Origin of the sequence: Psychrobacter immobilis, assembly GCF_904846225.1 — a bacterium.
Taxonomy (GTDB): domain Bacteria; phylum Pseudomonadota; class Gammaproteobacteria; order Pseudomonadales; family Moraxellaceae; genus Psychrobacter; species Psychrobacter immobilis_F.
Window position 1 is genome coordinate 1 of the sequence record NZ_CAJGZJ010000015.1, and the last position, 57,671, is coordinate 57,671.

At 42.5% G+C, this 57,671-nt stretch carries 52 protein-coding genes (1 of these 52 running past the window's edge); 14 read left to right on the plus strand and 38 right to left on the minus strand.

Annotated elements, in window-relative coordinates:
* Window positions 1-38: 38 nt before the first annotated feature.
* The 3 genes from JMX48_RS10215 to JMX48_RS10225 all read right to left on the minus strand — a co-directional run bounded on the left by JMX48_RS10215 (window position 39) and on the right by JMX48_RS10225 (window position 1,647).
* On the minus strand, window positions 39-299 hold the full coding sequence (locus JMX48_RS10215) for a hypothetical protein (protein ID WP_227687979.1): 261 nt from the start codon (window positions 297-299) through the stop codon (window positions 39-41).
* Between the two features lie 258 nt (window positions 300-557).
* Window positions 558-1,055 (minus strand): GNAT family N-acetyltransferase, encoded by a 498-nt coding sequence (locus tag JMX48_RS10220; RefSeq protein ID WP_201537411.1) that lies wholly within the window; start codon window positions 1,053-1,055, stop codon window positions 558-560.
* A gap of 88 nt (window positions 1,056-1,143) precedes the next feature.
* Window positions 1,144-1,647: a GNAT family N-acetyltransferase gene (locus JMX48_RS10225; RefSeq protein WP_201537413.1), complete on the minus strand. Its 504-nt coding sequence runs from the start codon at window positions 1,645-1,647 to the stop codon at window positions 1,144-1,146.
* Window positions 1,648-1,984: 337 nt separating this feature from the next.
* Between JMX48_RS10225 and JMX48_RS10230 the strand changes: the two genes are divergently transcribed.
* Both JMX48_RS10230 and JMX48_RS10235 read left to right on the plus strand, forming a co-directional pair.
* Window positions 1,985-2,365 (plus strand): hypothetical protein, encoded by a 381-nt coding sequence (locus JMX48_RS10230; protein WP_201537415.1) that lies wholly within the window; start codon window positions 1,985-1,987, stop codon window positions 2,363-2,365.
* A 68-nt stretch (window positions 2,366-2,433) separates the two neighbouring features.
* Window positions 2,434-2,970 (plus strand): GNAT family N-acetyltransferase, encoded by a 537-nt coding sequence (locus tag JMX48_RS10235; protein WP_201537417.1) that lies wholly within the window; start codon window positions 2,434-2,436, stop codon window positions 2,968-2,970.
* A gap of 275 nt (window positions 2,971-3,245) precedes the next feature.
* On the opposite strand, the gene JMX48_RS10240 is transcribed toward JMX48_RS10235, so the two are convergent.
* From JMX48_RS10240 to otsB, 14 genes are all read right to left on the minus strand, one after another.
* Window positions 3,246-4,367 carry a Fic family protein gene (locus tag JMX48_RS10240; protein WP_201537419.1) on the minus strand — a complete coding sequence of 374 codons (1,122 nt, stop codon included), beginning with the start codon at window positions 4,365-4,367 and terminating at the stop codon, window positions 3,246-3,248.
* Window positions 4,368-4,594: 227 nt separating this feature from the next.
* Entirely contained in the window at window positions 4,595-5,392 is a 798-nt protein-coding gene (locus JMX48_RS10245) for an IucA/IucC family C-terminal-domain containing protein (RefSeq protein WP_201537421.1), read from the minus strand.
* Complete coding sequence (locus JMX48_RS10250; RefSeq protein ID WP_201537423.1) at window positions 5,389-6,231, minus strand: ABC transporter ATP-binding protein; 843 nt, start codon at window positions 6,229-6,231, stop codon at window positions 5,389-5,391. The genes JMX48_RS10245 and JMX48_RS10250 overlap by 4 nt, the downstream gene beginning before the upstream one ends.
* Before the next feature lie 19 nt (window positions 6,232-6,250).
* A complete protein-coding gene (locus tag JMX48_RS10255) occupies window positions 6,251-7,288 on the minus strand; it encodes a FecCD family ABC transporter permease (protein WP_201537425.1) in 1,038 nt (345 codons plus the stop codon).
* Window positions 7,281-8,300, minus strand: a complete 1,020-nt coding sequence (locus JMX48_RS10260; protein ID WP_201537427.1) for a FecCD family ABC transporter permease — start codon at window positions 8,298-8,300, stop codon at window positions 7,281-7,283. The genes JMX48_RS10255 and JMX48_RS10260 overlap by 8 nt, the downstream gene beginning before the upstream one ends.
* Window positions 8,297-9,310, minus strand: a complete 1,014-nt coding sequence (locus JMX48_RS10265) for an ABC transporter substrate-binding protein (RefSeq protein WP_227687980.1) — start codon at window positions 9,308-9,310, stop codon at window positions 8,297-8,299. The genes JMX48_RS10260 and JMX48_RS10265 overlap by 4 nt, the downstream gene beginning before the upstream one ends.
* Window positions 9,311-9,423: 113 nt before the next feature.
* Entirely contained in the window at window positions 9,424-11,604 is a 2,181-nt protein-coding gene (locus JMX48_RS10270) for a TonB-dependent receptor (protein ID WP_201537429.1), read from the minus strand.
* An 891-nt stretch (window positions 11,605-12,495) separates the two neighbouring features.
* Entirely contained in the window at window positions 12,496-13,752 is a 1,257-nt protein-coding gene (locus JMX48_RS10275; RefSeq protein WP_201537431.1) for a YeeE/YedE family protein, read from the minus strand.
* A gap of 471 nt (window positions 13,753-14,223) precedes the next feature.
* Window positions 14,224-14,898 carry a glycosyltransferase gene (locus tag JMX48_RS10280; RefSeq protein ID WP_201537433.1) on the minus strand — a complete coding sequence of 225 codons (675 nt, stop codon included), beginning with the start codon at window positions 14,896-14,898 and terminating at the stop codon, window positions 14,224-14,226.
* 40 nt (window positions 14,899-14,938) lie between these two features.
* Window positions 14,939-15,736, minus strand: coding sequence for a class I SAM-dependent DNA methyltransferase (locus JMX48_RS10285; protein ID WP_201537435.1), 798 nt, complete (start codon window positions 15,734-15,736; stop codon window positions 14,939-14,941).
* Entirely contained in the window at window positions 15,720-16,589 is an 870-nt protein-coding gene (locus JMX48_RS10290) for a PIG-L deacetylase family protein (RefSeq protein WP_201537437.1), read from the minus strand. The genes JMX48_RS10285 and JMX48_RS10290 overlap by 17 nt, the downstream gene beginning before the upstream one ends.
* Window positions 16,577-17,659, minus strand: a complete 1,083-nt coding sequence (locus tag JMX48_RS10295; RefSeq protein ID WP_227687981.1) for an acyl-CoA dehydrogenase — start codon at window positions 17,657-17,659, stop codon at window positions 16,577-16,579. The genes JMX48_RS10290 and JMX48_RS10295 overlap by 13 nt, the downstream gene beginning before the upstream one ends.
* A gap of 13 nt (window positions 17,660-17,672) precedes the next feature.
* On the minus strand, window positions 17,673-19,295 hold the full coding sequence (locus tag JMX48_RS10300; RefSeq protein ID WP_201537439.1) for an alpha,alpha-trehalose-phosphate synthase (UDP-forming): 1,623 nt from the start codon (window positions 19,293-19,295) through the stop codon (window positions 17,673-17,675).
* A complete protein-coding gene (gene otsB / locus JMX48_RS10305) occupies window positions 19,292-20,170 on the minus strand; it encodes a trehalose-phosphatase (protein ID WP_201537441.1) in 879 nt (292 codons plus the stop codon). The genes JMX48_RS10300 and otsB overlap by 4 nt, the downstream gene beginning before the upstream one ends.
* A 431-nt stretch (window positions 20,171-20,601) precedes the next feature.
* On the opposite strand from otsB, the gene JMX48_RS10310 reads away from it, so the two are divergent.
* Window positions 20,602-21,363 (plus strand): class I SAM-dependent methyltransferase, encoded by a 762-nt coding sequence (locus JMX48_RS10310; protein ID WP_201537442.1) that lies wholly within the window; start codon window positions 20,602-20,604, stop codon window positions 21,361-21,363.
* Between the two features lie 155 nt (window positions 21,364-21,518).
* On the opposite strand, the gene JMX48_RS14100 is transcribed toward JMX48_RS10310, so the two are convergent.
* Together JMX48_RS14100 and JMX48_RS14105 are read right to left on the minus strand one after the other, a co-directional pair.
* On the minus strand, window positions 21,519-21,725 hold the full coding sequence (locus tag JMX48_RS14100; RefSeq protein WP_227687982.1) for a hypothetical protein: 207 nt from the start codon (window positions 21,723-21,725) through the stop codon (window positions 21,519-21,521).
* Between the two features lie 48 nt (window positions 21,726-21,773).
* A complete protein-coding gene (locus JMX48_RS14105; protein WP_227687983.1) occupies window positions 21,774-21,911 on the minus strand; it encodes a hypothetical protein in 138 nt (45 codons plus the stop codon).
* A gap of 383 nt (window positions 21,912-22,294) precedes the next feature.
* Between JMX48_RS14105 and JMX48_RS10320 the strand changes: the two genes are divergently transcribed.
* Window positions 22,295-22,723, plus strand: a complete 429-nt coding sequence (locus tag JMX48_RS10320) for a DUF2231 domain-containing protein (RefSeq protein ID WP_201537444.1) — start codon at window positions 22,295-22,297, stop codon at window positions 22,721-22,723.
* A complete protein-coding gene (locus JMX48_RS10325) occupies window positions 22,720-24,015 on the plus strand; it encodes a PQQ-dependent sugar dehydrogenase (protein WP_201537446.1) in 1,296 nt (431 codons plus the stop codon). The genes JMX48_RS10320 and JMX48_RS10325 overlap by 4 nt, the downstream gene beginning before the upstream one ends.
* Before the next feature lie 144 nt (window positions 24,016-24,159).
* Here the strand turns inward: JMX48_RS10325 and JMX48_RS10330 are convergent, their stop codons facing one another.
* Window positions 24,160-25,074, minus strand: coding sequence for an XAC2610-related protein (locus tag JMX48_RS10330; RefSeq protein ID WP_201537448.1), 915 nt, complete (start codon window positions 25,072-25,074; stop codon window positions 24,160-24,162).
* 813 nt (window positions 25,075-25,887) lie between these two features.
* On the opposite strand from JMX48_RS10330, the gene ybeY reads away from it, so the two are divergent.
* Window positions 25,888-26,496: an rRNA maturation RNase YbeY gene (gene ybeY, locus JMX48_RS10335; RefSeq protein WP_201537450.1), complete on the plus strand. Its 609-nt coding sequence runs from the start codon at window positions 25,888-25,890 to the stop codon at window positions 26,494-26,496.
* 463 nt (window positions 26,497-26,959) lie between these two features.
* Here ybeY and JMX48_RS10340 read toward each other — a convergent pair whose 3' ends face one another.
* Entirely contained in the window at window positions 26,960-27,835 is an 876-nt protein-coding gene (locus JMX48_RS10340) for a mechanosensitive ion channel family protein (RefSeq protein ID WP_201537452.1), read from the minus strand.
* Window positions 27,836-27,939: 104 nt separating this feature from the next.
* Entirely contained in the window at window positions 27,940-28,260 is a 321-nt protein-coding gene (locus JMX48_RS10345; RefSeq protein ID WP_227687984.1) for a hypothetical protein, read from the minus strand.
* A 505-nt stretch (window positions 28,261-28,765) separates the two neighbouring features.
* Between JMX48_RS10345 and JMX48_RS10350 the strand changes: the two genes are divergently transcribed.
* On the plus strand, window positions 28,766-29,539 hold the full coding sequence (locus JMX48_RS10350) for a hypothetical protein (protein WP_201537536.1): 774 nt from the start codon (window positions 28,766-28,768) through the stop codon (window positions 29,537-29,539).
* Window positions 29,540-29,668: 129 nt separating this feature from the next.
* Here JMX48_RS10350 and JMX48_RS10355 read toward each other — a convergent pair whose 3' ends face one another.
* From JMX48_RS10355 to ndhC, 14 genes are all read right to left on the minus strand, one after another.
* Complete coding sequence (locus JMX48_RS10355; protein ID WP_201537454.1) at window positions 29,669-30,499, minus strand: ferredoxin--NADP reductase; 831 nt, start codon at window positions 30,497-30,499, stop codon at window positions 29,669-29,671.
* Between the two features lie 205 nt (window positions 30,500-30,704).
* Window positions 30,705-32,183 (minus strand): NADH-quinone oxidoreductase subunit N, encoded by a 1,479-nt coding sequence (locus JMX48_RS10360; RefSeq protein WP_201537456.1) that lies wholly within the window; start codon window positions 32,181-32,183, stop codon window positions 30,705-30,707.
* Window positions 32,184-32,186: 3 nt separating this feature from the next.
* Window positions 32,187-33,812 carry an NADH-quinone oxidoreductase subunit M gene (gene nuoM / locus JMX48_RS10365; protein WP_201537458.1) on the minus strand — a complete coding sequence of 542 codons (1,626 nt, stop codon included), beginning with the start codon at window positions 33,810-33,812 and terminating at the stop codon, window positions 32,187-32,189.
* A 1-nt stretch (window position 33,813) separates the two neighbouring features.
* Window positions 33,814-35,688, minus strand: a complete 1,875-nt coding sequence (gene nuoL, locus JMX48_RS10370) for an NADH-quinone oxidoreductase subunit L (RefSeq protein ID WP_201537461.1) — start codon at window positions 35,686-35,688, stop codon at window positions 33,814-33,816.
* A gap of 4 nt (window positions 35,689-35,692) precedes the next feature.
* The gene (gene nuoK / locus JMX48_RS10375; RefSeq protein ID WP_201537538.1) at window positions 35,693-36,001 is read right to left on the minus strand and encodes an NADH-quinone oxidoreductase subunit NuoK; all 309 of its coding nucleotides are present in this window, start codon (window positions 35,999-36,001) and stop codon (window positions 35,693-35,695) included.
* Window positions 36,002-36,099: 98 nt separating this feature from the next.
* Window positions 36,100-36,831, minus strand: a complete 732-nt coding sequence (gene nuoJ, locus JMX48_RS10380) for an NADH-quinone oxidoreductase subunit J (protein WP_201537463.1) — start codon at window positions 36,829-36,831, stop codon at window positions 36,100-36,102.
* Window positions 36,828-37,376, minus strand: a complete 549-nt coding sequence (gene nuoI, locus JMX48_RS10385; protein WP_201537465.1) for an NADH-quinone oxidoreductase subunit NuoI — start codon at window positions 37,374-37,376, stop codon at window positions 36,828-36,830. The genes nuoJ and nuoI overlap by 4 nt, the downstream gene beginning before the upstream one ends.
* A 45-nt stretch (window positions 37,377-37,421) precedes the next feature.
* A complete protein-coding gene (gene nuoH / locus JMX48_RS10390; RefSeq protein ID WP_201537467.1) occupies window positions 37,422-38,465 on the minus strand; it encodes an NADH-quinone oxidoreductase subunit NuoH in 1,044 nt (347 codons plus the stop codon).
* Between the two features lies 1 nt (window position 38,466).
* Complete coding sequence (gene nuoG, locus JMX48_RS10395) at window positions 38,467-41,601, minus strand: NADH-quinone oxidoreductase subunit NuoG (RefSeq protein WP_201537469.1); 3,135 nt, start codon at window positions 41,599-41,601, stop codon at window positions 38,467-38,469.
* 10 nt (window positions 41,602-41,611) lie between these two features.
* Complete coding sequence (nuoF, locus tag JMX48_RS10400; protein WP_201537471.1) at window positions 41,612-43,036, minus strand: NADH-quinone oxidoreductase subunit NuoF; 1,425 nt, start codon at window positions 43,034-43,036, stop codon at window positions 41,612-41,614.
* Window positions 43,033-43,542, minus strand: a complete 510-nt coding sequence (gene nuoE / locus JMX48_RS10405) for an NADH-quinone oxidoreductase subunit NuoE (RefSeq protein WP_201537473.1) — start codon at window positions 43,540-43,542, stop codon at window positions 43,033-43,035. The genes nuoF and nuoE overlap by 4 nt, the downstream gene beginning before the upstream one ends.
* Before the next feature lie 167 nt (window positions 43,543-43,709).
* Complete coding sequence (nuoC, locus tag JMX48_RS10410) at window positions 43,710-45,485, minus strand: NADH-quinone oxidoreductase subunit C/D (protein WP_201537474.1); 1,776 nt, start codon at window positions 45,483-45,485, stop codon at window positions 43,710-43,712.
* Between the two features lie 125 nt (window positions 45,486-45,610).
* Window positions 45,611-46,279: a NuoB/complex I 20 kDa subunit family protein gene (locus JMX48_RS10415; RefSeq protein WP_201537476.1), complete on the minus strand. Its 669-nt coding sequence runs from the start codon at window positions 46,277-46,279 to the stop codon at window positions 45,611-45,613.
* Window positions 46,280-46,461: 182 nt separating this feature from the next.
* Window positions 46,462-47,085, minus strand: a complete 624-nt coding sequence (gene ndhC, locus JMX48_RS10420) for an NADH-quinone oxidoreductase subunit A (RefSeq protein ID WP_201537478.1) — start codon at window positions 47,083-47,085, stop codon at window positions 46,462-46,464.
* Between the two features lie 847 nt (window positions 47,086-47,932).
* Between ndhC and JMX48_RS10425 the strand changes: the two genes are divergently transcribed.
* From JMX48_RS10425 to JMX48_RS10450, 6 genes are all read left to right on the plus strand, one after another.
* Window positions 47,933-49,966 (plus strand): UvrD-helicase domain-containing protein, encoded by a 2,034-nt coding sequence (locus JMX48_RS10425; protein WP_201537481.1) that lies wholly within the window; start codon window positions 47,933-47,935, stop codon window positions 49,964-49,966.
* A gap of 108 nt (window positions 49,967-50,074) precedes the next feature.
* Window positions 50,075-51,478, plus strand: coding sequence for a magnesium transporter (locus JMX48_RS10430; protein WP_201537483.1), 1,404 nt, complete (start codon window positions 50,075-50,077; stop codon window positions 51,476-51,478).
* A gap of 181 nt (window positions 51,479-51,659) precedes the next feature.
* Entirely contained in the window at window positions 51,660-52,124 is a 465-nt protein-coding gene (dut, locus tag JMX48_RS10435) for a dUTP diphosphatase (RefSeq protein ID WP_201537485.1), read from the plus strand.
* A gap of 225 nt (window positions 52,125-52,349) precedes the next feature.
* Window positions 52,350-54,116: a phosphomannomutase gene (locus tag JMX48_RS10440; protein WP_201537487.1), complete on the plus strand. Its 1,767-nt coding sequence runs from the start codon at window positions 52,350-52,352 to the stop codon at window positions 54,114-54,116.
* 121 nt (window positions 54,117-54,237) lie between these two features.
* Window positions 54,238-55,146 (plus strand): acetylglutamate kinase, encoded by a 909-nt coding sequence (gene argB, locus JMX48_RS10445; RefSeq protein ID WP_201537488.1) that lies wholly within the window; start codon window positions 54,238-54,240, stop codon window positions 55,144-55,146.
* A 24-nt stretch (window positions 55,147-55,170) separates the two neighbouring features.
* A complete protein-coding gene (locus JMX48_RS10450) occupies window positions 55,171-55,404 on the plus strand; it encodes a hypothetical protein (RefSeq protein WP_201537490.1) in 234 nt (77 codons plus the stop codon).
* Between the two features lie 32 nt (window positions 55,405-55,436).
* On the opposite strand, the gene JMX48_RS10455 is transcribed toward JMX48_RS10450, so the two are convergent.
* Complete coding sequence (locus JMX48_RS10455) at window positions 55,437-55,796, minus strand: hypothetical protein (RefSeq protein ID WP_201537493.1); 360 nt, start codon at window positions 55,794-55,796, stop codon at window positions 55,437-55,439.
* A 107-nt stretch (window positions 55,797-55,903) separates the two neighbouring features.
* A complete protein-coding gene (locus JMX48_RS10460; RefSeq protein WP_201537495.1) occupies window positions 55,904-56,281 on the minus strand; it encodes a Spx/MgsR family RNA polymerase-binding regulatory protein in 378 nt (125 codons plus the stop codon).
* Between the two features lie 197 nt (window positions 56,282-56,478).
* Here JMX48_RS10460 and leuS point away from each other — a divergent pair, with 197 nt between their 5' ends.
* A protein-coding gene (gene leuS / locus JMX48_RS10465) for a leucine--tRNA ligase (protein WP_201537497.1) crosses the window boundary here: on the plus strand, window positions 56,479-57,671 show its beginning. Its footprint extends 1,498 nt past the window's final position; only the first 1,193 of its 2,691 coding nucleotides appear in the window; it begins with the start codon at window positions 56,479-56,481; the stop codon falls past the right edge of the window.

A 57,671-nucleotide genomic window follows, 5' to 3' on the forward strand; every position in this document is an offset into this window, starting at 1 on the left:
TCAGGAGTGTAGGTTTGTTTTTTCATTGTCGTATTCTCTCAGAATGTTGAGTCTCCGACAATCCCGGGGCGGTTCAAGGGGTCAGTATCGTTGTATAGTTTATGAGCATCGTACTTAGCACGCTCCGTATTGGTGACACAGAAATACGCAGGCACATAAACCACCACTAAAGAGAAGGCAAATAGCACCATATACAAAACTGAAATACTATCCTCGGTCAAACTTTGTGCAAGGCGAGCAATAAAATATGTTGATGACGCTACAATGACTTGCTGAATCAGCAAAAATAGTAGTGCCATACGCAGATGCTTGTTTGAGATAATTTTATAGATTAAGATTTTTGATATTCCTTAAAATAGAAACTCATGAATCTAGCAAATAATGGCTTCTTGCTGACGTATGATCTGCTGATTAACTTTCAGGGTTTTTTGAGTTATAGTCAATCCTATATAAATCAGATACGGTCTCAACCTCGCTAACCATACTAATGTATAGCTTGCACTTGGTTTCCTTGTATCCAAATTATATTGAATCGACACTACTCAAAATAATAGATATCAGAGTGCTTTTACCATTCTGATATCTACTATTTTGGTGTCCTCGTATAACTCTTCATCACATTGGCCGTCAGACTTAAAACCAAATTTTTCATAGAAACTAATCGCAGATAGATTGGTTTGTAAAACCCATAAAGATAGACTAGAGCAGCTATTACATTGAGAAGCACCAATTAGGGCTGCGTTCATTAACTTAGTACCTATCCCTAAATTTTGATATTGCGGTAGAAGATACAGAGTGGTTATTTCACACTCGTGATCTTTCTTAAAGTAAGAAATAAATCCTACAGTAGTATTCTTAGCATCATATGCTATCCATGTATTCACACCAGAGCTGGGTAATACCTTTTCCCACATTTCCATTTTTTGAGATAAGTTATTTTCTTTGTCTCTATACGTTTCGGGTAAAAGGTTCGAATAGGTAGCATTCCAACTTTCAAAGTGTATATGAGCAATATCTGATACATCGTTCAGGTTTGCCTTACGTGTAAAAAACATGTGGCACTCCATGGTTAAATATTGGTGACTTTTCGCATATTAGGCATAATACTTAAGCAAGCCACCTTTGAGATAAGCTTTATTAGCATCATCCATTTTTAGTTTTTCGAATTCTTGCCATCTGATAGGCGTTGACATACTCGCCGTTGCGATAAGCATAATCCACCATTTCACCTTCTATCACAAAGCCCAAGCTTTTATATAAACCAATGCCTCCGTTGTTATCGGTGTAAGCAGTAATCTCAATACGTCTTATGTCCAGCCAATTATCAGCCAAATCCAGCGCTGCGGTTATAAGCGCTCGGCCTACACCCTTGCCTTGTAACGCAGATTTTACGCTGACTCCAAAGCTTGCTACATGGCGTCGACGCTTTGATACCATGATCTCAAGCCCCAGATTCCCCACCACTTTACCCTCAACTTCAGCCACTAATACATGAATATTGTCAGGTATATCCGCCAGTCGCTTGCGCCATAGGGTCTTTGATGGCATAGGTAACTGCAAAGTATTTGCATATAGAGCCTCATCGGTATAAATGGCTTGCAACGCTTCTGCATCTTCTGGCTCGGCATGACGTATGTCAATTTTCATTCTACTTATCCTTACAGACGAATTAGTATGTTGATTGGTGTCAACGTTGGTAGTGAGGCGAGCATTATTTTTGCTATCGACGTCCTAAATATTAAACCCTTAATTTAGCCTAATTAGCAGCAACTTATCATAAAGATTCAAGTTCCTACTAAGATAATAAACGCTTAGTATCTTAGTAGGACTTTTCAATTAAAGAACATCAACTTCATTGTAGAACTGCTCAATTTAGTCGATAATAATCCATTAAAAAAATAATTGTGTTTATATTTATAACCAGCTTTTTGACCTTGCTTTATATGAAGTCTAATTTATTGATATCTTTTAGAGGAAAAGTTAAATGTCTAACCTCAGATTGGCAGTCGCAGGATTTGCGACACTTATATTTATGAGTATAGGTTGCAGCAATAAAGAGTCTAACAGCGTTAATGAGGTGAAAGAAAACCCATCAGAAGCCATAGCAAAGCAAATTCCAGAAGCAGTAGAAGTGCGTGGAATCTTTAAGAGAAGCTTTGAGGTACATGAGCTGGATGCGAATGGCAAGGTCTACTATGTGGCAGATCCCAAACAACTTTTGATGGAAGGCTCAAATAAAATTGGTCAAGACAACTATTATAAGTTGTTTGAAACTTGCGTGGTCGGAGTGATCGGCTCTGAAGGTGGTTACGGACCTACTGGTAGGTACGAAAACGAAATTACAGTTAGCAAAATCTGTGTATAAAGAAGTGTCTACCCTTACTTCAGTGTTTTGCGAATATGATGAAGTGTGAATTAAAATAAGGATTGGTAATGATATATTTAGAACCATTTATAGCTGATGACTATAATTTTTTGAATAGCTGGATTAGTAATGAACATGAATTGATTCAATTTAGCGGTGGTATTTTTCAACACCCTATTGATAAAGAGCAAATAAAAGAATATTTAAACGATAGTCGAAGGTATTCATTTAAGGTTATTTTCACAGAAAGTTATGATAATGGATTGCTAAACACACAAATTATAGGGATGGCAGAGATTTACCGTGAGGATAATAAGACGGCCAAGTTATGTAGAGTGCTAATTGGTCATCCTGATATGCGTGGTAAAGGTTTAGGTAAAGAAATCATACGACTATTATTGAAAAAATCTTTCGATGATATGGCGTGTGAATACGTGCACTTGAATGTATACGATTGGAATATGGGGGCTATCAAATGCTATGGGCAAGTTGGATTTGTCGAAAACCTACTAATAAATCAACATGTAATGGTTGATGGTAAGCAGTGGACGACTATTAATATGTCTATTGATAAATCTAGGTGGCAGGCTGTTACCTCTGAATAAGTACTATTAGCTTTAAGTGACCAACCCTAGAATTATCAGAGATTCGATGTTCTGAGAAACATATGCTAGTTCAATGCCTATATAGCGCATCTAACATAATCTCTTAACAAACGTCATGACAAATGACTTTAGATAGAAAAGGATCGTTTAAGGCATTCTTATTTAGGTATACCCCAAGGGAACCAATTATTTCACCCTTCAAACCTATTAGTAGACCGATATAATATAACCAATTAAAATATACCGCCGAACTAGCTCGTTTATTGCATTACGCATCACAAGGCCAACTCATAACTTGTACTACGTCCTGAAGCCTCAGATTTTTGCATCATCCCCTTCTCTATCAGATCATTAATATCTCTTAGTGCCGTGTCTATAGAACACTTAGTCATAACTGCCCATTTTTTAGTAGTCAGCTTGCCATAAAAATTAGTCAGTAAAGTATTCAACATCTTTACCTGCCTAGTGTTCAAAGCATGCTGTCGATGGGTCTGCCAAAAACTTGCTTTATTGATGATTTTATCCGTGGTCGTTTGAGCTGCAATAAGTGCTTGTTCTAGCGTTTGTAAAAACCAAACTAACCAATCCGTGATATCCCTATCACCTTTTTGCGTGCGCTCCAGTATTTTGTAATAGTCATTACGCTGTTTAAGAATCTGTGCTGACATACTATAAAAACGTTGAGCGCTATCATCGCTTTTCGCCAACACCCTCTCAGTAATGGCACGAGTCAATCGTCCATTGCCATCATCAAACGGATGCAAAGTCACAAACCATAAATGGGCAATACCTGCTTTTATGACCAAATCTATATTATCTTGCTCATTTGGTGAAATGTTAAACCACGATAGAAATTTTTCTAACTCATCTGATAGCCTATTGGCACTAGGTGCAACAAAATGAACCTGCTCACGACCATAACCACCAGAGACCACTTGCATAGGCCCTTTACTATCATCACGAATACTGCCTGCTTGAATTCGATAAAGTCCACTATACCCATCTGGAAATAATGCTCGATGCCATCCAAGTAAATCGTCCAACAATAGGGGCTGCTGATAATAATAGGTGGCACTTAGCATCATTTCTACCACTGCGTCGATCTCACGAGTAGTCGTTGGCATACTTGCATTATCTAACCCTAAATGCCGCGCAACTGAGGAGCGCACTTGTTCATTATTTAGTGACTCACCTTCAATCTCTGAAGTTTTAACAATCTCTAAAGTCACCGCATCTAATTGTGCCTCAACATTTAGATCAAAACCTAGCGTTAGCAGTTTACCAAGCAAACGGCCTTGTAATATCCGCACGCGACTAACCAATGGTAATAGTTTTTTGTCCGACCATTGCCACTCAGTCCAGTCTGGATGTTCATGAATATAGGTAATATGCCTCATATTTTCCTCAGATATATGCAGAGATTAAATTATTAATCTCCTTATATTATGCAGGGAATAAGTAATAAAGACAATGTGTAAGGATTTTAAAAGTAGGAAGCTAACTTGAACAATAATCTGAAATAAGTGTTTTACGATGAATGCATTGTTTCAATCGTTTAACGATAAGTTATTTCCTTTTATTATTATTTTTAAATTGAGAAAACGCCCTAGATTATTTTATCTATCTAAAACCGCCTTTTTATTTTTTTATTTTTGACTACCAGTAATGGACAGTTGCTACAATACTCCATAGGCTGAGTGGCTTTATAATAAAAGCAGCAACTTTTTCTTAAACGGATTAAGCCACTATCCTCAGTCAGTTTTATTTTTTTATAATCGTAGCGTCTTAATGGATTGTGATCTATTCCAAATACCTCAGGCATGGCTTCTTTTATTAAATACGCATAGTCTTCTTCGATTTTTTCTTTCATTATCGGGCATGTGGTAGTGATTTTTTTCTCATATAACGAATACACACGAACCGCTGTGTTCTCCCATAAGATACGCGGATGAACTGTTGTTACATCCACCAATACTTGCCATAACAAGGCAAGATTATTGGCAAAAATATTACTGACGACCTTTTTTCGCCATACCACTCTATCAGCACTATCTGTAGGGCGGTTAACGAGATAATTACTGATGGGCATTTTTGACTGCCATAAGTCCTCCTTATAGCTGTAGTCTAAAAAGCAATTTTGTGCCGACATATCGATTCCTACATCGTAGACCGTCATGGCATACAAGCTTGCTGCCGTGGCTAAATAAGCATAACGTTTACTTAATAATGAGGCGGTGACTTTGAGCGAGGGTGAATTGATAAGTGGCGTGAGTTGATATAATAATTTTTCACACTGTTCATGATCTAACAGTTGAGGTAGCCAAATAGAGGTGTCAGGACTCCTCTGTTCAGCATCTACCAAGCCAAAAGAATCACATAGGACCTGCCATTGATCAGAATGACTAGAAAAATAAGGAGTCATTGTAATGCACTTTTTTGCTCATTTATCTCGCCACTTGTATCCAGAGATGAGCGTTTGTTTCCTTTGCCAAAAGGAATACACATGGGTGTACCAAATATTGGATCAGCGGCGATATGACAATCCAAACCAAAAATATGCCTAACGTTATGAGCATCTAAAATATCAGCAGGTTCGCCTTGAGCAAATACTTTTTTATCGGCAATCGCCACCATAAAATGCGCATAACGACAGGCCAAATTCAAATCATGCAATACCATTACAATCGTTTTGTTCTGTTCGCGATTGAGATCATAAAGTAAATCTAGAACATCTATTTGGTGAGCAAGATCTAGATAGGTAGTTGGTTCATCCAATAATATAACGTCTGTATCCTGCGCCAATGTCATGGCTATCCATGCTCTTTGTCTTTGTCCACCAGACAGAGAATCTACCAAACGATCTTTTAACTCCATTAAGCTGGCACGTTCTAACGCTTCCATAACTTTTTCTTCATCCGTTTCTGACCACTGTTTTAGCCAGTTTTGATGTGGATAACGTCCCATACGAACCAATTGATAGACGCTCATCGATTCAGGTGCTTGCGGCGATTGTGGGAGAATAGACAGCTCTCGTGCAACTTGTGACGTTGAGCGTTGCTGAATATCAGCCCCATTTAAGATGACTTGACCTTGTTTGGGATTAATAAGCCGAGCAAACGCTTTCAATAACGTGCTTTTACCACAACCATTACTGCCCACAAAAACGGTAATTTTTCCTTTAGGAATATCGATATCTAATTGCTCAATGATCGCTTGTTGACTATAGCCCAACGTCAATGACTGACCTTGTAATGGGTTCATACCTATCTCCTTTACGAGGTTATTTATTTTTAATTAAGAGGTAAATGAAAAAAGGAGTTCCCATTACTGCTACAAAAACGCCTGCTGGTAAGTCCAATGGTAAAAAAGCAGTTCGTCCAATCAGATCAGCTAGCATAACCAAATTGGCACCAACTAAAGAGCTGGTTATCGCTAAACCAGCAAAAGTACGAGCGACAAGATTTTTTGCAATATGAGGGGCAATAAGACCAACAAAAGCAATCGCACCTGCATAAGCAACCGCGATTGCGGCAAAAGCCACGGCTAAAAGCAGCAATAACATTCTCTCGCGCTCAGGCCTCAGACCTAAACCAATCATAATGCTATCCTCAAGCTCATGCAAACTGATGCAGCGTGATGCCATCATCAATAAGGGTAACAGTCCCAGTAACCACATTGTAAAATACTGAACATCTTGCCAAATGGTGCCGTAAACGCTACCCGTCAACCAAACATAGGCAGACAAAGAGGATGTGAGTGGACTCAGTACGAGCAACAATGTCGTGATTGATCCCATCACAGCAGACAGAGCAATACCAATCAAAATTAAACGCATGGGCGTTATGCCACGCTGCCATGCGAGCAAGTAAATGAGAAAAGCGGTAAACCAAGCCCCAATCATGGCAAATACAGGCAGTAGTTGCATGCTCATAATAGGCGCCAAAAAAGACATAAAAAAGATGGCGGACGCTGATGCTCCAGTAGTGACTCCCAAGATATCAGGAGAAGCTAAAGGATTTCGAACTATGGTTTGTAAAATTAGTCCAGACAAGGATAATGCGATACCGACCAGTGCTGCCATAACGATGCGAGGGAACCTGAGCGTATCGACAATAAAGCCAATACCGCTTTTATCCGTGACTCCCAACTCATCGAATACGCCAATGACTTGCCATAACGACAGCGGAATCTTGCCGATGCATAATGACAATAATAAATGAGCGACGGTTAAAAAAATAAGCCCGACTACGATGATGACTGTACGAGTATTGATGATGCGAGAAAAAGCGCCAATTCGTAATGAATAAGTATCAACCATGACGCATGCCTCGGCGAATCAAGTAGATAAATAGTGGTGCACCAAGGAATGCCGTCATCACACCTATAGGAATCTCTTGAGGAAAAATAATCACTCTAGCAACAATATCAGCGATCAATAGTAAAGACGCACCAAACACCATACAACCCGGAATCAACCATTCATGAGAAATAGAAGTGGACATCAGCTTTCGAACAATGTGCGGGACGATCAAGCCAACAAAGACAATATTTCCCGCCATCGCGACCGCACAACCTGCCAGCACAGTGATTGCTAGCCCCATGGTCATTTGAACCACCGCCGTCCTCTGCCCCAATCCTTTGGACACTTCGTCACCAGCCATTAAGATATTGATTGGTTTTGCAAGTAAAAAAGCCCCTATCAGCGCGACACCAATATAGGGCAACAATGTACCAAGCATGCTCAGTTGACGATTCGCTACCGAACCTGCTAACCAAAATAAAATACTGTCCAAACCCTCTTGGTCAATCACTAGTAGTGCTTGCGTGAATGATCCAAAAAGTGCGGTAATGGCCGCACCAGCTAATACAATTCTAATCGGGTTAAATCGGCCTTTGCCCATCGTTCCTATGATATAAACCATAGCGCCCGCGACAAATGCACCCAGTAAAGCCACCCATACATACTGCTGCATCGAATCTAATTGAAAAATTATCGAAAAAGCAACAATACTGAACGTCGCACCCGCATTAATACCAAATATGCTAGGAGAAGCTAAAGGATTGCGCGTCAATGCTTGCATCAGGCAGCCAGCTACGGCAAGACAACCGCCGACGACCACTGCAATCACACTTCGCGATAGTCGCGTCGTCGTTACTAGTATGTGATCTATATTTAATAAGTCAGGATTGAGTAATGCTTGAATCGCAGTGCTTGGCGATATAAAAGTAGAGCCAATACATAAGCTCAAGACAAAACTTATGAGTAACAGTACGATGCCAAGGACTAAGATTAAAAAGGGTTTTTGGGTACTTTGCCACCAAGGAATCATTGAGGCTTACCTTGATAAGGGCGTTGATATGGTGGATGAAAAATACTATCCACTTCATCAAGCATATGATTTGCACTGATGATACCGCCTGCTAAGCTCCAATAAATATTATCAACTCTATAAATATGATTGGTTTTAGCTGCCTGCGTTTGCTGCCACAATAAATGCTGTGACCATGATTGATAGTTTTTCTTAACCGAAGGATCATCTTTCATCAGCACAAAGTACATATCTGCATCAATAAGAGGAATGCTTTCTTTACTCACTAACTTTTGTAGCGACCACTGTTTGTCTGCAACAACTTTTGGCCACTTGAATCCTAAATCCGATAATATAGCACCCGAAAAGCTATTGGCAGTATACAAGCGTACATGATCGGACCGAAAATCTAATAAAGATATTTTTTGTGGCCACGCTTTGCCAAAATGTGCTTGTAAATTATGACGTGTGTCAATAATACGTTTTTGCCAATCAGCAAGTAGCTGGTTGGCTTTATGTTCTCTACCAAGCGCCTTACCTGTTGTTTTTAATGTCTGACGAAAATCATAAACCTCTTCTAGCGCTATCGTAGGTGCGATTTGCGATAAAATCCCATAAATTTTTTCATTCCTATATCTCGATGCAATAATTAAGTCAGGCTTTAATAACGCAATATCCTCTAGACTTGGTTGGGTCTCTAGCCCCACATAAGTGACATTTTTTAGTCTTGGGCGTAGGTACGAATACATGGGTTTTTGCGCCCAAGACTCTACTACGCCAACTGGCTCGACGCCCAGTGCCACCAATGTATCCGTTGCACCTTGGAACAGACTCACCACTCTCTTTGGCTGTCCATGAATAACCGTTTCACCAAGCGCATGTTTAACTGTGCGGCTATTGGTGTCAGCAGACGCGTGAACGGATACTGCGGCAAACAACCATAAACTTAAAGTAAAAACGGCAAAGTATACAAAGCGTATTACTTTAAACTTATTTTTTTTATTGAAGAACAGCATCCTATCATCTTTCATTACCAAGCATTTTATAGCCACACCACTTTCTCTCTAATTCTATCTATAAACCGTTCAATATAAAGACGAGTACGAAAAATATTACGCTATAATATTTTTTTAAAATAGATGGACTAAAAATCTACCGAATAACCAACGGTCACGGTACGACCTTGACCTGCAAAATAGCGGTCATCATCATCAAGCGCACTTTGTGAATAATAAGTGATGTATTCTTTATCCAAAAGATTTGACACTGCGAGATTGGCAACTCCTTTAGGTAATTTATATGAGACTGTGGCATCTAACAGTGTATAGCCATCAAAATCCAAATCTTGACCATCAAAATTACGGTCAAAAGCATGATTGACTTGTAGATATGAATTTATTTTATCAGTCCATTTCGCGCCCCATGAAGCAATCAAGCGATTCGGTGCGATGTCTAGTCCACCTATTCGACCATCAAGTGAGCCATTCTCATCAGTATCATATTTACCATCGGTATGTGCATAAGACAATTTTAGCTTATGATCATCAAGACTTTGCGAGATGCTCGTTTCATAACCACGGATACGAGTTTTTTCTCTAGCCATCAAAAAAGCACCTGTCTCTTTATCAAAACGAGAGCGATCGCCAAAGTCTGAGCTTGACTGAAAAACACTCAAATCTAAATTAGTATTATCGATCTTCATGCGAGTACCCAACTCTATATTTTCAGTCAAAATCGGCTTGAGCTGGTTTAGGTTGTCTACACTTAAACCTGGGGTATTAATGGCGCGCAAGGCTCTACCAATATCAGGTATGGAATAGCCTTCACTATAATTGGCAAAAAGGGCCATATCTTTTATGGGAGAATAGACAATACCTGCATTATATAAATTTTCTTCAAAATCTAGCTCACCACCTTTGACCAGCACATTGTTATAGCGCGGCAGTGTTCTATAATCATCTGTTTCTAACGTACCAATCTCTCTTCTGACGCCGCCATGAAGGGTGAGCTTATCTGTGGCGGCAATTTCAGTTTGGAGAAATGGCGAATAACTGGTATAGGTAGACAAAGGCACATAAGTTCTACCAGTGCCATAGAGATCTTGCTTGCCTTTATCATAGAGCGTATCCAAACCACCGGTTACTTTCAAACGTCCCTGCACTAAGTCATCTTTGGTTAAGCTGATTTTGCTACCAATTTTTGAGGCTTTGGTACGTGATTGATCATACAGCTCACCTTCTGGCGCAAGATTAGGGTCCTGGAAAGTTGCCGAATTGGTCGCTCCAAATAGACCTTCAAACTCTTGATTAAACACCATCGCATCCAGCTTCATACCAGCGATATCTGCATTTTCATATCGTATACTCGACGTCCATACGTCATTGTAAGGTGTATCACCTGGAGGTTTTTGGCGAATAGAGGTAGTCGGAATGCCTACTTCTCTGTTACCTGCTACGCTGGTGTAATTGTTTTTATTTTTTATCTCGTAGCGATTTATACTGGCTTGAACATATTGATCATCATCAATTTGATAACCCATTTTTACTAGGACATCATACATTCGAGAGTCCATCAAATCGCCTTGTGTATTATCAACACCGATTTGCTGCCCTGCCCCATCTAAATACTTTCCTTGGTCTTCATAAGATAAAGACAGTAAATAATCAACGTCTCCTTGGACACCATTCACACCATAATTGGTCTTATAGCTGAGTGTATCTGAATTGACCGTGTCAGTAGGTATCGTCGCTTGAATACCAAAATGTTGATTGGCTTTACCGGACTTTGGTTTCTTTGTGATGATATTGATCACACCACCTGTGGCACCCATACCATTGGTCGCATTCGCACCTTGGACGACTTCAATTCTCTCTACCATTGAATAATCGATAGAGTGAACCTCTCTTCCTGTTGGTCGTAAAGGATTTGACTGTGGCACACCATCTATCATAATTAAAGGCGTGCGACCTCTTAGTGTTTCACCACTGCCATTCATTTTTCCTCTACTTGGTGTATAAGAAGGTAATAAATTGCTCAGAACATCAGATGAATTCGAAGAAATTTGTAGCTGCTGCTCAATTTCCTTTTGCTCAATGATTTGTACGGTTTGAGGTGATTTTTCTTGTTCTATGTTTGAACGGGACGCCGTTACGATAATGGTATCTAGCATTGTTTCAGGCAAGGCTTCTGGTTTTGGATTGGTTTCAGTCATCACTATATTTTCGGCATAAGCAGCTGGCGTTAAAAGTAAAGGCATCAGCAATAATAAAAATCTTCTATCTTTTAACACATAAAATAACTGTTCTTTTTGATTAAAACCGCTCATTGCTATTCCTAAGGTTGAACTGCTGCCGTTAAATTATGTTTACTAGAGATTAGTGAACCGGGGATTTGCATTACCAGTAGGTAGAATGTAGTGACCCTGAATTATAGAATTCAAAACGAAAGATGATAGCGCAAATCAAGAAAACTCACTCTAGCTCTGAGCATATTAATTAAAATCCTGATGCCAGTTATTGAATTCAATTGCTTATCGATTTTGGATCGGATACATTCATTTGCGACACGCTATAAAAACAGAGGGGTTTTTACAACGTGTCGCAAATGAATATGAAAATTATGATGATAATAGTAATCATTATCATTTTAATTGTCAATAATTCTCGACTTCATTTATCAGAAATGACGTACAAGGATGCTAAGACAGAAAGCTAGCTTGAATGATAATCTGAAATAATTTTTTTACGATGAATGCATTATTTTTGGCGTAATCGACGTTAGAGTGAACGCAAAAAGGCTATAAGAACGTAGTTCCTAACTGCGTGTTGAATTTTACCCTACGCTAATTTATGTAGTGGATTTTTGATTACATAATAATTGAAAGCTAATAAAATTAAAGCACGTAAGGATAACGTCATATTATAGATTGATGGTCGATCTACCTTACATGGTAGAGTTTGCTTATGAAGAAAAAACGAGCGTATCCTTTTTTTCTAGTTAATCTGAGTTTACTAAAGTGACAACCTCACAAGTTGATGTCTACGAATTTGACGTCAGGGGTCAAATCAAAGTAATGCTAATGCTAATGCTCAATACAGTCTAGTATGCTTGTATAATAAAGGCGAAGGCATGACTCAGAACATAAAAAAGGCCCATAACAAGTTATGAGCCTTTCTAAATTTAATTATTTCAGCCTGATGATGAGTAATAACTTTCATTAGCAGACAGAATCATTAGATTTTGGAACTGAAAGTCCGAATAATGGTCGCAAGTATAAAGCCAAAAAAGTTCCTGCCATTGCAACAATCCCCCAGACATAGCCATGCAAACTGAACGATGCAATGCCGCCAAAATAAGCACCAATATTACAGCCAAACGCAAGTCGTGCGCCATATCCCATCATCAATCCGCCAATAACTGAGGCGGCGAAATTCCCTGCTGTAAATTGTGTGAATTTGAATAGACCACCAGCAGCTGAGGCTATAAACGCACCAATGATTATACCAATATTCAATACCGTAGTTGAGTCTGCAAAAATTGAGGCATCAAGCAACGCTGCATTAGGCCCTTGCCAGTAGCCCCAACTAGCTACATCCACTCCTAGAACGTTAGCAATTTTAGAGCCCCATAACGTGAATGCAGAAGTAATACCCCATGGCTGACCCCGTGTCATCAAAGTTAAGGCATTAAGTACAGCTAAGACAATCGCTGCGGCAAATAGTGGCCAAGAACCACGAAAAATGCGCTTCCAACCTCTAGCTGAAGGCATAGGTGCCATTTTTGGTGCGTTTGTTTTCTTTTCCACAACTAACGTTACCCACGCAATCAATCCAAAAAGGGTAAGAGACAAGACCCAAGCGCCACTGTAGCCAAGACCAGTAGAAGTGGCAAGTGAGTAAGGCTCAAAAGCTGGCATCTCTTCTGTCCAAAACGGCAAATGATAAGCACCAATTGTCGCTCCGATTATAAAGAAAATAAAAGTCACGAACATAACAGAACGCCCGCCACCTAATGCATATAGCGTACCAGAAGCACAGCCGCCCCCAAGTTGCATACCGATTCCAAATATGAATGATCCCACTATCAGGCTTACACCTACTGGCGATACATAGCCTGCAACAGGCCCTCCAAAAAATGTAAGGCCATAGGCAAGAATGGGTGCAAACAACGTGACAGCGACAGCGAGCATCAGCATGTGCGAGCGCATAGCTTGCCCATTGCCCACTGACATCATACGTCTAAAAGCAGAAGTGAAACCGAAACGGGCATGGAACAGGGTATAACCTAATAGCAAGCCAATACCAAGCAGCAACGATTGAGAAATATACTGAGTATCCAATAAGTAAATCAGTAGCAAAAATCCCGCAATACAACCTCCTACTATCAGTATTTTTTGCGGTGCATCTAGCGCCAAACCATCACTTATAATGGGGCCTTTTGTATCGTTCACAGGTTGAACTTTAGTAATAGCCACTATAACAATGTCCTTTCCCAATACATTTTGTTGGAATCAATTTATATAATATTTTGAAGTATTTAATCGGATTTGTTGCGCTTATTAGTGACAGCAACTCTTAGAATACACTCAATCTCAGTAATCGTAAGTATCAGTAATCGCAATAAAAAATACTTTTAGAACCCAAACAATTGTCATCAAGACAAGTGTTTTAGGTGTATTGAATGATCAATCAATAATCGCTATATCATAATCTTTTTTCAATTGAGATGAATCGGGAGTGGGCAGTGAATTGGAGATAAAAGAATACATTGAAGACTTTCAAGTGCTCATACCATCAGGCATAAATGCTCTATTCAATCTATAATAAAACTGAAAACGTTCATATTGTAGTGGTCATCTAATTTAGTAGGCTTATTCGACATGACTCACAATTCCTATTATTGAGGTATATCTACACTCGATAATAGGGAAGTATAATTTTATATTTTAAGGTGTATTATTTTTTTCCAAATTCGTTAAAAAAGCGGCAAAACCCTCTTTTGCTCGGGCTTGCAACCGACTACTGGTCATCACACGGACACGATTGCTCCAAGTAATGGCATAGCTTTGGGCTTCAAATCTTTTGACCAAATCCACATCTTCATGACAAGGTAGATGAGCAAAGCCACCAACAGCCAGATAAGCCTCACTGCTAAAACTTAAATTGGCCCCATGAATATGACAATGTCCCATCCTATCTTGATAATGAGTCATATAATCCTCTCGCGTTTGCGGTGTCAAATGTGCCCAACTATCAATATCCACCACACCGCAAATCATATCAGTCCGCTGGTGCATAATATGTTCAATTTGCTGTATCAACCAATCCACAGCCACAAATGAATCGGCGTCTGTACAGGCAAGCCATGTTGCCCCATTGGCGATTGCATGCCGAATGCCCATGTCTCTAACTTGTCCCACACATTCATAATCACAGCATAGATAATCGACGCCTGTGGCCTTAACCAATGTCTGCGTGTCATCAGTACAACCATCGAGTACCACCAGCGGGTACGCCTTAATCGTTGAAGGTAATTGATCGATAGCGGTCTGCACTGATGCCAAACACTTAGCGATAGTCATCGCCTCGTTATGAGCAGGAATTACAATACAGATTCTCATATCTCCTACCCTGTCCTATTTTGCTGATTGCTACACTTTGTCATACCAAGTTTTCTTGCATAGCTACCGATCTTTGGGAACGTTGCCAAACGTCTAATAAGAAATCGCTGTCTACCATTTGGCTTTGATGATTGAATTCGACCTGATGCTTCTCATTATTTGTGAGGTTAAAAGCAAGGCGTAAGCGCTGATGCACGGTCTCACCTGTCATAGCAAAACCCTCAATAGCATAGCACCAATGACAGCACAATAATGTACCGCCTATAGCAAGGTTCTGCTGCGTCCAAGCGATAACCATATCAATATCATTGGGTGACAAATAATATAAAATCTCACTAATGACAATTAAATCAAAGGGTTCTTGCATAGTAGACGTCTCATTTAATAAAGGATAAGCCTCTATAACGGCATCTTTTAGAGTCAATAATCTATTGGGAATCACCCCTTGTATCACCTTAACATGAGGTAACTCTGCTAAGCGCTCTTTGGCAAGTTTCACTGCCTGATGATTGCCATCAATACTGACCAAAGCCTGACAACGCTGAGCCAATAACTCACTAAGCACACCGTTACCACAGCCTAGTTCAATGGCATTGTCATATTGAGATTGCGGCAGTATCGCTAGACACATATCACGTTTTCGTTTTTCATACCAACGAGTTTGATACTGCCATGGATCGGTATTGTCATTATATAATGCGTCAAAGTACGATTCTGAATAAGCATCTGATTGGTTGCTAGTAGCAGTATCGTCAGCCGAGACAGTTTTAGAATACTCTAAACTATCGACTAAGTTACTGTTATCCATTGATGGCTTAGTTTTAGAGATGTGACTCATATAAATAAACCTCCCAAGGTTGGCTACTTCTAGCAATCGTTTGCGCAGATAAAATTGGCGGCTTGCCCGTGCTGTCATCCGCAGTGATTTGACTTTCAAAGCAGGTAATGGCCTCTATTTTACACTGTAATTGCTCGGCTGTTAAATCAACTCTCATGGCACAGTGCCAAGGGATACGGCTATCGGCAGGTTTTGCCCAATGCCACGCCCAAATCAACACTTGATAACAGGCCAAATGATGCTGCTTGGCAAATGAGGCGACCACCTGCCCAGTTGCTTCATGGTCAGGATGTCCATCGCGCATAAAGGTCGTTATTAAAATATCGTCAGGTTGAATAATGGTAGATAATTTCTGGTGAAACTGATCTTGTTGGGTAAAGACACTGCCATCTATTAAGTTTAAAGCAATCGTTGTGACCTGATGAGCGATACTCAATACCTCCAACGCTTTAACACTTTCTTGGGGTCGGATAATATTGAGCTTTTCTTGAGAATAAACTTGCGAGTTTGGATGACTTTGTGTGCCGTTGGTCACATGAATAAGAACGATAGGATTGCCATTTACCACCAATTGTTGCAACAGGCCGCCACAGCCTAGTATTTCATCATCAGGATGCGGGGCAAAGATACAGACTCGTTGATGCGGGGCAAAGTTTTTTGCCATATCAAATCGAGGTAGCTCTTGCAGTCCTGACCAATTTTTCCAAGTATCTTGATTGGTGCCATCGCCTTCAATAACACGGTCACCAACGATTGGATGGTGTCCTTCATAACTTTCAAAGGTAGCAGCATGCTTGATGGCGTCATCTTTGTTTATAATTCTTATAGCTTCGTCAGATATTAAATTTGCCATATATTGCCCTGCCTGTCTGTTAAATTATTGGCTAAAACGCTAGTTAGCTCGCCGATTTTCTGTAAATCAAAAGCGCCATGACTTTGGCGGATAAACACGGGCAGATCGGCTGTGAGCCTTGCAAAATGGGCATTGCGACAAAATGGCGCTGCTCCTAATGCTTGCCCAATAATTTCCATTACTTGGCGAGCGACTTTTTCAACTTGTGATCTTAACTGGCGTATGGCAAGTTCGTGACTGAGCTGTGGCTGACTATCGATTAAATCAGCAACATAATGAAAATACTGCTGAGTGACTGCCAATGCCGTACTAATTTGACCCAAATACATGGCTTTATAATCGTTTGGTTTTTGCTGATAGGCGCTAATTAAATACTCTGCTAGGTCAGCCGTTGCCCCAAACCAACAAGCGGCAACCCCTGCCGCTCCATGCCAAAACCCTACCCGTTCTAGATAAGAATTGGCTGTCCCAACTTGATCAGCTATTACTTCATGGAACTCTACCGTGGCCGTATCAGTGGCTTGCATCCCTACCGCCTGCCATTCCTCATTATCAATCTCAATACCAGATTGGTGCATATCTACGACAAGCAATTGCGCGTGACCATCGGCATTACGATACGTCATGAGCCCATGATTAACCATATTGGCCCCTGAACACCACGCTTTGGTACCGCTGACTTTTCCTTGCTCATAACTTATAGGATTACCTTCTGCTGCCCAAACAGCCCATAACCCTTGATTCGCTTTAGCATAGCCCAGCTCATATAAAATGCTTAGCGCATCCAAATGCGACTCAAACCATTTTGCAATTGTTAAATCCACCCCTGCTACATACGCCAAAATCTGCCAACGGATTAATGTGCCTGAGATTGCACCATTTACACTGGTAGTTTTACTCGCAGGATGCGGGATTTTCTTGCTATAGCTAATTAAGGTTTTTAAAATATCATGACGTAATGTATCAGTTAAGCCAAGCGTCCTAATAGCTTGATTATCAGCACCTATAATCTTTTCTATACTGGTTTTAATTTCTGACAATAAAGGATTTTTTTTCTCTGACGCTAGCATGACGGTCTCCTAATTATTCTGATAAGTCAGACATTTGGACTGCGGCAGGCATCAAGCTATCTGGTTGAATTTTTTTGACATCATACAAGTCATCTAAAAAACTCTGCTGCCAAGCCTGTAAGTTATCTTGCTGTAGTCCTTGCAGTAACGATTGATAGCGCGATTGCCGCTCACCTAATGGCATCGTCAAAGCAATAGTTAAACCCTCTGTCATACTTTTTGGTTGATGTGGATCAATCATGACCGCAGCTTGCATTTGCTCGGCTGCCCCAGCATAGCGTGAGAGCAATAACACGCCAGGATTATCAGGATTTTGAGCGGCGATATATTCTTTGGCAACTAGATTCATACCGTCTTTAAGCGAATTGACCCAACCAATATCACTCTGCCAAAACTTCATCATCAATGTCTCGTGGCTTATGACGCTTTCGCAATAGCTAATAGCCTGCCAATTATCCATACACTCGCTCTTTGTCTCGCCCTTTATATAGTCATGAGTTAAAAACTGCTGATTAATATCAGTAACAGCGGTCTTAACCTCATGATAAAGTCGTTGATAAGCAGGTAAATCTAAGCGACTAGGACAGGCAATTTGTAGTAATTTCAGCTGATTCTGGTATGACGGATTGTGCTGTAAAAAGTCGCGATATGCCGAAAAACGCTTTAACAATCCTTTCGAATAATCAATCCTATCCACCGCAATAATCTGTTGGGCTGTAGATTTTATGAACTTTTTATTTTGATTAGGCTTAGCGGATGGTAATGAGCATTGCGAATGCAAATGGCTAACCTGCTGTTGGATTTTTTCCACATTCACACCGATTGGATAAGCACCAATCATTAAAAGGTGTTGAGGTTTTAAATTTAGATCGAGTATCAATTGCCCGCTCAATGACGTAAGGGATCTAGCAAAGTTTTGCCTCATGTATAAATTACTTATTGGCGGGTTTCCTAAAAGACGATCCTTTATAAGATAATCTTTTAAATAATACTGGAAGACGCCAAGGCAGTTTGCTCTACCTTGCTGAGTTTGAGTACCCAGTACATCATAATGAGCAAGATGTTTAGTGAGTTCACAGCTGTTATCAAGCTGTTGCCAGAATGGCAATGAGACAAATGGAATGTGCAGAAAAAACCCGATGCGATTGCGAATACCTAACTGCCTACAATGATACGCCACACTTAAAAAATGATAATCATGTACCCAAATCACATCATCAGGCTCAATAATCTTTTTTAACTGTTTGGCAAAAAGACGGTTTACCGCTTGATAGCCTGCATAATACTCTGGCTCTTGATAAATTAAATCAACTCGCTCATGCATTAATGGCCACAGTACATTATTAGCAAATCCGCAGTAAAAATGCTGATACTGCTCAGTAGTAAGCGCAGTGGTCATATAAGTGATGAACGTATCCGCAAACGGTGCGTCAGCGTCGGCTAAAGCCGTTTGTTTACTACTGCTAAATTCATTGTCATAACCATTATTACAGCTATCGACAATTTCACCATTCCATCCCATCCAAATGACTGATTTTCCAACCAATACATCTTCTAACGCTATCGCTAGGCCACCTGCCATTGGGTTGTTATCAGGCATTTTAACTCGATTAGACAAGACGATTAATCGGCTCATATTACGCGCCTCATTTTTTTTACTAGCGCATTATGTTCTTGGCAAAAAACTAAAAAACTGCTCAGCAAGATAGTCACCTCATGAATATTACGTACATAGTAATGAGCATGCGTGGGCTCACTACCGACCTTGATACCCATCCCTTTTACTAGCTGCTGGTAATCTTCTACTGATTTACTTTCACCTTGTACCGCCATAAATCCGGCTTCATCAGTAAGATCATCACCCATAAAAATAGGCCAAATATCGTCGCCATTTTGCATATGTTTTAACAAGGTTAGAATGGCTGTGCCTTTATTTACTCCCTTTGGCACCACCTCCCAAACATATTTACCGGACTTCAATGTCCAGTTAGTATGACTTTTTAAGGTTTCTGTCATGATGGCATAAGCCGCATCAGCCAAAGCAGGATTTTGGCGGAAATGGAGGGCGACAGAATAGGGTTTAGTTTCTACGATGAAATCATCAAAAGGAATACAAGTTTGGATAATAGCTTGCTTTATTACAGCAAGTTCAATGGTGTCAACAGATGCAACGTTTGTTTCATTATTATCGCTACCATCATCGAAGGCTATCTCTAGTCCATGTGTCGCAGCAATTGGCAAGCTTAGAGGCGACAGCATTTGCCTTGCTTCAGCCAGACTGCGTCCTGTCACGACAGCGATTTTTACACCATGGCTTTGTATTTTTTGTAAAAGTATTAAGGTTGGATTTGGGATAATGCTGTTTTTAGGATTCAATGTGAAATCGGCCAACGTGCCATCTATATCTAGAAACAGACAATAGTCTTGCTGATGGGATAAGTAGTCCCCAAAGTTTTTTGGCGGAATATAGATAGGTGGCCTATTTATAATGATGCTTCTTCCTGAAGTCACGTTTATTCCCTTTTAGTGAAGCGCCATATTTAGGTCAAATACCTCCTGCATTCGAAATTATTTGCCCATTAAAAGCTGTTGCAGTTTTTAATATGGCTTTAATATTGACCTATAGGAAAACCAATACTAAGTAATTGAATCTAATAAGAAGTGTGCCATAGTCCCAAACAAAATCTAGTGACTAGATTGTGCTATTTGACGTGTGTTCTGTAACTCATTATCGACATTTTATTAACCGTTTCAGTCTAGGCATCAAATTTTGCACTATAAGTTCTTATTTTTTTAATTATAGCAAACTTTTTTTAAAATCAATATCTTACCAATTTTAGATGTGTAATTTCTTCAACATAGCTTACTGACTGATCATATCGCTACAGCGAATAACATCTTGATGTATAATATGGTTACAAAATTAAATAATGGGTGAAGGTATGAAAGATTTAGATTTTAAGGACCATTTCTCTAAAGGTTCTGAGGGCTATGCAACCTACCGTCCTTCATACACTCTTGATTTAGTGAATGAGCTTGCTGATTTATGCCCTACTCAAAACCGGGTTCTGGATTGCGGTTGTGGTACAGGACAGCTTTCTGTGCTATTAGCCGAAAGATTTAAAGAGGTGATTGCTACTGATGCAAGCTCAGCTCAAATAGCCAAAGCCCAAAAAAAAGATAATGTGATCTATCAAACAGCTTTGGCTGAACAAAGCGGATTGGCTGATGAGTCGGTTGATTTGATTACCGTCGCTCAAGCGGCCCACTGGTTAGACTTAGATAAGTTCTATCAAGAAGTAGAGCGTATTGCTCGACCTAACGGCATTTTGGCCTTAATTACCTATGGTGTTTTGCATGTAGAAGGTGCAATTGATGCCCTCATTCAACAGTTCTATTATCAAACTATTGGTCCATATTGGCCAGCTGAACGACAGCATGTAGAAGATGGTTATCAAAGCTTACCTTTCCCATTTACAGAGATCAAAGTGCCTGCTGTCAATATGGAGGAGTCTTGGAATTTAGATGAACTGCTTGGTTATTTTAATACTTGGTCAGCAGTCAAAGAAGCTGAAAAGGTACTGAGCTTTAATCCAGTGGATCAGCTTCGAATAGTTTTGTTACCTGAATGGGGAAATCCTGACAGCAAGAAAAGAATTACTTGGCCTTTATCAATTCGGGCTGGCAAAGTAAAGGTTCAATAAATTTAGGGAAATATAGTCAAAACATCCTAAAAACGCTACGTTACTGCTGATATCAATTTTTTGCAGCCTCTGTCTGCGCAGGCACAGCAAACCAAGATGCTGTGATTGAATTAACAACGTTTGATGATAACCCAGCCAAACACCTGTATGACAAGCTAGGATTTAAAGTGATTGTAAGAAACGGCGCTATAATTAAGATGAAAAAAATGCCTAAACAATCTTTGCAACCGATCACTGATGTGTCGACCCGTTAAATCGTCCAACAATAATGGCTGTTGATAATGATAAGTGGCACTTAGCATCATCTCTACTATTGCATCGATCATCTCACGAGTAGCCACTAGCGTACTGGCATCATCCACATTTAGATGCTACGCAACTGAGTAACGTAATTGCCCATTATTTAAGGTCTAATCCTCTATCTCAGAGGTTTTAACGATTTCTAAAGTCACCGCCTCTAACTGTGTTTCGACTAACTTTGCCTTGACATTTAAATCGAATCCTAGCATTAGCAGTTTGCCTAGTAAGCGGCCTTGTAATAGTCGCACACGGCTAATCAATGTCAGCAGTTTTTATCTGACCATTACCGCTCAGTCCAGTCTTTATTTTTATGAATATAGCTCATATGTCTCATAATTTCCTAAGAATATGCAGAGAATAAGTAATATAGACAATGTATGTAAGATAACCTCATATTATAGATTGATGGTTGACCTACCTTGCATGGTAAAGAACTAGTGCTCATTTAAGCACTAATAACTGGTTGATTCTCAAGAAATAATTCGAAAAATATTGAAGAATCCTCTTGGCTTTGGTATGTTTTGAGGTACACTTCTATTTCATAGAATGTGAATTCCATCAAGGGTAGTTCGGACCAGTAAAATAAGTACGGTCGATCGAATCCTCGTTTACCCGCAATAAGGAAACCGCCATGATTAGTGCTGATGGCCGATACTCCGGCACCGCGCTGCACCCGCTGCATGCGTTTTTTCTGGCCGGAATAGTGCCTTTGTTTATCGGAGTCTTACTTAATGATTACGCCTATTGGTCCAGCTATGAGCTGCAATGGAAGAACTTCGCTTCCTGGATGCTGATAGGTGCGCTGGTCTTTAACGGTCTGGCTTGGCTTGGCTCGATTGTATCTCTGGTTCGCGCTGATAAGCGCATGGGTAAACCAGTTATCTATTTTCTGTTGCTACTGGCGACCTTTGTGCTGGGTATCGTCAACTCGTTCATTCATGCAAAGGACGTCTGGGCTAGCATGCCAGCTGGGCTTATTATATCCATTATCACTGTCATCCTAGCCTGCATTGCAACCTGGATTGGCCTCGCCAGCTGGCGTACTGGAGGTGCAAGATGAAACCACTCAATATCCTATCGATAGTTTTGTTCGCTGCTCTCTTAGGTGCATGTGGCGAAAATAATGTAGACGATGCAGAACAGTTAGGTGCCAACCCGACCTTGCCTAAAGCTCAACGCGGCCTGATACCCACCTTGAAAATCGCTGAGCCGGCAGGTTGGGGTGATCATAGACCTGTAGTGCCATCAGGCTATAAAATTACAGCGATTGCCACTGACCTGCAGATTCCGCGGCAGACACTGGTCTTGCCTAATGGCGATATACTGATCGCTGAGGGCAAGGGCGGCAATGCGCCTAAGCTACGTCCCAAGGACCTCATTGCTGGTTATTTCAAAGGCAAAGGCACGACTGCAGTCAAGAGCGGTAACCGTCTGACTTTGTTACGAGACAAGGATGGCGATGGCAATTACGAGACACGTACCGTATTCGCCGAGAATCTGAATGCGCCTTATGGCCTTGCGCTAATCAACGGCCAACTGTACGTCGCCAATCAGGATGCAGTGGTACAGTTCGATTATCAGCCCGGTCAGACCAAGGCTAGCGGACCGCCACGCAAACTCACCGACCTGCCCAGCACAGTCAATCATCACTGGACTAAATCGATGACGGCCAGTCCGGATGGGAAATTCCTGTACGTGGGCATTGGCTCCAATAGCAACATTACTGAAAACGGATTGGATGTAGAGGCAGATCGCGCCAGAGTTTGGGAGATTGATGCCAAGACTGGCGCTCACCGACCATACGCAACCGGCCTGCGTAATCCAACGGCGTTGGGTATTCTGCCCGGCACTGACCAGTTATGGGCAGTCATCAACGAGCGTGACGAGCTCGGTCCACGACTGGTACCCGATTACTTGACCTCGGTTCAAGAAGGTAAGTTTTATGGTTGGCCCTACAGCTATTGGGGCCAGAATGTAGATCCGCGGGTCAAGCCGCAGCAACCTGATATGGTTGCCGCCGCGATTGCTCCGGACTACAGCCTTGGGTCGCACAAAGCTCCTCTAGGCCTGTCATTCTCGACAGCAACCATGGGTGGCAAATTCACAGAAGGTGCCTTCATCGGTGAGCATGGCAGCTGGAACCGTTCAGACCCAGCGGGTTACGACGTAGTATTCGTCCCATTCAGCAACGGCAAGCCAGCCGGAGACCCAGTTGACTTTGTTACCGGATTCCAAGGCGAAGATGGCAAGACTTTTGGTCGACCTGTGGGCGTGACAGTGGATCCGAAAGGAGCACTCATCGTTGCCGATGACCTTTCTAATACCATCTGGCGGGTGACCCCAACTCGATAGGCAGCATGTAGAAAACCTCCTGCGCGGGTTGCTTTAATCCGCGCAGGAAATGGGTATTATTTTATAAAATGGATTTTTTTGATGTAATCGACGCTAGAATAGCGGTAAAAATACGATAAAACTATAGTACCTAAATATGTATTGTTAATCAGCATAGCAGCAAGGCATATTTTTCCATTGACCGTTGACCCGCTCTAACAATGCGTCTTTATTCAGATGCAATTGGCGCTTATGGGGATAGCGAGAAGGATAGCCTGATATCGCTTCTAGCGTTTTATCACGCACAAACTTTTTGGTTTTTGGTTCATAAAGCCAGTAAACAAAGTTATTATCCTCAATGTCTTTTCCTACCTGTAGCACCAAATCGAGATAGCCATCATAGTTCATATCGGCATAATTGGTACTGTAGGCTTGCGCTTTAAAACCCGTTAGCGTTTGTACTAACGCCTTGGTGTCTTTATTGATCACCTCGACTTTGCTAATTGTCCAACGATGCCAATTTGGATCTTCAAAACCATAGTATTTAAATACAAATTGCGGATAAGCGCCTTGGATATGAATCGCTGGGGTAAAAGTGGTTTTTCGAGTCGAAGTTTTCGCTTTATTCTCTGGATAGTAAGTCACGCTACCTATCATAGTATTGTTGCGTAGATTAAGCGTGCCAGCGATAGCGTATTCTGGCGGCGCTTTCAAACCTACCTCAGGATTATAAGATTTCAAAGTGATATCTAGACCTTTTTGAAAGCCTTCAACCGAAACCCCGCCACGCTTTTTTAGATAAAACAAAGTACCGTGCGGATCCCATACACCTGTATATAAAGTCAGTAAAAATTGACCATCATCAGAGAGCCAATCGCGCTGTACATTAGTCGTGACATCGGTGATAGGTTTGATAGCTGATGAGTTATTGCTAGTTGTCGCTGCTTGTATATAGCCGCTACTACTCACTAACATAGTCGCTACCATTAGCCGAGAAGAATAGCGCTTTACAGTGCTGCTTTGCTTATAGTTGTAATTCTTACAATCAAGCTTTAAATGATCTGTACGAAACTTTAGCATAACCTATCTCCTTATATAATAACCCCTTTATACTTTGTCCCATTTATTGACCGTATTGCTATGTTATTTACAGTATTACAGCTTATTTTCTGTACTTTTATTATCTAGATTATAGGCTTGTTCACTGATAGATATCATTAATTTAAGTTCCGATTATAGTAGCGATTTATAGCCCTAATTAGATAGTAAAATTGACTTATATTTTAACTTTATCAACCTGTTTAAGGATAAATCATAAAAACACTAGAACTTTGGATACTAGCTGTAATGGTCAACTAATTTTATGATACTTGATAAGTAATAGGATCAGCATTATTGGACTATGTACAAAACTTGCTCGACAACCTCACAGGCTTTAGTGACGCCTAATTTCTCTAACCACGACATTGACATTTGGACTTCTATTTAACGCATCGCCTATAAATTTAATACGATGCTTTGCTCCTTTAAGCGCTTAAATCTGATATCGTTCACCTAGGCTTAGATGTGTATAGTTTATGGTTACAATCTCGCTTTGGCGGTGGATAGAACCTTTGATGCTAGTGCATTTGGGTCTTTTTTTCACCTCTGGTTTGAAACTGCACTTTATTTGTTAATCTAGGGCGTGTCATCATTTAGATTGTGAGGCTTAAAATGAGATAAATTGCCGTCAAACAAGGAAAATAATGCAGATAATATCGAGATATTAATCAGCTATTTGACGATGTTTGACAAAATTTAGCCATTTTAAGACCACCAAATGATTAAGTGTGCTAATTGATGACATGCTCTAAGAAACAATAAAAAAAATTGAGACCCTAAAAGGATAATGACATGAGCCTATCTAACGACGACAACTCTAATACAGCTAATGAAATTACAGATCATAATACAAGTCTGGCAGCACTAGATATCAATGCCATTGAGAGTATTGATGACGATATACTTGATACGTTTTATGATCGCCATCATTTACTGTCTATCATACTGGCGACTTTAGATTATATGAGTGAGCGCATCAATAATGATGGTCTGACGCTTCCCTACTTTATAGATATTGATCCTGAACTGTGGCAAGAAAAGTCTAAGGCGTTAGATATATATATCACAGATGAGGTTGAAGGACGTGCATTGAATTTGGAAGCGCGTGATAAGGATTATGCGACCAACATTTTATCTTATCCAAGTGACTTACCAATCGCCATTATTGAACTAATGCCCACCCTACCACTTGGTGAGTTAGTTATCTGTCATGATGTAATGGTGCGTGAAGCCGAAGAGCAAAACAAAACCGTCACACAGCACATTAGCCACTTATTAATACATGGTGTGCTGCATTTATTAGGGTTTGATCACGAACTTGGACAGGCCGAACAAGACGAGATGGAGCATTTCGAGATTGAGATTTTGGCACGTTTAGACCTGCCAAATCCGTATGTTTAAATCGTAACTCTCTTATCGATCTGTTTTTTATTCGCTAGGGCGTGGCCTCATTTTAAAAATGGTTATAAAAATAAGATAAATTACCGTCAAACGAGGAAAATAGCGCAAATAATATCGAGATATTAATCAGCTATTTGACAATGTTTGGCAAAATTTAACCATTTTTAGCCCATTTAGATATAGTCGAATCCGAATAATTTCGATGCAAGGAAGCCACGCACAGATAGTACAAGTATAGTCAGCGAAAAGTTAAATTGATACATTAGATACTACTGGTATAAACTTTCCTCGCTTGCTGTACCTTCGCAGACAGAGGCTTTGAAAAATTCATCCCAGAAGTACTGTGGCGATTTTGTTATTCTTTGACTATAGTACATCAAGCGGGGGTGACGATGTAGCGGATTTATAGAGGTTTGACTATACAATCGCTTGAATTGAGGACACGCCCTAAACTTTTTATTAATTAGTTTTTGGTCATCGGTAGCTTTTGTGACTCACCCATTTGGTTAATCATCTGATCTAAACCTTTGACATGGACGCTGCGCTGCGGGAATGGAATCTCAATTTTTTCATCATCCAACGCTTGCTTAAATTGCTCCAGCAACTCACACTGCATCGACCACCAGTCAGCATTGGTGGTCCAGACATTTAAGGTAAGATCTACTGAATTATCACCCAAATTCGTCACACGCACGATAGGCTCAGGATCGGTAAAGGCCAACGGGTTGTTTTTTGCCAAATCCATCATGACATTTTTAGCAACTTTAATATCAGCATCATAGCCAATACCAACCGTGATATCGACGCGGCGATTCGGCAGTGCTGAATAGTTGGTGACGGCTGAGGTCGTGATATCGCTGTTAGGAATAATAATGTCGTGATTGTTAGTGGTGGTCAGATGCGTATTAACCAAAGTAATCTCGGTCACCGTACCAGTATAGCCGCTAATTTGCACATAATCGCCACTTACGAATGGACGAAACGTCACAATCATAATACCAGCGGCAAAGTTAGACAGCTGATCTTTTAGTGATAAGCCAATCGCAACAGCTGCACCACCCAATATCGCGACAACCGATGTGGTCTGTACGCCCACTTTGCTCAACGCTGCTAGGACAACAACGACCAGTAACAGACCATAAATTATGCGACCTAAAAAACTGGCAACGGTATCATCTAAGCGGCCACGCTTCATAATCTTATGTGCCACGACAACTGCTTTTTTGGCCAACCAACGCCCAACGACGAATATTATTATGGCTAATAAAACTTTCATGGCTAAGCTTAACGCGTTATTGGTTAGACTAGCGATATCTACGGTAAAACCTAAAAATTCCATACTGACTCTTTATTCTATAAATTTGTTAATAAATGCATTTTAATGACTTTTGATCTTGTCTCGCTCATTTGTTCAGCAGACAATGGACTCGTCTGATCGGTCTCTTATCTTAACGTCTCTTTTATCGTACCACCACCCTCTTGTGAAGCATTGGCAATAAAATGTGCGTCCTCATTTGGTTGCATATTATCCGTTAGCGCTTTTGCGACATCTTGCATCATTGACGCAGGATCTTTACCCATAGAAAAGCTAATACCAAAAATAATCAGTGCATGTAATCCAACGGCTATTGCAATAGCAACAGGCATACTGAAGTTACGCTTCGGCGCTTGTGCAGAAAAGTGGTAGCTTTGCGAATCTTTGATATAGGCCACAATAGGTCTCATCTGATGAGTATAAGTCGAACCAAAATTAAGCTCTATCATAGTAAAACATGAGATATATGCCGGCGCTATCATAACATGACATAGAATTGCACTGCCAGCATAACCATTAATAGCAAATTTTATCTCGCTCATGACATGCTATTTATGCAACATCGATTGCTGTTAGACCATTTATTGATAGACTGCGTACTCAAAAATCTCAAAAATCAAGTATAGTTCGCTTAAGGCGATGGTGTGTTCTGACCAGCGGTATTAAATGAGCGATACAAAATGCATGTGTTTATTTTGCTGTCAGCCTATTTGTTATATACTGCTTTATAAGTATTGGCTTGTTGAATATAAACGCTCAGCCTTCTCAGCTCAAAACATTATGGCAGTGTTCATAGTAAAATTTAGTCAAATATAGCTATAAATCCCGATATTAGAGCGACTATCAACCTGAATAAAGCTCGACTATAATTTTTTGATAAACAATTTTTATGCCATTTATTCAATGACGACCCCTATCAGTATAAGGATAATAAGTTTGAGTAGCTTTGATAACATGAGTGATAACATGAATAATTCAGACAATCTTGATGAATTTTTTGAAAATCTTGGCTATCGTTTCGACGAATCATTTAGCGGTGGTTGGGATCGTCTCACCCAGTCGATCAAACAGATATATAATAAAACGACCGATAAATTTGAGGATGAACTGGCGTTACCTGTGGCACAAAAATACGTCAATGATGCGCTACAAAAGTTTGTGACCGATAATGTAAAAGCTGTTCTAGAATTACGTGTTGAGATGCATGATGGCTGGTTTCGCTTATACTGCACCGTCAATGTGGCTGGTATTTATGCGGAGATCGCCAGTAATTTTAGTTTGGTTCATGTGCAGCTCGATCGCAATGTTCAGCGCTTTGTCTTCGGACAACAGACTTATACGGATATCCTTAACTTACGCTGCGAGTCTTTTCTAAAACGCCAAGGTATCAAGCTTTTTATCTGGTTTTATCATAGCATTCTCAAAAAAGACCCTTTAGGCTTTATTCTTTCCTATATCAATATTGCTCGCCCAAAAGACGAGGTTATTTACCTCGATATCAATCGTTGGCTTAAAAATAATAAAAAAATTATCAGCGCTCTGCACAAGGTTCAAGTGAACTATGGGGAACTTGAAGAAGAACAAATGATTTTGAAAGCTCAAATTAACTATCGTGATTTATTGGCGACCAGTAGCAATGAGGACATTATTAGCGATGAGGACGAGCCTCAGCTGATGCAAGGTCCTATCAAACCGATTGCTGACGCGACCGAACCCAGCCAAGTTTAATAATGCTCATTTTTACCTAATATAAAAACGCGGTATCTAAAAGACATTAGCCTTTTAGATACCGCGTTTTTACTTTTAAAAATAGTTTGTAGTGAGCTCAAGTTAACACCACGCCCTAATAACGGATCTCTACCAATAATTTTCTACGGCAATATTACCCTCACCTCGGCGATTCATAATCAAGCCCAGCGTTTTTAATGCCTCTTTTGTGTCGTCTACCATGTCAGGATTGCCACATAGCATGGCGTGCGTGCTATCGATATCCAGCTCGATGCCTGCTCGCTCTTGTAACGTGCCTTCCAATAACAGCTGTGGTAGACGTTCTGTCAATGCGCCTTCGACAGACTCCCGAGTGACGATTGGGACAAAAATTAATTGCGCTGGATTGTCCACCAATGAGCCAAAATCTGCTTGCAAGCTTTCGATTTTTTTGACGTAGGCAAGCTCTTCTATCGAGCGTGCGCTATAAGCAAGGACAATGTGCTCGTAGTCTTCCCATGTTTTCAAGTCTTGTAGCATGGATAAAAATGGCGCCAATCCTGTTCCTGTCGCCAGCAGCCATAAATCTTTGGGTAACGGTTGCTGATAACGCGCCAACGTTAGAAATCCAAACGGCATTGTGTTGAGTAGCAGCTCGTCACCTATCTGCAAATGCTGTAGCTGAGACGTAAATGCGCCATCAGGAATCACGATAGAAAAAAACTCTAACACTTCATCAAAGGGTGAGGAAACGATCGAATAAGCACGAAAAATATCTTCATTCAGTGCTGCATCAGAAGCGTCATCATTTACTTCCATTTGCTGCTTATAATATTTTAATTGACTGGGATTAACCCCCAAACGTACAAACTGCCCTGCCGTGAATTTAAAGCTATCAGGACGGCTGACCGTAAAACTAAACAGGTTTGGCGTCCACGTGGTTTTACTGAGCACCGTTACTTTTTGAATATTGTCACTCATAATAATTGTCCACTCACCTAGTCTTCATACTTATTATTAAAAATTTTAGACGATACAAACGAAAAGATGCGCCAAGCTTATCACAAAGCAGGCGCATCTTGGTTTTCTAACAGTAACAATGAATAAGTAGCAGCACCAGCGTACAACGACTTATCTGCTAGCTATTATTAATACAATTTAAAACAAACGACCAAATCTGCCAACCCTACCAAATACGTGCCAGACTTGCCCATTCAATCATACTATTTGGCAAGATACCGAAGAAGATAATAATGGCTGTTACTGCAATGACCATAATACCACCTGTCCGAATGCCCCATTGTTTAGAAACATCAAATTCAATAAACTGCTTAGGACGTTTGAACAGTGTGAGCAATACGCGTAGATAATAGAACAAGCCAATAGCACTACCTAAGATAATCATCGCGGCCAAGAACCAATGAGTCCCTTGTACAGCAGCCAATATCGCAAATAGCTTGGTAATGAAACCTGCCGTTAAAGGAATACCCGCCAACGACAACATCATAATAGTCATGACGGCGGTCAGTACTGGACGACGCCAAAAAAGCCCTTGATAATGGGTCAGCTCATCCGCTTCACCAGACAAGCGATAAGGACTAGACATCAAGGTCACAACACCAAACGCACCAATAGAGGTAAACGCATAAATCGCCATATACATACTAGAGATACTATCAGCTGCTGCACCGATACTAACGATAACGATCAACACGTAACCCATATGGGCAATCGACGAGTAACCAAGTAGACGCTTGAGACTGGTTTGACGTACGGCTAACAAGTTACCCACCAAAATAGATAAAGTCGCCATCACCATCAACAACATCTGTACCGACGGTAATGCCAGTAAAGACGTATCAATTAAGAAACGAACCGCTAATGCCATCATAGCCACTTTTGATACCGAGGCTAAAAATGTGGCGATTGGTGCTGGTGCGCCTTCGTAAACATCAGGCGTCCACATATGAAAAGGCGCCGCAGACAATTTAAAGGCAATACCAAACATCGTCATCGCCGCACCTAATATCAATAGTGGCGATTCAAAGAGATTGGGCAGCATCACGCTAATAGGTTTAAAAGCAAGCGACCCCACTTCCGCATAAATAAACGCCATGCCCATCAGTAATGTTGCTGATGCGGTCGCAGATAATACTAAGTATTTTAGACCCGACTCAAGTGAGCGGTTGCGCATATAAGTATAGGCGAGCAGACCATATAATGGCACTGAGAGCATCTCTAAACTCATAAAGAACGATGCCATGTGCTGCGCGCTTACCATTAGCAGCGCACCAACCGTTGACAGCAACATGAGCAAATACAACTCATCTTTATTGTCTTTTAAATTCATCAAGTACGCATAAGATAACGTACAGCATGCCAATGCGCAGATAAAAATAACCACCATATTAAACTGAGCAAAGTTATCAATGACAAATAGCTGCTCAGCAGTTGGCGCAACATCTCCACTCTCAATGATGCCAAGCATTTGGCCGATTAAGGTAAATAAACCAATATTTAAACCAGCAACCGTGATCGTACCAGTAACCATGTGTGAGCGTTTAATTGAGATGGCAATCATGACTGCCAATACCGTGATAACCACGGCAATAATTGGCGCATAAGGCAACAACCCCATCAAATCATTCATCTTAATATTATTCATGACTTAACGTGCCTCCATTGCATCAAGCAGTTGCGACGCATCTACCTGTGTTACTTGACTGTATAAATATGCATTATTGATCCATTGCATCGCATGACTTGACGTATCAAGGAACGGTTGTGGATATAAGCCAAGCCACACCAGTCCAGCGGCTAGCATCAATAACAATGACAGCTCACGTTTACCCAAATCTTTTATTCTGCGGCTTGGCAAGCCATGTGATTTGGTCTCATGCATGGACAATTCTTTGATATTATTGGCGCCAAACAAGGCGCGATGGATTAAGATAAGTGAGTACAATCCTGCCAATACCAAGCTGAACGTTGCAAATACCACAAATACTGGATACTGAGCAAATGAGCCAAATAAGATCAAAAATTCGCCAATGAAGTTACCGGTGCCTGGGATACCAAGTAAAGCGGCGCAGAAGAACATCAATATCGGCGCATAGTAGCGGAATTGTCCCCACATACCGCCCATCAAAGTCAAATCACGTGTGTGCAGACGCTCATACAACTGACCTGCCATGATAAATAGTGCCGCCGAGCTTAAGCCATGCGCGAGCATCTGAATCATCAGGCCTTGTAAGCTAAGTAACGTGCCTGCGTAAATGGCCAATACTACAAAACCCATGTGCGAGATACTGGTATAAGCCAGCAAACGCTTCATATCCGTTTGCATAAAGGCCAACCACGCGCCGTAGAAGATACCAATCGTACCTAATGTCATCGCAATCGGTGCAAACTCTTGTGACGCGGCAGGAAACAATGGCAAGACAAAACGAATCAAACCATAAGCAGCGGTCTTAATCAAAACACCTGCCAAATCCACTGAACCTGCGGTTGGCGCTTGCGCATGGGCGTCTGGCAACCAGCCATGAAAAGGAATAATCGGTAACTTAACTGCGAAACCTATAAAAAAGCATAGCATGATTGGATATTCCCAGCCGCCAAGTGGCGTACCGAGTAAGTCATTATAATTAAAGCTGACCACGCCTTTTTGGGCATAGCTGATAATGACCAATACCAAAATACCGATGAGCATGATTAGCCCAGAAGCTTGAGTATAGATAAAGAATTTAGTTGCTGCGTATTCTTTGGTTTTTCCTACAACATCATGACCCCAAATCGCGATCAAGAAGTAGATAGGAACCAGCATCATCTCCCAAAAGAAGAAGAATAAGAACAAATCAATCGCTAAGAAAACACCAATGACCCCGCCTAGACTCCATAGCAAATTTAGATGGAAAAACCCCACGCGGCGCTGAATCTCATTCCACGAACAAGCCACTGCTGCAATACCCAGCAGCCCAGTTAACGCCACCATCATGAGCGACAAACCATCTAACGCTAAATGAAAGCTGATACCAAAGCTTGGTATCCACGGCACACTGAATTGGGCGACCCACGGCACAGCAGAATCTGGTGCTATCACCTGCTTGCTCATGCCGCCAAAATCGCCGTATTGCCACAATACGAGTGACAATACAAAGGTCAACGTCATACCGATTAAAGCAATCCAGCGCGGCAGACGTTTATTAAACCGCTCTACTAACCAACATAGCAACCCTGCAATAAAAGGAATCGCAATCAATGCTGGTAGCATCCACGTTTGTTGTAACTCAATCATCTTATACCACCGTCATCATTACCAGCACCAGCAATACAGCCATACCCAAGCCAAAGCTTGTAGCGTAACCTCGAAGTGACCCTGTTTGCGTCGCAGACAATACCTTATTACCGGCTGATGCCAGCTTAGGTAATAGAAGCCACGTTTTATCAATAGGGTCGGCTTTAAATAAGCGGCCGATGAATAAAAAGGGTTTTACAAAAATTATATCGTATAGCGCATCGAAACCTAGGCCATGGTAGCACCAGTGATATAGCGCGCCACCAATACGTGAGCGCTTAAAGCTAGCGAGCATTCTACCTTTATTGACGACATATAATAGTGCCGCCAATATTAGACCTGCCGCCATCGCGCCCATCGCTATATACTCTGCAGTATGCTTAGCATGAGCTTGACCCGCAACTTCTAATAAGTGACCAACGCTCTCTGGCAACACACCGTCTAATGGTGGCGTAATCCATGCACCAACCGCGGTCGATAGCACGAGTAATACTGTCAAAGGCAACCAATACGATACGCCTGACAACTTATGCGCATGGGTTTTTTCTTCACCGAAGAATATGATCCAAATCATACGGAACGTATAAATTGCCGTTAAGAAAGCCCCGAACACACCCATATAGAACAGTACTAAGTGACCAGTGGCATAGGTTTCCCAAAGAATCGCTTCTTTAGAGTAGAAACCAACGGTAACCCAAGGAATCGCAGCTAATGCACCGCCACCGATGACATAGCACCAAAATACCAACGGTATCTTTTTGCGTAAGCCGCCCATCTTAAAGATGTCTTGCTCATGGTGTACCGAAAGAATGACCGCACCTGATGATAAAAATAACAACGCTTTAAAGAAAGCATGCGCCATCAGATGAAAGATCGCCCCTTGCCATGCACCAACACCGAGTGCTAAGAACATATAGCCAATCTGACTCATGGTCGAATACGCAAGGATACGTTTGATATCGGTTTGCGCCAATGCACAAAATCCAGCAACAACTAACGTCAATGCCCCTACGCCGCCGACCCAGTACAATAAAATACCTGGCGTCAGCTCAAACAATGGATGCAAACGAGCGATTAAGTAAACCCCTGCCGTGACCATCGTTGCTGCGTGAATAAGCGCTGATACAGGCGTCGGACCTGCCATCGCATCTGCAAGCCATGTATGTAATGGCAGCTGGGCCGATTTACCCATTGCACCGCCAACAAGCATCATAGTAATCAACATCATCGTTGGATTGTTAATATCAAATACTTCTGGCGCGCGGGTGATAATATCTTGAATATTAAGCGTACCGAATTCACGGAATAATAAAAACAAACCAAAGGCCAAAAATACGTCACCTACGCGTGTAACCGTAAAGGCTTTTATCGCAGCACGACCATTGGCTCTATCATGATAATAATAGCCAATGAGCAAGTACGAACAGATACCCACGCCCTCCCAACCGAGATAGAGTAAGAACAAGTTATCTGCCAATACCAGCAACAACATACTGGCGACGAACAAATTCATATAACTAAAGAAACGGGCAAATCCAGTATCGCCTTTCATATACCAAGCGGCAAACAAATGGATTAAGAAGCCAATACCCGTAATGACACCCGTCATGGTCAATGCCAAGCCATCGAAACTCAGCCCAAAGTTCGGGGCAAAATCACCCACTTGGAACCACGTCCACAGAGGTATCTCTACTACCGCTCCTGCTGGATTGGTCGTTAAAAAAGTATAGCTGACAACCAGTGTGGATAATGCTGATAACAGCATACTACCGACACCAACAATCGCTGCTACCTGCTCCGTTAACTTGTCACGCATAAAGGCTAAAATCAAAAAGCCAACGAGCGGGAATATAAAGGTTAATGGTAATAAACTCATGACATCATCCTTTCATCTCATTGGCGCTATCGACATCGAGATGCCCACGCTGATGATAAAACCGCAATAATAGTGCCAAACCAATGGCGGCCTCTGCTGCTGCTAACGTCAAAATAAAGATAAACATAATCTGTCCATCTGCATCAACCCAGCGACTACCTGCTACCACAAATGCTAGTGCTGCCGCATTCATCATGATCTCTAGGCTCATTAGCATAAATAAGAAATTACGCCGTACCATGACACCGCACAGACCAATAGCAAATAAAATACCTGCCAAAATCAATCCGTGGCTCATAGGGATCATGCCCAATACATTCTGCACCTCAGCGACAGGCTGTACAAAGCCTGCCACCTCGTGGGCAAACGGCACGTTTGACACATCTTGTGCCACGCTCGCTGCTAGTACCATCAGTCTGACTCCTTGCGCGTGACTTTTTTCACACCTACCTGCGTGCTTGCATTCATACTTACATAGTCATGCGGGTCAACATCTTTATATTCGTAGGGTTCAGCCATTTTTACCGCATCGTGTTTTGTATGAGTGCTATCGTTATCATGTTGCTTGATACTAGCCACGATCGGTTGAAAATCTCGGCTCTCGTTACCGATAATCTCGTCATCAATTGCCTCTTTACCCAAGTGATAGGCAGCAACCAAAGCCGCCAATAGTAGCAGAGCCGCCACTTCTATCAACATGACGTACTTAGTAAATAGCACCGTACCAACCACTTTGGCTGAAATCGTAGTGCCGCCGATCATAGCCGCTCCGTCGTCGTTAAAACCAATCATTGCGTAAAGCACAACAGCAATAATAAGTGTCAAACCTGTCGGTATCGCCCAAGTGCCCGCATCGAGCCAACGCTCTTCGCGCTCATCATTACTCATACCTAAGTTCAGCATCATAATGACAAAAACAAATAACACCATAATAGCGCCGGCATAAACAACAATTTCAAGTGCCCCTGCAAATGGTGCGCCTAGTATAAAAAATATACCCGCAATCGCTAGCAATGACACAATCATCGATAAAATAGCATGGACTGGATTGGCTTGAGTCACCACACGCAGACTGGCAAATATTGCCACAGCCGCGAGCGAATAAAACCCTGCCAATTCAGGATGGTTCAAAATATTCATCATGGCAGCAAGCTCCGTAGATCAATAGGTGCAGATTCATTTTGAGCCGCGCCTTTTGGTTTGTCTGCTACCGCCATACCTGTCACACGATAATAGTTATAGTCAGGATATTTACCTGGTCCTGAAATGAGCAAATGCTCCTTTTCATAAACCAAATCTTGGCGCTTATATTCGCCCAGCTCAAAATCTGGGGTCATTTGAATAGCGGTCGTCGGACAGGCTTCTTCACATAATCCGCAAAAAATACAGCGCGAAAAGTTAATCCGAAAAAACTCTGGATACCAGCGGCCGTCTTCACGCTCGGCTTTTTGTAATGAGATACAGCCGACTGGACACGCCACAGCGCACAAGTTGCAAGCCACACAGCGCTCATCCCCATCAGGGTCACGCGTTAAGATAATGCGCCCACGAAAACGTGGCGGTACAGGTACTGGCACTTCAGGATAAAGAATGGTGTCACGTGGCCTGAGCGCATGACTATTGACCATCCACATGCTGCGGACAATGGTAAATAGTCCAATGACGATATTTTTTATAGTAGTAAACATGGGATTATTATCCTTATCAGCTTTACCCTAGTTCATCAGTGATGATTACAACGTCGGAGAAAAGATCAAAATGACTGCCGCAGTAACCAATAAATTAATCAGCGTTACTGGTAGGCAAACTTTCCAACCAAAGTTCATCACCTGATCATAGCGCGGACGCATGAGGGAGCCTCGAGCCAAAACAAATAGAGTCATAAAGAACAACGTCTTAATCATGAACCAAAAAGCTGGTGGAATAAATGGAATATCTAAATTAAAAGGCGCAAGCCAACCGCCGAAAAACAAGCACGTCATTAATGCAGAAATCAGCACAACGTTGACGTATTCTCCGATAAAAAACATACCAAATTTCATGCCAGAATATTCGACATGGTAGCCTTCAGCCAGCTCTTGCTCTGCTTCTGGTTGATCAAATGGATGTCTGTGAGTTACTGCCACACCAGCCACCACAAATGTCAAAAACCCAAAAAACTGCGGAATGATATACCAGCCGTCAACTTGCGACTCAACAATGGCACGCAAATTAAACGAGCCTGTCAATGCGACCACTCCCATTAACGATAAACCTAAAAAAACTTCGTAGCTGATCGTTTGTGCCGCTGAACGCAGGCCGCCCAATAGCGAGAATTTATTGGCAGAAGCCCAACCACCGAACATCACCGCATAAACTGCAATGCCTGCCATCGCAAAGAAGAACAGAATACCAATGTCCCAATCAACCACACCAAGCGTTGGCGAGACAGGAATAATGGCAAACGAGGCCAATGCGGTAAACATCGCGACCGCAGGTGCCAAGGTGAACATAAATTTATCAGTAAAATTTGGCGTCCAATCTTCTTTAAAGAAAATTTTGAGCATATCCGCGACCAGCTGCAATGAGCCAAAAGGTCCGACACGGTTTGGACCATAACGGTCTTGCCACAACGCCAACATGCGGCGCTCATAGATGATCATCATAGCGGCAACTATCACCACCACTAAGAATATGACCAGCGATTGCCCCACCATAAATAAAATGGACCAAGCATCAAAACTCAGGCTACCAGCCAAAAAGCTTGGCACATCAGGGATAATACGAGTCACTTGCATATTACACCTCTTGTGTGGTGGTCGGCGCTGTATTTACTTGCATTGCGCGGTTGTCATCAAGGCTATCGCCAGCATTTTCATTGGTCAAAAAACGATCATTCGCCATGTCGCCCATCATCGTAACGGGCGCATCGACTTTGCGTACGGATGCTGGCATTGATGGATGAATAATGCTTACTTGTCCGACGGGGTAACCGATACAGCCTTCTGCTAAATAACCAACGAGCTGCACTGGCAAGGTGATTTGTTGCTTATCAATTTCGATAGCCAAATAATCGCCAGTCGTAATGTTCCACTCTTTGGCATCATCAATGCCAATACGCCATGTCGCAACAGGCAGTTGCTCAGCGACGATTGGACTACGTGAGGCCATCATTGAACTGGCGTAGATATTATAGATAGGCACCAATTTGGCTTGTCCTTGTTGCATATCAGTTATGGACGAAGCCGTTGCTTCTGGAGCCACATATTGACGAATGGCTAGACGTTCTAACTGATCAAACAAGCGCACACCTGGATCACCATTTTTCAGATGACCACCGACTTTATCTTGATATTTGTTCCACGCTTGTGGTGAGTTCCAACCTGCCGCATTGGCAAAAGGAATCATCGAGCTTGGCGTTTCTTTACCGCTATAACCTTCCATAGAGAAGGTTAAGCCTGTATCCAAATCTTTTGGCTGCATAGGCTCATGGACTGAGATCGGCGCACGCATGGCGGTACGACCTGAGTAACGACGAGGTTGACGCGCGATTTTTAGTCCTGTGATGCGGTAATCAGCATCTGGTGCCGCGCCTTTAATACCAGCAAGCTTAGGATGAGTAATTATCAAAGCATTAATCACATCATCAAGCTGTGTCCAGTCAACATCTCTACCTTCCAAGCTGCTATGGACGGCATGTAGCCAGCGCCAGCCTTCTTTAATACCACTCATTGGATGATAATAATTGTTGTCATACACTTGGAAAAAGCGCTGAGCACGGCCTTCAGCTGATATCAATGTGCCATCGGCTTCAGCAAAGCTTGCTGCTGGCAATACAATATCGACATCTTTATGCCAATCAAGCAGCTGATGATCGAGAGCAATTACCGTTTTATCAGCCAATAATTGCGTTAATTTATTGGCATCAATCGCATCTGTCAGCTGATTTTCAGCAACGATGACCACATCAAAATCAGTGGCGAGTAGCTCTTCTACCGATTGACCACCAAGCATACAAACGCCCATGCTATTGGCATCAGCAACCGTGAGATAAATACCAGCTTGCGTGTGATAGCTGTTATTTACTTCTTTTAGCTCCAGCTTTTCAGCAGGTGCGCGCTCGACATTGTCTTGTGCTTCTTTATCAGTACCCGTTGCTGGCTTATCTGGTTTGGCTGAAAGTTCTTGATCTTCTTTAGGCTGATCGGTTTGTGCTTGTCGTTCCGCTGCACGAAGCTGCTCATCACGCACTTTATCATTATAAGTTTCGACTTGATTATGCTCTGTCGCTTGAATGGCCACCCGTTTTTGCGTTAATGCTTGAGTGATTTGTGCAGCCGCCTCTATCAAAGCGGTAGACGATAAGCTAGTACCTGAGATGATCAACGGCTTATCCGCTTGTATCAAATCATAAGCAATTTGCTGAGCGAGCGCTTGCATACCATCAGTATCAGTATCAGTATCAGTGTCAGCATTTGGTTGCGCAGTCGCCTGTGCATCCGTGATCTCTGCTAAATCATCAGAAAAACGAGCGATCTCATCAGCTACTTTGAAACCAAGCTTAGCAATATCCTCAGGCGTTGCGACCACACTGACTTTACTAATGTCTTCTAGCTTAGTCTGCGTCACATCGATGACATAGACTGGGCTTAAAGCGTCTTGAGTAATACGCTTGACAGGTTCAGCCAGCCAAGGTTGCGTCTGCAATGCCGCTGCCATTTTCAGGCCTTCGTTTTTCGCGGCTTGGCGTACTGACAATGCGACTCGTGATGAGGTTTGGGTAATATCTTCGCCCAAAACCAATACCGCATCATGACTTTCAATATCCGTCATACTTGGGTTATAAATGCCTTCGGTACTTAGAATTTCGATACATTTATTGACCAATGCTTGCTGCTGATGGTTCAGACCCGTTGAAAAGTGATTAAAGCCAACCAAGTTTTTTAGCGCAAAATTGGTCTCTAGGCTGGCACGTGGTGAGCCGATACCGATGACTTTTTTGTCTTTGATACGCTTGATAGTTTCATCCAAAGCATAATCAATATTAATTTTGACGTGCTTATCATTGATACGCTCAAGCGCTTGGGTTGGACGATCTTCACGATTGACATAGCCATAACCAAAGCGACCACGGTCACATAGGAAGTAACGGTTCACTTCACCATTGTAGCGGTTTTCGATACGGCGTAATTCACCATAACGCTCGCCTGGTGAAATGTTACAGCCTGCTGAACAGCCATGACAAATGCTAGGGGCATACTGCATGTCCCATTTACGGTTGTAGCGTTCTGAATGCGTCTTATCAGTAAATACACCCGTTGGACAGACTTCGGTTAAGTTACCCGAAAACTCACTTTCGAACTGACCATCTTTATCACGACCAAAATAAACACGGTTATTTGAGCCATAAACACCCAAATCTTCGCCACCCGCATAGTCTTTATAAAAACGGACACAGCGATAGCAAGCGATACAGCGGTTCATCTCATGGGCAATAAATGGCCCAAGCTCTTGATTGTGATGCGTGCGTTTGGTAAAACGGTAGCGACGACGGCTGTGACCTGACATATAAGTCATGTCTTGCAGATGACAATGACCGCCCTCTTCACAAGTTGGACAATCATGCGGATGATTGGTCATCAACAGCTCAACCATCGACTTACGAAAGGCTTTGGCTTCATCATCAGTGACGGATATATACATGTCATTGCTGGGTGCGACCATACAGGACATCACCAAACGACCACGACCTGCTTCCATGTCTTCTTTACTTTGGTATTGCTTGACCGCGCACTGACGGCACGAGCCTACGGAGCCGAGTGCGGGGTGATAACAAAAATACGGCACATCAATGCCGAGTGACAAACAGGCTTGTAGCAAGTTATCACTGCTATCTACTTCGACAGTGGTTCCATCAATATGTATGACTGCCATGCCGCTCTCCTTATTTCACTACTGGCTGTTGATTGGCTGCAGCATCAATGACGTCTACACCAACTGCCTGCGCGATTTTTTGATCAAACTCAGGACGAAAATACTTAATCGCACTCATCAGTGGTTCCATCGCACCTGGCGCGTGCGCACAGAAAGTTTTACCAATCCATAAATCACGTGTGAGACCTTCTAACTTCTCTACGTCACCCACTTGCCCTTCGCCATCGTTGATGGCAGTGAGCAATTTCACGCCCCAAGGCAGACCATCACGGCAGGGCGTACACCAACCACAGGATTCACGCTGAAAGAAAATCTCAAGATTGCGTAATAATGGCACCATATCTTGCGTTTCATCGACGACCATGATTAGCCCAGTACCCAAACGGCTACCCGCTTCTTGAATCGGATCAAAATCCACTACCACATCTAAATGGTCCGCGGTTAAAAAGTCCGTTGATGCGCCGCCTGGCAACCACGCTTTGAGCTTTTTGCCGTCCTTCATACCGCCCGCCAACTCTTCGATAATCTCGCGAGCCGTATATCCAAATGGTAGCTCCCACAGACCCGGATCATTGACCAAACCTGAGCAACCAAATAGCTTAGTGCCCGGCGTTTTACTAGTACCTTTAATATCAGCCAAAGACTGATACCATTCTGCGCCATGATTTAAGATCGCGGGCATATTACATAAGGTCTCAACGTTGTTGACCACCGTGGGTCTGCCCCATGCGCCAGAGATTTGTGGAAACGGCGGCTTGGTACGTGGATTGGCACGGCGACCTTCAAGACAGTTAATCAGCGCTGTTTCTTCACCGCAAATATAACGACCAGCACCCGTATGCACATGGAGATTAAAGCTAAAATCAGAGCCTAAAATATTGTCGCCCATGAGGTTATTGGCCAAACATTCTTCAATGGCAGTAACCAAACGCTGAGCGGCTAAAATGTATTCACCGCGTATAAAGATATAACCGTCCGTCGCTCCGATAGCGTGCGCCGTAATCAGCATGCCTTCGATCAGCTGAAACGGTAGACGCTCCATCAATAAACGGTCTTTAAATGTACCCGGCTCCATCTCATCAGCATTACAGATGAGGTAGCGCGGCAAACCATCAGGTGGCGACATAAAAGTCCACTTCAAGCCCGCGTTAAAACCAGCACCGCCGCGACCTCTAACGTTGGCAGCTTTAACCATATCGCCCACTTCTTTGGGGGATTTATTCAACGCTTGTTTTAAACCAGTGAAACCTTTTAGAGACTCATAAGTTGCCAAATCAAGCACGGCATCATGATGCGCTAAACGCCATGTTAATGGTCTGGTTTCGCTCGTGGCGGTTTCTTTATCGCCATAAATTGGAACGCGCTGTTCATTAAGCTGGCTTGGTGCTTTGCCTTGACCGCGACGAGCAATCTGCTCTGAAATCGTTAAACTCATGCGTATAGCTCCAATAATTGCGCGACCTCAGTGGGCTGAACGGGACCATAAGTGTCTTCGTCAATCAGCACCGCAGGACCTTTATCACAATTCCCCAAACAGCAAATTGGCAATAGCGTAAAACGACCATCTGTCGTCGTTTGACCATACTCAATACCTAGCTGCGATCTGAGTTCAGCGGATAGCGCCTCATAGCCCGTCAAGTAGCAGGCGACTGAATCACAAATTAATATCACGTGACGACCGACAGGCTGACGATAAATACGGTTAAAGAAAGTAGCGACTCCGTCCATATCTGACATCGGAATGTCTAATAGGTTGGCAATGGCATTCACTTGTGCGTCATCCACCCAGCCGTTGCGTTTTTGCACAACTTTTAGTGCGTCAAGCGAGGCAGCACGTGCCTGCGGATAATGGTGCACAAACTCATGAATGGCAGCGATTTCCTCAGTGGTGAGAATGCTTGCCACATCGACTTTTGGCATTTTGTCGGAAACAATTTTCATAATCTTCTATCTTTCCTCACTCATCACGCTTTATCACTCAAACGATAACGACTGTTTTAAAAAGACTGTCGCCACCGCTTGATATGACTGCATTTTGGTGTGCCATTTGGCAATAATATATGGATTAACCTGTCTTTTTGAGCGCTTTGACTTGATTGGATAATGCATTAACGATCACAATCTGCCATCACAATATCAATCGACGCCAGATACATAATGGCATCGGATACGAGAGAGCCATTAATCACTGACGGCATTTGCTGCAAATGGGCAAAGGTCGGCGTACGGATACGCGTGCGATAACTCATCGTGGCTTTATCTGAGGTGATGTAATAACTGTTCAATCCTTTGGTCGCCTCTACAATCGTCGTACATTCGCCCGCTGGCATCACAGGACCCCAAGAAACTGAGATAAAGTGATTAATGAGCGTCTCAATATCGTTCAATGTGCGATCTTTTGGTGGCGGTACAGCCAATGGATGATCTGCTTTATAAGGGCCTTGCGGCATATTATCCATACATTGACGAATAATACGTAATGACTGGCGCATCTCTTCGACTTTTACCATACAACGATCATACGCATCGCCGTTATAGCCGACAGGGATCTCGAAGTCGTAGTTTTCGTAGCCCATGTACGGACGGGCTTTACGCAGATCAAAGTCCACCCCTGTCGCACGTAGACCAGCACCAGTCACGCCCCATGCCAATGCTTGCTTGGCATTATATTGCGCCACACCTTGGGTACGACCTTTTAGCACACTGTTTTGTAGTGCCGCTTTGACATACTCATCCAAACGCTTTGGCATCCAATCCAAAAACTCACGTACCAGACGTTGCCAACCACGAGGCAAGTCAGCAGCAGTACCACCAATACGGAACCAAGCTGGATGCATACGATAGCCTGTTACTGCTTCGATAACGTCATAGGCTTTTTGGCGATCAGCAAACATATAGAAAACAGGCGTCATACCGCCTGCATCCTGAATGAATGTTCCGACGAATAGCAGATTATTGGTAATACGGAAAAACTCACTCATCATCACACGAATGGTTTCAGCGCGAGGTGGAATCGTAATACCCGCCAGCTTTTCGACTGACATGATATAAGGCAGCTCATTCATCACACCGCCGAGATAATCGATACGGTCGGTATAAGGAATGAATGAGTGCCATGTTTGGCGTTCCGCCATTTTTTCTGCGCCGCGATGGTGATAGCCGATATCAGGAATACAATCCACGACTTCTTCGCCATCCAGCTGAAGTACCAGTCTGAAAGCACCGTGAGCAGAAGGATGGTTGGGGCCGATGTTCAAGAACATAAAATCTTCATCACGACCCGAACGCTTCATGCCCCATTCTTCTGGGACAAAACGCAGATTTTCTTGCTCGTATTGCTGCTTGGCTGTGTTTAGGAAGTAAGGTGTAAATTCAGTCGCACGCGCGTGATACTCTTTGCGCAGTGGATGACCTTCCCAGTATTTGGGTAATAAAATACGGGTCAAATGCGGATGACCACTGAATACAATCCCAAACATATCCCACACTTCACGCTCATACCAGTTAGCATTTGGCCAAATCTGCGTGGCACTCGGCACATTGAGATCATCTTCACTCAGCGCGACTTTAATGCGTACGTCACTATTGCGCTCAAACGACATTAGATGATAAAACACCGTAAAGTCGCTATCAGGCATGCCTTGGCGATGCTGGCGCAGGCGCTCATCTACCGCCGATAAATCAAATAGCATGACATAAGGCTTTGGCAACTTACGCAGGAATAAGAGAATATCGAGCAAATCAGCACGCGCCACCCATACTGTTGGAATCTCATCCACAGTGTGTTGTATCACAAACTTGCCATGATACTTATCTTCCAGCTCTTTGATAACGGCTGGGATAGGCTTAATCTTAGGATCTATGTTTTCGACTACCGTGACCATGAATGATGTATTCCTTCATTAATCATAATTGAACTATGTTAATCATAACCGAGCTATGAGGAGCGTACGCGTACTTGGCAATACTATAAATGATTGACTGCTGGCTACCGAGCCAAATAAATCAACTAAATACTGTCTGGGCTACGCAAGTTTTTGACCGCAATACGATCCGCTTGCTTACGATCACGCTCAGGCGTCATTTGTGGCTGATAAATCCCTTGCTCATTGACATGGATACCCAGCGGACGACGCTCTTTAGTAATCGACTCTTGCAATAACATTAGCCCTTGAATCAACGCTTCTGGACGCGGTGGACAGCCCGGCACATAGACATCGACTGGGATAATTTTATCGACGCCTTGTACGACAGAGTAGATATCATACATACCGCCAGAGTTGGCACAGGCACCCATAGAGATGACCCATTTCGGCTCAAGCATTTGCTCATATAGACGTTGAATGACCGGTGCCATTTTGACAAAGCAAGTACCCGCCACGATCATCACATCTGCCTGACGGGGCGATGCCCGAATGACTTCTGCGCCAAAACGTGACAAATCATGAACGCCCGTTAGGGTGGTTGCGTATTCGACATAACAGCAAGAAGTACCAAAGTTAAATGGCCATAATGAGTGCTTGCGCCCCCAGTTTGCTGTCGAATGAACGAGGTCTTCTAGACGACCCATAAAGACGTTCTTATTGACTTCGTCTTCGATAGGATCATTGACTGTTTGACTGGTCTGTGCAGGATAGATATCTGCATCAGGGTTGGCTTTTGTTAGTGTGTATTTCATAACATACAACCTTTATTTTAGGCTTGGCGTGACCATTACTGTGCCATCACCATTGCCTTAACTTCTATTATTAATAAATGATCATTAATATAAACTTCATATATCGATATGATGGTGCCATCATATCTCTACGCTTCGTATTTATCGGGTATGAAAAGCCTACAGATACGAAGCGTATATCATTAGCGTTTCACGTTATCTTTTTTCGCAGGCGACACAAAATCCACAGAAGTAACATTACCTGTGATATTAATATGATCGATATTTTGTAGATGACGACGATTGGTCTCAATATTATTTGAGACATTAATCTGTCCTGAAGACTGTGCTGGTATCTTACCAGTTGGGTCAACCATCAGCTCATCGACACCATCGAACTTGGTGATGTCTGCCAAATTAAAGCCTGCAGGCGCAGCATAAAGACGTACTCTTTTACGCAGTTTGTCAGCAGGTGCCCAGTTTAGCGCGCCCAGACTTAAAGCGTATACCAGACCGATTAACAAATCGATGATAAAGGTCGCTGCTGCAATAAACCCAATCCAGCCAGTTTCACGAACAGACACAGCATAAGCGTACAAATACAGCGCTTCTAAATCAAAGATCACAAAGAAGATTGCCACCAAATAGAATTTAGCAGACAAACGAATACGGGCGTTGCCAGATCCGACAACACCCGCTTCAAATACTTCTTCTTTTTGTAAGCCCTGAGAGCGGCCGCCAAGCAAACGCGGAACGACCAGCATAAAGACAACTAGCCCAATGGCGGCTAAGATAAAAGCAATGGCTGACCAATTGAAAGCAGACATGATAATACGTGCTCCTCACCCAATCGAGTATCAAGCCCAGCGCTAGTACTGACCTACTTCAAGGCCGTCTAGCGACAGGCATAACACATACAAAAATACAAAGCGACTGTCATTGAGCCACTGTATTTAAGTTACTGTTTAGGGTCTGTGCTGGTAATAACCAATTATCAAGCTTATTAACGACGATGTCAGACGTGATCAACTGTAGATATCCGGTATGCGCGGATAAAAGGCTGGTCGCCTAACGCATCTCCTAACAACGTAAGATCAACGTATTAAATCAATATCATATTCGATAGTTTACTTAATTGATTTAATAGCTCATTACACGTGGTCAATAATGACGTGACAACTGGCATAAATTATTTACGTACTATACGCTTATCGGTTTTTAAAAGCTAGTTTTTAGCTGTATTGAATGGTCACTTTATATTCAAAAAAACGGTATTTTTTTTACTGCGAATTATGATATAGACATGGCTGATATAAACGCCAAATTCATACCTTTCTCTATCAGCGGTTCATACTTTGCACTATTTAGTGGTTCATAATTTCCACTATCAACGGTTACAGTCACTTTATAAGATTCTCGTCTATCATTTAATGCTCTGATGTTCGCCGTCAACTCCTCCCCCAAAGCCGCCTTTTTTGCTTTATAATGGCCCACCTAAATTCAATGACTTATTTTTTGTTAAGCAGCCAATTTTACTACTTTCGATGGATGACTTTTTATTAAAAACGCTCCACGATATCAATTTTCATAATATACGCCGTATTCATTTGTCCATTTTACATATAATGATATGAGCGCCGTCTTCTTTTTTGCTTTTGTCTTACAGGTCACGTTATGAGTAAACTCAATCCCAAACAACAAGAAGCCATGCTCTACGTATCCGGTCCACTACTTGTGCTAGCAGGTGCCGGCTCCGGTAAGACGTCGGTGATTACCCGAAAAATTGCTTATCTGATCGAAGAATGCAACATGCCAGCCGAGCGCATCACCGCGGTGACCTTTACCAATAAAGCCGCGCGTGAGATGAAAGCCCGTGTCAGTAAATTACTGCCCAGCGAAAAAATGCGCGGTTTGACGGTATCGACCTTTCACCAATTCGGTTTACAATTCCTGCGTTATGAGTTGATTCATACGCCGTTAAAGGGCAATTTCTCCATCATGGACAGCGATGACAGTAAGCGCTTGCTGATGGAGCTGATGATGCGCGACAACTTGAGCGGCGCTGAAAGTCGCGAACTGGTCGGTAAAGCCATTAAATTCATCTCTGACTGGAAAAACGATCTGATTGAGCCTGATAAGGCCATGGAAACTTTAGACGATCCAGAAGATATGATTTTTGCGACTCTTTATGCCTTATATGAGCGCAATCTACGGGCTTACAATGCCGTTGATTTTGATGATTTGATTGTATTGCCAACCAAAATACTGCGTGAAAACAGAGAGCTGCGCGACAAATGGCAAAATCGTATTCGCTACTTGCTCGTCGATGAGTATCAAGATACCAACACCGCCCAGTATGAAATGATTAAATATCTGGTCGGACCACAAGGACGTTTTACCGTGGTTGGTGACGACGATCAGTCTATCTATGCATGGCGTGGCGCTAAGCCTGAAAACATGGCGCTACTCAAGGAAGATTTCCCGAAGCTAAAAATCGTCATGCTTGAGCAAAATTATCGTTCAACCACCCGCATTTTGACTTCTGCCAACGCTGTCATTATGAATAACGAGCATTTATTTGAAAAAAAGCTGTGGTCCGATAAAGGTCAAGGCGAAAAAATCCGTATTATTAACTGCCGTAATGATGACGATGAATCTGAGCGCGTGGCCAAAGAAATCGTTACCCACAAGCTGCGTTTTGGCAATGAGTGGGAACAGTATGCCGTCCTGTATCGCAGTAACTTTCAGGCACGTATGTTAGAAGCGCAATTGCGTCAGCTACAAGTCCCCTATAAATTGTCCGGTGGTCAGTCGTTCTTTGCCCGTAGCGAAATCAAAGACATCATGGGCTATCTGCGTTTGATTCTCAACCCAGAAGATGACAGTGCATTTTTGCGCATTATTAACACGCCCAAGCGCGGTATGGGACCAGCAACGCTAGAAAAATTAGGCTTATTTTCGCAAGAACACAGCATATCATTGCTGGCCTCTTGTACGCATGCGGGTCTCGCTCATGTGTTACCGTCTAAAGCCTATGGCACTATAAAAGAGTTTGGTGAATTCATCGAACATTATACCCGTGAGCTGGATCAGCATCCTGATCCTGTGCCTATCGTGCGTCAAATGATTGACGAGACGGGTTATATCGACTTTGTCCGTAGCGACGCCAAAACGCCACAACAAGAAAAAAACCGTATTGATAATATCGACATGCTTTATACCAGTATTCAGTCTTTGATTAACCGCGCAGAAGAAGACGAAGACCGGACCATCGATACCATCATTCGTAAGCTGGTTTTGCTCGATATGCTTGAGCAGCAGCAAGAAGAAGAGAATACCAACAAGGTCAATTTGATGACCTTGCATGCGGCAAAAGGTCTAGAGTTTGATTACGTTTACATCATGGGACTTGAGGAAGAAATGCTGCCACATCGCAACTCTATAATGAGCGAGACGGTCGAAGAAGAACGGCGTTTGATGTATGTAGGCATTACCCGTGCTCGCCGTGAGCTGACCTTGACTTTGGCTACCCAACGTCGTGCTGGCGGGCAAATGCGCGTCACGTCAGAGTCACGGTTTTTAGATGAGCTGCCAGAAGATCATATCGATTGGCCCGCCAAAGCCAAAAAGAAAAAAGCCACCAAGGATCCAGAAGCAGTCGCTGATGAATATTTGGCCAATATTCGTGCGTTGCTGGGCAAGCGCTAGACCAATAAATAATTATATTTTTATCGCCACGATACATTGAGCGCTAGACTGTTAGTATGACGTTAACGGTTGGCAAACACCTTATTCACCCACTACTTTGGAACGATTATGCCTGCTCCCACGCCTTCTCCTGATCGTCAGCCCACCTTGCAGGCAGATTATAATCCGTTAGAATATAGTGCCGAATATAAGCTGTTATATCTACAAGAGCTGGTAGCTAAAGACGCGCATAGCGACATCGCTGAGTTCTTAGTCAAACAGTCAGAGTATGAGATTGCCAACCTACTCGAATCCTTCCCGACCCAAGCACGACGTATCATCTGGGAACAAGTTCCTGATAACTTAAAAGGTGAAGTGCTCGCTGAGCTTGATGTCGATACACGCCAGCCTTTGATGGAAAATATCTCCTCAAAAGAGATATCACTTTTTACCCAAGACCTTGATGCGCAAGATATTTCTGAGATTTTAGATACCGTTACTGAGAGCGTGCGTACCTCGGTCATGGCGACTCTAGATGAAGATATTAGGATTCAGGTTAATAAGCTCGATACCTATGCTGACTGGGAAGTTGGCAGCTATATGGATCCAGATATTATCCAAGTAAGGGACGATATTAGTCTGGCGCAAGTACAGTACTGGCTACGCGAAAACGATGATTTACTTGATGACCAAAGCCAAGAGCTACTGGTCGTCGATCAAAGCCAGCAGTTACTTGGACTACTCAGTCTGGTAGATTTGATTAAGCACAATCAAAACACTCTGGTCTCAGCGCTGATTGATAATGCTATTACCATTAATGACCGCTTAGATATTCAAGATGCTGCTGCGATTTTTCGTTCAGAAGACATTCGTTTTGCGCCCGTCATTAATAGTCATGGTGAGCTTGTCGGTCAATTGAATGGTGAAGACATCATGGAAATTATCCAAGATGATGTCGATAGCACCATGAAAAACCTCGCGGGTGTCAGTCAAGACGAGGAGCTGTTTGCTCCTATTTTAACCAGCGCCAAAAGCCGTAGCGTTTGGCTGGGCATTAACTTGTGTACCGCGCTTTTGGCGGCAGCGGTGATTGGACAGTTCGAGGAAGTATTGGCACAGGTGGTGGCACTGGCGATTCTCATGCCGGTGGTTGCCAGTATGGGCGGTATCGCTGGCTCACAAACGCTTACCGTTGTCATTCGCGGTATGGCGATGGGTCAAATTGGTGGTTCTAACCGTGTATGGCTACTCAATAAAGAGCTGTGGGTTGGTGCGATAAACGGTATCATATGGGCGATAATCATGGCGTTTATCGCGCAATTGTGGTTTCATGACATTAAAATTAGCGCGGTGATTGGTTTTGCTATCGCCATTAACATGACTGCGGCCAATGTATCAGGAATCAGCATTCCATTAGCATTGAAGCGCATGAATATCGATCCTGCGCTATCAGCCTCGGTTATTCTAACCACCGTGACGGATATTGTGGGCTTCATGTCGTTCTTAGGCTTAGCCAGTGTGCTGATACTTTAGTGCTGACGCTTTAGTGCTGATATTTCAGCTACAGTCTATTATTTGCTTTTACGTCAAAGGCATTATTATGTCTATTTGAAAATCTGCAGTGTTAAAAAGTTAAAATATTTACCATTAAATTTATTCTATTTATAAAATATCCAATCAACTTAAATTAAAAAAATCGTTAAGTGAGTGCGTTATGCAAGCTGTACAAGTTAAAGTCTTAAACTCTAAAATCACCGAAGACAAAGCATTTTCTCTTCCTACTCGTGCCACTGATGGCAGTGCTGGCATTGATTTACGTGCTTGTATCGATGAGCCTTTGACGATTAAAGCGGGTGCAACGCATTTAATAGGGACAGGTCTTGCTGTTTATATTCAAAACCCTAATTATGCCGGAATGATTTTGCCGCGCTCAGGTCTGGGTCACAAGCACGGTATCGTCTTGGGTAACTTGGTCGGACTGATTGATGCCGATTATCAAGGTGAGCTGATGGTCAGTATCTGGAATCGTAGCAATGAAGACTTTGTCCTCAATCCAGCAGAACGTATGGCGCAGTATGTCGTCGTACCCGTTGCCCGTCCTGAGTTTGAAGTTGTCGCAGAATTTAGTGACGAGAGTATCCGCGGTGCTGGCGGTTTTGGACATTCAGGTCGTCAGTAATCGTCATTGAATTTTTATTTACCCTAAATTGCATAAATAATATAGTTGGTTCAATGTAATTTGGATAAAAGGAAGCCGAGCGAAAGTACTACAAATAGTAGACTAAGCAAGGCTGACACCGTATCCAATTTATATAGGATTGACTATAGTCAGCGATTTATTTTTTATTAACTATTACACTATTAATCACTTTAACATTAGCCACGATAATAAGGATAGTAAGCGATGCCGTCTTTTGCTACGCAGCAATTCTTATTTCGTGCTTATGATATTCGCGGGTCACGCCAGCATTTTACTCCTGATTTTATAGACGCGTTGGGCAGTGCTTTCGCTCACCTTTATAATACCACTCCTTATTATCCAAAAGATATTCCTTCAAAAAACAGCCCATTTACGCAAAACATCGACTCTGAAAACACCATTATCGTCATCGGCTATGATGTGCGCTTGGGTAGTGATATTATCGCTAAAAGACTGGCTGAAATATTGACTGAGCAGGGCTTACAAGTTATTCAGCTGAACCTAGTAACCACTCCAATGATGGTTTTTTGGGCAGAGCAATATCAGGGTCATGGTATTATCGTGACGGCCAGTCATTCGGCTAAAGACATTTTGGGTATCAAGTGGTTAGTAAATCACCAATCTCCTAGCGACGCCGACATTCAAGTACTGTATCAGCACCTGATCAATAACACGGCTCAACATCAAAGCGACCTTCCAAAAGATATTATCAATCAGTATCAGCCGTTATCTGCACTTAACAAGTCTGTTGCTGGTAAGCAGACCATATTATCTGATGAGCAAGTTGCAACGACTTATATTGAGGCTATTACCCAGGTATTTGAGCAAATCCATCCAGTCAAGCAGCAGAAGACTAAAGATAATCACCGATCATCTGACAAACTTGATTTGACAGTAGTGATTGATTGTATGCATGGGGCGACTAGCAACATCGCCCAGCGTTTATTTGACTGTTTTTGTCAACGGGTCATTATGCTCAACGACACACCAGACGGCGATTTTCCCTTTGGTAATCCTGATCCGACTGAACCTCATCGTCTCATGCAATTACAGCAGCATGTTCTTGCGCATCAAGCAGACATTGGTATCGCTTTTGATGGCGATGGAGACCGTTTGATGGTCGTTGACAATGACGGTAAGGTAGTCGTGCCTGATCATTTACTCTATCTATTGGCAAAAGTGGCACTGGCTGAATATCCTGAATCTTTGCCTGATTCATTATTAACATCGCAAGTTCTCTTTGATATTAAATGCTCTCATCATTTACCAAAGCTTCTGTCTGAGCTTGGCACATTGCCCGTGCTAAGTAAAACGGGTAGCAGCCTTATGCGCCAACAAATGCAGCACTCAGGCAGTCAAATTGTCTTCGCTGGCGAGTTATCAGGACATTTTATATTTAACGATAGCCGCTTTATTATTTATGATGATGCTATGTATGCGGCACTACGATTGTTGCATTGGTTATCAACGGCTGGCAAACTCGGTGGTAAAAAAGCTCTAACAGATATTACTCAATATTTACCTGCGATGGTTAGTACCGCCGACCACTACCTACCAATGCCGCGGTCTGAACACGTAGAGGGTTCAATCGTCGATCAGTTGGCTAGGCTTTGTCTGTATTTACGCCAGCTTGTAGAAGTGACTGCAGAAGACGATTTTGACCATAATCTACTGAATACCTGCTCGCCATCGCTTTGTCATTGTTCGATGGACAAACAACATATGACGCTTGAGCAAGCCAGATATCTATTGCCAGTTGGGACCACACTGAGCTGCATCGATGGCGTACGTTTGGATTTTGCTCACGGTTTTGGTGTATTGCGTCAATCAAATACTAGCTACAAATTAACCGCGCGCTTTGCGGGCGACAGCTTGGATGACCTTAAAGATATTCAAACAAAATTCGCAGATTTATGCCGTCCTTTTGATAAAAAACTGGCCGTACAAATTGCTGCTCTCCCTGCTGAGTAGGCGTATCACACTAACGGTTGTTTCATTAATAGTGACACATTGATAGCGACATGTTAATTATTAGACCACAATGCTGCCAAAAATAAATCACCCCTTTAAAATTGTACTGTAGGAGTTTGTAATGACGCTTAATTTGAATGATGCCAAAATCACCGCTGAAGTATTGACCACCGCTCTGCCCTATATTCAGCGTTTTGTCGACAAACTCATCGTCGTCAAATATGGCGGCAATGCCATGACTGATCCTGCGCTTGAAAGCTCATTTGCTCGTGATATCGTCTTGCTAAAAACGGTGGGGATGCATCCTGTCGTCGTACATGGCGGCGGTCCACAAGTTGATAATTTGTTAAAAGAACTGGGTCGTCAGTCAGACCGTATCGATGGCATGCGTGTCACTGACAAAAGCACCATGGATATCGTAGAAATGGTGCTCGGTGGTAGCGTCAATAAATCTATCGTGAGCTTAATCAATAAGCACGGTGGCCGCGCTATTGGTCTAACGGGTAAAGATGCCAACTTGATTATTGCCAAAAAACTAGTGATGGAAAAAATCGGCGCAGACGGTGTTGCTGTCCCTGTCGATTTGGGGTACGTCGGTGATGTGGTCAGCGTCAATAAAGACGTGATTAACATGCTGATATCCTCTAACTTTATTCCAGTGATCGCGCCACTTGGCGTCGATAGCGAAGGCAACACCTATAATATCAATGCTGATTTGGTCGCAGGTAAGGTGGCAGAGTTTTTGCAAGCAGAGAAGCTAATGCTGTTAACCAATATCAAAGGGGTGCTTGGTCGTGACGGCGAGGTTGTGACGGGGCTCACGCCAAAGAAAGTCGAAAGCTTGATTGAAGACGGTACGATTTCAGGCGGTATGATTCCTAAAATTCAGTGTGCGCTTGATGCGGTACGTAGCGGCGTTAAAAGTGCCGTTATTGTTGACGGGCGTGTGCCTCATGCCACCTTGCTCGAGATTTTCACCAACGAAGGGGTCGGCACACTCATCAGTCGTGAATTAGAGTCATTGGATTAGCAGTTGCATTAATGGGAGTACACAATGGCATTATGGCTATGGTGTCTACTGTTTATTTTAGAAAGCCTGTATTGCTGGTGGATTATTGGCTATGGTGGCGCAAAATGGGTGGAAGGATGGAAATCATTTTTTCTTATTGACTGGTTTGCGCTAGATTGGAATGCAGAACAAATTCGTCTGTATATACTTATTATCTGGCTTGCCAGTGTGATTTGGTTTGTTTTAGGCATGATAAACCCCGAGCTTAGACTGTTCTAAACTCGGGTTTTTTTACGATTTCCTTAAAGAGTTTAGTAAGCACAAAACTCTATCGAGCTGTAGCTGCTATTGCCGTACACTTTCATACGGTGATTGCCTTTACTCTCAGTGGTGTAAGAAGTTTCGTTCTCGTAACGTTCACCATTTAGTCGTCCACTGGGCCCTGATACATAGGCCACGTTTATTTGGTCATCGCCCACGTTGCGAATGACTAGATTCTGATCTGGCGTGAGCCATAAGCGAAATTCTTTGCCGTTTTTGATATTACCGGCAAAACTGCCGCAATAACTGTTTTTTGCAAACGTTATCTTGGTAGATGAGTCAGCTGCTTGCACGCTTGTGACCATTAAAGGAGCGACTGCAAGGGTAGCCATTATTAATAATTTTTTCATCGTCTTATCCTCGTCATTGAATATCATTCACAACTGAACTTAATTCCAATAAAAACAGCATAAGTGATAATGAATAAAAGTGACAGCATATTTATGAAAATTTTTATTTACTGAAATGTTGTATCAAACACCCCTTCATCATAACCACATAAAAGTAGAGATTGACCCTGATTTTTATCTTCAAGCTGACCTTCTATAATCGGACGCTTAATCATGCTGGTATTTCCTACTAGTAAATCAATTGCGCTATCCACACTAGCATCAGCCGCTTGTTTCTGACTGTCATCTAATTTGCGCCACGTCGTCCCGCGTTTGTTCAGTACTTTATCGATACCCAGCTCGTCTACCCAATGCTGGACTGTTTCTTTATCGATGCCTTGTTTTTTATAGTCATGAAAATCATAGTTAATGCCTACCTCATCCAGCTTAGTAAAGGCCTTTTTCATCGTGCTACAAGATTTGATACCGTAAATAGTGATGGTCATAATAGTTTCTCGTGAATTATCATTAATTGTTCCATTATACCTAAGGCTGACTATATATAGAGAATACATGACTTTTAATCCACAAATCCAATTAGCAAATACATCATATCGTCGCAATTTTTGCCAAATTACGCTATGCTATGGCATTGTCAAATTCCACCTATTTTTTATCTGTATTAACCAATTTCGAGCCGACTATGAGCAATGCCGTGACATCTGACCAATCAGAAAACAATTATTATAATCCACAAGCGATAGAAGCGACGCAGCAAGCCAAATGGGCTGCAGACAAGCGCTATGAAGTGGGTAATGAGCCGAGCGGCGATAAGCCAAGTCGTTATATGTTGTCCATGTTCCCTTATCCAAGCGGCAAGCTGCATATGGGTCATGTGCGTAACTATACTATATCCGATGTTTTAAGCCGTTATTATCGCCTCAAAGGTTATGAAGTTATGCAACCAATGGGTTGGGATGGATTTGGTTTGCCAGCAGAAAACGCGGCAATCGCCAACCAAACCCCGCCTGCCAAATGGACCTTTGCCAACATTGACAACATGCGCGCGCAGCTCAAATTGCTAGGCTTGTCTATCGACTGGTCACGTGAATTTGCCACCTGTAGCCCTGAGTATTATCAATGGGAGCAGTGGTTGTTTTTACAGTTATACAAAAAAGGCTTAGTCTATAAAAAGCTGTCCACCGTCAATTGGGATCCAGTCGACAATACGGTCTTAGCCAATGAGCAAGTTATCGATGGCAAAGGCTGGCGTAGTGGTGCTCCGGTCGAAAAACGTGACATCCCCATGTATTACTTTAACATTACCGATTATGCCGACGAGCTGTTGGATGATTTAGATCAGCTAGAAGGTCATTGGCCCTCTGAAGTATTGACCATGCAGCGCAACTGGATTGGCCGTAGTGCGGGTATGGAAGTACATTTCCCATATGAGCTGGCTGGTGAAAGCAATACGTTAGACGTATTCACCACCCGCCCCGATACGTTGATGGGCGTGACTTATGTCGCCGTTGCCGCAGAACATCCACTTGCCCAGTACGCTTCTGAAAATGATGACATGATTGCTCAGTTTTGCGCCCTTTGCAAAAAAGGCTCAGTCGCTGAAGCGGATCTGGCTAAAGCTGAAAAAATCGGTATGGATACAGGTTTAACGGTGACGCATCCTCTGACTGGCGAAGAAGTGCCTGTTTGGGTGGCCAATTATGTGCTCATGAGTTATGGCTCAGGTGCAGTGATGGCAGTTCCTGCTCATGACGAGCGTGATTATGAGTTTGCGACCAAATACAATTTGCCTATCAAGCAAGTCATCAATGTGCCTAATGGTTATTTTGATGCGATAGAAGCAGATGCCAAAGCCAATAATGCCAAAAGCAATCT

Bases quoted from the DNA above. Each gene is read 5' to 3' on its own strand.
- dut (WP_201537485.1), top strand. From the start codon at position 51,660: ATGCAAGCTGTACAAGTTAAAGTCTTAAACTCTAAAATCACCGAAGAC.
- JMX48_RS10440 (WP_201537487.1), top strand. From the start codon at position 52,350: ATGCCGTCTTTTGCTACGCAGCAATTCTTATTTCGTGCTTATGATATT.
- JMX48_RS10265 (WP_227687980.1), bottom strand. From the start codon at position 9,310: ATGAAAGATGATAGGATGCTGTTCTTCAATAAAAAAAATAAGTTTAAA.
- JMX48_RS10450 (WP_201537490.1), top strand. From the start codon at position 55,171: ATGGCATTATGGCTATGGTGTCTACTGTTTATTTTAGAAAGCCTGTAT.
- JMX48_RS10300 (WP_201537439.1), bottom strand. From the start codon at position 19,295: ATGAGCCGATTAATCGTCTTGTCTAATCGAGTTAAAATGCCTGATAAC.
- argB (WP_201537488.1), top strand. From the start codon at position 54,238: ATGACGCTTAATTTGAATGATGCCAAAATCACCGCTGAAGTATTGACC.
- JMX48_RS10260 (WP_201537427.1), bottom strand. From the start codon at position 8,300: ATGATTCCTTGGTGGCAAAGTACCCAAAAACCCTTTTTAATCTTAGTC.
- JMX48_RS10325 (WP_201537446.1), top strand. From the start codon at position 22,720: ATGAAACCACTCAATATCCTATCGATAGTTTTGTTCGCTGCTCTCTTA.
- JMX48_RS10250 (WP_201537423.1), bottom strand. From the start codon at position 6,231: ATGAACCCATTACAAGGTCAGTCATTGACGTTGGGCTATAGTCAACAA.
- JMX48_RS10230 (WP_201537415.1), top strand. From the start codon at position 1,985: ATGTCTAACCTCAGATTGGCAGTCGCAGGATTTGCGACACTTATATTT.
- JMX48_RS10280 (WP_201537433.1), bottom strand. From the start codon at position 14,898: ATGAGAATCTGTATTGTAATTCCTGCTCATAACGAGGCGATGACTATC.
- JMX48_RS10345 (WP_227687984.1), bottom strand. From the start codon at position 28,260: ATGATAGAGCTTAATTTTGGTTCGACTTATACTCATCAGATGAGACCT.
- JMX48_RS10430 (WP_201537483.1), top strand. From the start codon at position 50,075: ATGCCTGCTCCCACGCCTTCTCCTGATCGTCAGCCCACCTTGCAGGCA.
- nuoF (WP_201537471.1), bottom strand. From the start codon at position 43,036: ATGAGTTTAACGATTTCAGAGCAGATTGCTCGTCGCGGTCAAGGCAAA.
- nuoJ (WP_201537463.1), bottom strand. From the start codon at position 36,831: ATGATGAATATTTTGAACCATCCTGAATTGGCAGGGTTTTATTCGCTC.
- JMX48_RS10425 (WP_201537481.1), top strand. From the start codon at position 47,933: ATGAGTAAACTCAATCCCAAACAACAAGAAGCCATGCTCTACGTATCC.
- JMX48_RS10285 (WP_201537435.1), bottom strand. From the start codon at position 15,736: ATGAGTCACATCTCTAAAACTAAGCCATCAATGGATAACAGTAACTTA.
- nuoC (WP_201537474.1), bottom strand. From the start codon at position 45,485: ATGGTCACGGTAGTCGAAAACATAGATCCTAAGATTAAGCCTATCCCA.
- JMX48_RS10350 (WP_201537536.1), top strand. From the start codon at position 28,766: ATGAGTGATAACATGAATAATTCAGACAATCTTGATGAATTTTTTGAA.
- JMX48_RS10235 (WP_201537417.1), top strand. From the start codon at position 2,434: ATGATATATTTAGAACCATTTATAGCTGATGACTATAATTTTTTGAAT.
- JMX48_RS10220 (WP_201537411.1), bottom strand. From the start codon at position 1,055: ATGTTTTTTACACGTAAGGCAAACCTGAACGATGTATCAGATATTGCT.
- nuoL (WP_201537461.1), bottom strand. From the start codon at position 35,688: ATGAGTTTATTACCATTAACCTTTATATTCCCGCTCGTTGGCTTTTTG.
- ybeY (WP_201537450.1), top strand. From the start codon at position 25,888: ATGAGCCTATCTAACGACGACAACTCTAATACAGCTAATGAAATTACA.
- nuoE (WP_201537473.1), bottom strand. From the start codon at position 43,542: ATGAAAATTGTTTCCGACAAAATGCCAAAAGTCGATGTGGCAAGCATT.
- nuoH (WP_201537467.1), bottom strand. From the start codon at position 38,465: ATGCAAGTGACTCGTATTATCCCTGATGTGCCAAGCTTTTTGGCTGGT.
- JMX48_RS10415 (WP_201537476.1), bottom strand. From the start codon at position 46,279: ATGAAATACACACTAACAAAAGCCAACCCTGATGCAGATATCTATCCT.
- JMX48_RS10355 (WP_201537454.1), bottom strand. From the start codon at position 30,499: ATGAGTGACAATATTCAAAAAGTAACGGTGCTCAGTAAAACCACGTGG.
- JMX48_RS10295 (WP_227687981.1), bottom strand. From the start codon at position 17,659: ATGCTAGCGTCAGAGAAAAAAAATCCTTTATTGTCAGAAATTAAAACC.
- ndhC (WP_201537478.1), bottom strand. From the start codon at position 47,085: ATGTCTGCTTTCAATTGGTCAGCCATTGCTTTTATCTTAGCCGCCATT.
- JMX48_RS10225 (WP_201537413.1), bottom strand. From the start codon at position 1,647: ATGAAAATTGACATACGTCATGCCGAGCCAGAAGATGCAGAAGCGTTG.
- JMX48_RS10215 (WP_227687979.1), bottom strand. From the start codon at position 299: ATGGCACTACTATTTTTGCTGATTCAGCAAGTCATTGTAGCGTCATCA.
- nuoI (WP_201537465.1), bottom strand. From the start codon at position 37,376: ATGTTTACTACTATAAAAAATATCGTCATTGGACTATTTACCATTGTC.
- JMX48_RS10340 (WP_201537452.1), bottom strand. From the start codon at position 27,835: ATGGAATTTTTAGGTTTTACCGTAGATATCGCTAGTCTAACCAATAAC.
- nuoG (WP_201537469.1), bottom strand. From the start codon at position 41,601: ATGGCAGTCATACATATTGATGGAACCACTGTCGAAGTAGATAGCAGT.
- nuoM (WP_201537458.1), bottom strand. From the start codon at position 33,812: ATGATTGAGTTACAACAAACGTGGATGCTACCAGCATTGATTGCGATT.
- JMX48_RS10240 (WP_201537419.1), bottom strand. From the start codon at position 4,367: ATGAGGCATATTACCTATATTCATGAACATCCAGACTGGACTGAGTGG.
- JMX48_RS10270 (WP_201537429.1), bottom strand. From the start codon at position 11,604: ATGAGCGGTTTTAATCAAAAAGAACAGTTATTTTATGTGTTAAAAGAT.
- JMX48_RS10245 (WP_201537421.1), bottom strand. From the start codon at position 5,392: ATGACTCCTTATTTTTCTAGTCATTCTGATCAATGGCAGGTCCTATGT.
- JMX48_RS10360 (WP_201537456.1), bottom strand. From the start codon at position 32,183: ATGAATAATATTAAGATGAATGATTTGATGGGGTTGTTGCCTTATGCG.
- JMX48_RS10320 (WP_201537444.1), top strand. From the start codon at position 22,295: ATGATTAGTGCTGATGGCCGATACTCCGGCACCGCGCTGCACCCGCTG.
- JMX48_RS10310 (WP_201537442.1), top strand. From the start codon at position 20,602: ATGAAAGATTTAGATTTTAAGGACCATTTCTCTAAAGGTTCTGAGGGC.
- JMX48_RS10330 (WP_201537448.1), bottom strand. From the start codon at position 25,074: ATGCTAAAGTTTCGTACAGATCATTTAAAGCTTGATTGTAAGAATTAC.
- JMX48_RS10460 (WP_201537495.1), bottom strand. From the start codon at position 56,281: ATGACCATCACTATTTACGGTATCAAATCTTGTAGCACGATGAAAAAG.
- JMX48_RS10455 (WP_201537493.1), bottom strand. From the start codon at position 55,796: ATGAAAAAATTATTAATAATGGCTACCCTTGCAGTCGCTCCTTTAATG.
- JMX48_RS10255 (WP_201537425.1), bottom strand. From the start codon at position 7,288: ATGGTTGATACTTATTCATTACGAATTGGCGCTTTTTCTCGCATCATC.
- JMX48_RS10290 (WP_201537437.1), bottom strand. From the start codon at position 16,589: ATGGCAAATTTAATATCTGACGAAGCTATAAGAATTATAAACAAAGAT.